The 57671-nt window shown below is 67.8% G+C and carries 47 protein-coding genes and 1 pseudogene (1 of these 48 running past the window's edge); 18 read left to right on the plus strand and 30 right to left on the minus strand.

Going from position 1 to position 57671, the window contains the following annotated elements; all coding sequences use genetic code 11:
* Positions 1-224: 224 nt before the first annotated feature.
* The gene (locus ACIHAO_RS27205) at positions 225-1595 is read right to left on the minus strand and encodes an MFS transporter (RefSeq protein WP_396562408.1); all 1371 of its coding nucleotides are present in this window, start codon (positions 1593-1595) and stop codon (positions 225-227) included.
* 36 nt (positions 1596-1631) lie between these two features.
* Between ACIHAO_RS27205 and ACIHAO_RS27210 the strand changes: the two genes are divergently transcribed.
* The gene (locus ACIHAO_RS27210; RefSeq protein ID WP_396562410.1) at positions 1632-2186 is read left to right on the plus strand and encodes a hypothetical protein; all 555 of its coding nucleotides are present in this window, start codon (positions 1632-1634) and stop codon (positions 2184-2186) included.
* Here ACIHAO_RS27210 and ACIHAO_RS27215 read toward each other — a convergent pair.
* Complete coding sequence (locus ACIHAO_RS27215; protein ID WP_396562412.1) at positions 2164-2568, minus strand: hypothetical protein; 405 nt, start codon at positions 2566-2568, stop codon at positions 2164-2166. The two genes, ACIHAO_RS27210 and ACIHAO_RS27215, sit on opposite strands and share 23 nt — an antisense overlap.
* A 271-nt stretch (positions 2569-2839) precedes the next feature.
* Here ACIHAO_RS27215 and ACIHAO_RS27220 point away from each other — a divergent pair, with 271 nt between their 5' ends.
* On the plus strand, positions 2840-3466 hold the full coding sequence (locus tag ACIHAO_RS27220; RefSeq protein WP_396562414.1) for a hypothetical protein: 627 nt from the start codon (positions 2840-2842) through the stop codon (positions 3464-3466).
* Between the two features lie 64 nt (positions 3467-3530).
* On the opposite strand, the gene ACIHAO_RS27225 is transcribed toward ACIHAO_RS27220, so the two are convergent.
* From ACIHAO_RS27225 to ACIHAO_RS27295, 15 genes are all read right to left on the minus strand, one after another.
* Complete coding sequence (locus ACIHAO_RS27225; protein WP_396562416.1) at positions 3531-7265, minus strand: glycoside hydrolase family 2 TIM barrel-domain containing protein; 3735 nt, start codon at positions 7263-7265, stop codon at positions 3531-3533.
* Positions 7266-7287: 22 nt separating this feature from the next.
* Positions 7288-8745 (minus strand): family 43 glycosylhydrolase, encoded by a 1458-nt coding sequence (locus ACIHAO_RS27230; RefSeq protein WP_396562418.1) that lies wholly within the window; start codon positions 8743-8745, stop codon positions 7288-7290.
* 2 nt (positions 8746-8747) lie between these two features.
* Positions 8748-11279, minus strand: a complete 2532-nt coding sequence (locus tag ACIHAO_RS27235) for an alpha-L-arabinofuranosidase C-terminal domain-containing protein (RefSeq protein WP_396562420.1) — start codon at positions 11277-11279, stop codon at positions 8748-8750.
* A gap of 250 nt (positions 11280-11529) precedes the next feature.
* Positions 11530-12777, minus strand: a complete 1248-nt coding sequence (gene mmsB / locus ACIHAO_RS27240) for a multiple monosaccharide ABC transporter permease (protein WP_396562422.1) — start codon at positions 12775-12777, stop codon at positions 11530-11532.
* A 3-nt stretch (positions 12778-12780) separates the two neighbouring features.
* Positions 12781-14304, minus strand: a complete 1524-nt coding sequence (gene mmsA / locus ACIHAO_RS27245; RefSeq protein ID WP_396562424.1) for a multiple monosaccharide ABC transporter ATP-binding protein — start codon at positions 14302-14304, stop codon at positions 12781-12783.
* A gap of 4 nt (positions 14305-14308) precedes the next feature.
* Positions 14309-15436, minus strand: coding sequence for a multiple monosaccharide ABC transporter substrate-binding protein (gene chvE, locus ACIHAO_RS27250; RefSeq protein ID WP_396562426.1), 1128 nt, complete (start codon positions 15434-15436; stop codon positions 14309-14311).
* A gap of 26 nt (positions 15437-15462) precedes the next feature.
* Positions 15463-16968 carry an L-arabinose isomerase gene (gene araA / locus ACIHAO_RS27255; RefSeq protein ID WP_396562428.1) on the minus strand — a complete coding sequence of 502 codons (1506 nt, stop codon included), beginning with the start codon at positions 16966-16968 and terminating at the stop codon, positions 15463-15465.
* Positions 16965-17651, minus strand: a complete 687-nt coding sequence (locus ACIHAO_RS27260) for an L-ribulose-5-phosphate 4-epimerase (protein ID WP_125782774.1) — start codon at positions 17649-17651, stop codon at positions 16965-16967. Before ACIHAO_RS27260 ends, araA begins: the two co-directional genes overlap by 4 nt.
* Entirely contained in the window at positions 17648-19321 is a 1674-nt protein-coding gene (araB, locus tag ACIHAO_RS27265) for a ribulokinase (RefSeq protein ID WP_396562431.1), read from the minus strand. Before araB ends, ACIHAO_RS27260 begins: the two co-directional genes overlap by 4 nt.
* Before the next feature lie 69 nt (positions 19322-19390).
* Positions 19391-20374 carry a galactofuranose ABC transporter, permease protein YjfF gene (yjfF, locus tag ACIHAO_RS27270; RefSeq protein WP_396562433.1) on the minus strand — a complete coding sequence of 328 codons (984 nt, stop codon included), beginning with the start codon at positions 20372-20374 and terminating at the stop codon, positions 19391-19393.
* Positions 20371-21405, minus strand: coding sequence for an ABC transporter permease (locus tag ACIHAO_RS27275; RefSeq protein WP_396562435.1), 1035 nt, complete (start codon positions 21403-21405; stop codon positions 20371-20373). The genes yjfF and ACIHAO_RS27275 overlap by 4 nt, the downstream gene beginning before the upstream one ends.
* A complete protein-coding gene (locus ACIHAO_RS27280; RefSeq protein ID WP_396562647.1) occupies positions 21402-22904 on the minus strand; it encodes a sugar ABC transporter ATP-binding protein in 1503 nt (500 codons plus the stop codon). Before ACIHAO_RS27280 ends, ACIHAO_RS27275 begins: the two co-directional genes overlap by 4 nt.
* A 54-nt stretch (positions 22905-22958) precedes the next feature.
* Positions 22959-23924: an ABC transporter substrate-binding protein gene (locus tag ACIHAO_RS27285; protein ID WP_396562437.1), complete on the minus strand. Its 966-nt coding sequence runs from the start codon at positions 23922-23924 to the stop codon at positions 22959-22961.
* Positions 23925-24005: 81 nt separating this feature from the next.
* Positions 24006-25046 carry a LacI family DNA-binding transcriptional regulator gene (locus tag ACIHAO_RS27290; RefSeq protein ID WP_396562439.1) on the minus strand — a complete coding sequence of 347 codons (1041 nt, stop codon included), beginning with the start codon at positions 25044-25046 and terminating at the stop codon, positions 24006-24008.
* Positions 25047-25324: 278 nt separating this feature from the next.
* On the minus strand, positions 25325-26371 hold the full coding sequence (locus ACIHAO_RS27295; RefSeq protein WP_396562441.1) for a LacI family DNA-binding transcriptional regulator: 1047 nt from the start codon (positions 26369-26371) through the stop codon (positions 25325-25327).
* 199 nt (positions 26372-26570) lie between these two features.
* On the opposite strand from ACIHAO_RS27295, the gene ACIHAO_RS27300 reads away from it, so the two are divergent.
* Genes ACIHAO_RS27300 through ACIHAO_RS27315 form a run of 4 tightly spaced genes read left to right on the plus strand, consistent with a single transcriptional unit; the run spans position 26571 to position 31125 of the window.
* Positions 26571-27872 carry an ABC transporter substrate-binding protein gene (locus ACIHAO_RS27300; protein WP_125795501.1) on the plus strand — a complete coding sequence of 434 codons (1302 nt, stop codon included), beginning with the start codon at positions 26571-26573 and terminating at the stop codon, positions 27870-27872.
* A 3-nt stretch (positions 27873-27875) separates the two neighbouring features.
* Positions 27876-28865: a carbohydrate ABC transporter permease gene (locus ACIHAO_RS27305; RefSeq protein WP_396562444.1), complete on the plus strand. Its 990-nt coding sequence runs from the start codon at positions 27876-27878 to the stop codon at positions 28863-28865.
* The gene (locus ACIHAO_RS27310) at positions 28862-29719 is read left to right on the plus strand and encodes a carbohydrate ABC transporter permease (RefSeq protein ID WP_396562446.1); all 858 of its coding nucleotides are present in this window, start codon (positions 28862-28864) and stop codon (positions 29717-29719) included. The genes ACIHAO_RS27305 and ACIHAO_RS27310 overlap by 4 nt, the downstream gene beginning before the upstream one ends.
* A complete protein-coding gene (locus tag ACIHAO_RS27315) occupies positions 29716-31125 on the plus strand; it encodes a GH1 family beta-glucosidase (RefSeq protein WP_396562448.1) in 1410 nt (469 codons plus the stop codon). Before ACIHAO_RS27310 ends, ACIHAO_RS27315 begins: the two co-directional genes overlap by 4 nt.
* A gap of 194 nt (positions 31126-31319) precedes the next feature.
* Here the strand turns inward: ACIHAO_RS27315 and ACIHAO_RS27320 are convergent, their stop codons facing one another.
* The gene (locus ACIHAO_RS27320) at positions 31320-32537 is read right to left on the minus strand and encodes a hypothetical protein (protein ID WP_396562450.1); all 1218 of its coding nucleotides are present in this window, start codon (positions 32535-32537) and stop codon (positions 31320-31322) included.
* A 298-nt stretch (positions 32538-32835) separates the two neighbouring features.
* On the opposite strand from ACIHAO_RS27320, the gene abc-f reads away from it, so the two are divergent.
* Positions 32836-34455, plus strand: coding sequence for a ribosomal protection-like ABC-F family protein (abc-f, locus tag ACIHAO_RS27325; protein ID WP_396562452.1), 1620 nt, complete (start codon positions 32836-32838; stop codon positions 34453-34455).
* Between the two features lie 60 nt (positions 34456-34515).
* Here the strand turns inward: abc-f and ACIHAO_RS27330 are convergent, their stop codons facing one another.
* The 3 genes from ACIHAO_RS27330 to ACIHAO_RS27340 all read right to left on the minus strand — a co-directional run bounded on the left by ACIHAO_RS27330 (position 34516) and on the right by ACIHAO_RS27340 (position 35603).
* Positions 34516-34797, minus strand: a complete 282-nt coding sequence (locus tag ACIHAO_RS27330; RefSeq protein ID WP_396562454.1) for a hypothetical protein — start codon at positions 34795-34797, stop codon at positions 34516-34518.
* Between the two features lie 82 nt (positions 34798-34879).
* Entirely contained in the window at positions 34880-35242 is a 363-nt protein-coding gene (locus tag ACIHAO_RS27335; RefSeq protein WP_396562456.1) for an NAD(P)H-binding protein, read from the minus strand.
* Complete coding sequence (locus ACIHAO_RS27340; RefSeq protein WP_396562458.1) at positions 35235-35603, minus strand: VOC family protein; 369 nt, start codon at positions 35601-35603, stop codon at positions 35235-35237. The genes ACIHAO_RS27335 and ACIHAO_RS27340 overlap by 8 nt, the downstream gene beginning before the upstream one ends.
* 385 nt (positions 35604-35988) lie before the next feature.
* On the opposite strand from ACIHAO_RS27340, the gene ACIHAO_RS27345 reads away from it, so the two are divergent.
* Positions 35989-37242 (plus strand): DUF222 domain-containing protein, encoded by a 1254-nt coding sequence (locus tag ACIHAO_RS27345; protein WP_396562460.1) that lies wholly within the window; start codon positions 35989-35991, stop codon positions 37240-37242.
* A gap of 1399 nt (positions 37243-38641) precedes the next feature.
* Here the strand turns inward: ACIHAO_RS27345 and ACIHAO_RS27350 are convergent.
* Positions 38642-38986, minus strand: a complete 345-nt coding sequence (locus tag ACIHAO_RS27350) for an MmcQ/YjbR family DNA-binding protein (RefSeq protein WP_125796908.1) — start codon at positions 38984-38986, stop codon at positions 38642-38644.
* 143 nt (positions 38987-39129) lie between these two features.
* Here ACIHAO_RS27350 and ACIHAO_RS27355 point away from each other — a divergent pair, with 143 nt between their 5' ends.
* Both ACIHAO_RS27355 and ACIHAO_RS27360 read left to right on the plus strand, forming a co-directional pair.
* A complete protein-coding gene (locus ACIHAO_RS27355; protein ID WP_396562463.1) occupies positions 39130-39759 on the plus strand; it encodes a class I SAM-dependent DNA methyltransferase in 630 nt (209 codons plus the stop codon).
* 2 nt (positions 39760-39761) lie between these two features.
* Complete coding sequence (locus ACIHAO_RS27360; protein ID WP_396562465.1) at positions 39762-40556, plus strand: glycosyltransferase; 795 nt, start codon at positions 39762-39764, stop codon at positions 40554-40556.
* Here the strand turns inward: ACIHAO_RS27360 and ACIHAO_RS27365 are convergent.
* Positions 40474-41070 (minus strand): TetR/AcrR family transcriptional regulator, encoded by a 597-nt coding sequence (locus ACIHAO_RS27365; protein ID WP_396562467.1) that lies wholly within the window; start codon positions 41068-41070, stop codon positions 40474-40476. The genes ACIHAO_RS27360 and ACIHAO_RS27365 overlap by 83 nt on opposite strands.
* A gap of 91 nt (positions 41071-41161) precedes the next feature.
* Here ACIHAO_RS27365 and ACIHAO_RS27370 point away from each other — a divergent pair, with 91 nt between their 5' ends.
* Both ACIHAO_RS27370 and ACIHAO_RS27375 read left to right on the plus strand, forming a co-directional pair.
* Positions 41162-42544, plus strand: coding sequence for a cytochrome P450 (locus ACIHAO_RS27370; RefSeq protein ID WP_396562469.1), 1383 nt, complete (start codon positions 41162-41164; stop codon positions 42542-42544).
* An 82-nt stretch (positions 42545-42626) separates the two neighbouring features.
* A complete protein-coding gene (locus ACIHAO_RS27375) occupies positions 42627-43079 on the plus strand; it encodes a carboxymuconolactone decarboxylase family protein (RefSeq protein WP_396562471.1) in 453 nt (150 codons plus the stop codon).
* Positions 43080-43084: 5 nt separating this feature from the next.
* Here ACIHAO_RS27375 and ACIHAO_RS27380 read toward each other — a convergent pair whose 3' ends face one another.
* Positions 43085-43810 (minus strand): helix-turn-helix transcriptional regulator, encoded by a 726-nt coding sequence (locus ACIHAO_RS27380; RefSeq protein WP_396562650.1) that lies wholly within the window; start codon positions 43808-43810, stop codon positions 43085-43087.
* A gap of 134 nt (positions 43811-43944) precedes the next feature.
* Here ACIHAO_RS27380 and folE point away from each other — a divergent pair, with 134 nt between their 5' ends.
* Positions 43945-44541: a GTP cyclohydrolase I FolE gene (gene folE / locus ACIHAO_RS27385; RefSeq protein WP_350584193.1), complete on the plus strand. Its 597-nt coding sequence runs from the start codon at positions 43945-43947 to the stop codon at positions 44539-44541.
* Here the strand turns inward: folE and ACIHAO_RS27390 are convergent.
* Positions 44531-45781: an MFS transporter gene (locus ACIHAO_RS27390; RefSeq protein ID WP_396562474.1), complete on the minus strand. Its 1251-nt coding sequence runs from the start codon at positions 45779-45781 to the stop codon at positions 44531-44533. The two genes, folE and ACIHAO_RS27390, sit on opposite strands and share 11 nt — an antisense overlap.
* A 107-nt stretch (positions 45782-45888) precedes the next feature.
* Between ACIHAO_RS27390 and ACIHAO_RS27395 the strand changes: the two genes are divergently transcribed.
* On the plus strand, positions 45889-48423 hold the full coding sequence (locus ACIHAO_RS27395; RefSeq protein ID WP_396562475.1) for a P-loop NTPase fold protein: 2535 nt from the start codon (positions 45889-45891) through the stop codon (positions 48421-48423).
* Here the strand turns inward: ACIHAO_RS27395 and ACIHAO_RS27400 are convergent.
* On the minus strand, positions 48372-49112 hold the full coding sequence (locus tag ACIHAO_RS27400; RefSeq protein ID WP_396562477.1) for a flavin reductase family protein: 741 nt from the start codon (positions 49110-49112) through the stop codon (positions 48372-48374). The genes ACIHAO_RS27395 and ACIHAO_RS27400 overlap by 52 nt on opposite strands.
* Positions 49113-49366: 254 nt before the next feature.
* Here ACIHAO_RS27400 and ACIHAO_RS27405 point away from each other — a divergent pair, with 254 nt between their 5' ends.
* On the plus strand, positions 49367-51436 hold the full coding sequence (locus tag ACIHAO_RS27405; RefSeq protein WP_396562479.1) for an AMP-binding protein: 2070 nt from the start codon (positions 49367-49369) through the stop codon (positions 51434-51436).
* Positions 51437-51455: 19 nt separating this feature from the next.
* On the opposite strand, the pseudogene ACIHAO_RS27410 reads toward ACIHAO_RS27405, so the two are convergent.
* Positions 51456-51632: pseudogene (locus tag ACIHAO_RS27410) on the minus strand (AMP-dependent synthetase); the annotation flags it as partial.
* Between the two features lie 266 nt (positions 51633-51898).
* Between ACIHAO_RS27410 and ACIHAO_RS27415 the strand changes: the two are divergent.
* Positions 51899-52876, plus strand: a complete 978-nt coding sequence (locus ACIHAO_RS27415) for a GlxA family transcriptional regulator (protein ID WP_396562481.1) — start codon at positions 51899-51901, stop codon at positions 52874-52876.
* 64 nt (positions 52877-52940) lie between these two features.
* Positions 52941-53930: an alpha/beta fold hydrolase gene (locus ACIHAO_RS27420; protein ID WP_396562483.1), complete on the plus strand. Its 990-nt coding sequence runs from the start codon at positions 52941-52943 to the stop codon at positions 53928-53930.
* Between the two features lie 168 nt (positions 53931-54098).
* Here ACIHAO_RS27420 and ACIHAO_RS27425 read toward each other — a convergent pair whose 3' ends face one another.
* Positions 54099-55058, minus strand: a complete 960-nt coding sequence (locus tag ACIHAO_RS27425; RefSeq protein ID WP_396562486.1) for a DUF6528 family protein — start codon at positions 55056-55058, stop codon at positions 54099-54101.
* Between the two features lie 78 nt (positions 55059-55136).
* Positions 55137-56093, minus strand: a complete 957-nt coding sequence (locus ACIHAO_RS27430; RefSeq protein WP_396562488.1) for an Acg family FMN-binding oxidoreductase — start codon at positions 56091-56093, stop codon at positions 55137-55139.
* Positions 56094-56252: 159 nt separating this feature from the next.
* Here ACIHAO_RS27430 and ACIHAO_RS27435 point away from each other — a divergent pair, with 159 nt between their 5' ends.
* Positions 56253-56549, plus strand: a complete 297-nt coding sequence (locus tag ACIHAO_RS27435; RefSeq protein WP_396562490.1) for a dsRBD fold-containing protein — start codon at positions 56253-56255, stop codon at positions 56547-56549.
* 6 nt (positions 56550-56555) lie between these two features.
* On the opposite strand, the gene ACIHAO_RS27440 is transcribed toward ACIHAO_RS27435, so the two are convergent.
* On the minus strand, positions 56556-57671 hold the 3' portion of the coding sequence (locus ACIHAO_RS27440) for a GAF domain-containing sensor histidine kinase (protein ID WP_396562492.1). The gene runs 600 nt beyond the window's last position; the window shows 1116 of its 1716 coding nt (coding positions 601-1716); its start codon lies beyond the right edge, outside the window; its stop codon occupies positions 56556-56558.

The raw sequence follows: 57671 nt of genomic DNA on the forward strand, positions 1-57671 counted from the left end.
ACCTGCAAGGACTGCTGCACGCCATGGGCAAGCTCCAGCTTGCCGGCGCGCCACAGTTCCTGCGGCAACTCGGGAAGGAAAGTCTCGGACACCCCACAATAATACCCCAAAACAATCGAACAGGCGTTCGCAATTTTAAGCAACCACCGAAAAGAACAGTCACCACGGACGAGTGAATCATGCCGTCAACCTGAATCACCTTGCGTAAGACACCCGAAATGCAATTAGTCGACTAATTGCGAAGGTCTTCGGGAGCGCTCCGGAAGTCGAAGTGCGGCAGCGACACCACCAGCGGCGACGAGACCGACAAACCCGAACACGACACCGAAAGCCAACACGGGCCGCGCGTCAAGCCCCGCCAGGATCGCGCCCGTCACCGCCACCCCGGCCACCGCACCCACCTGCCGAACCGTGTTGAACAGTCCCGAGGCGCCGCCCGCGGCATCGGGTTCGACGGACGCCATCGCAATGGCGGACAGCGGTGACCACGCCAGAGCGTTGGCAGCACCCAGAAGCGCGGCGCCCACCGAGATCCACCAGGGATTCAGGCTCAGCACCACTACCAGCCCGATGAGCAGCAGACTCACCGCCAGCAGGCTCATGCCGAGTATCGCCGGCCGTCGCCCGCCCACCCGGTCGACCCAGCGGCCGGCCGGTGGCGACAGCAGGATCGCGACGACGGCGTCCGGTGCCAGGACCATCGCGGCTTCCATCGGGCCGAAACCGCGCATCTCTTGGATGTAGAGCATGGTGGGCAGTGCCATCGCGAGGACCGTCGCGCCGAGTGACGCCATCGCGAGGCTCGCGGACAAGTACCCGGACGAGCGATAGAGCCGCAAGGGTGCGAGGGCGTCCGCGCCTTGCCCGCGTTCCCGGAACCAGAAACCGATGAACAACGCGATGGCAAGAGCGGTCGCGGGCAGTGAAAGCGGGCGCCAGGACAGCAAGGCCCACACGAGGAGGCTGAGACCGGCCGTGCTCAACGCGGCGCCGAGCAGATCGAAGCGTGCGATGCTTCCCGGGCTTCCCGGAATCAGGCGGATGCCCATGACCACGGCGACGACGCAGAGCGGCACGTTGACCCAGAAGATCCAGCGCCAATCCAGGCTCGCCGTCAACAGCCCGCCCAGAATGGGGCCGAGCAAGGTGGCGGCCGCCGCCACGGAGCCCCAGATGCCGAACGCGCGCCCTCTCTCGTCTTCGGCGAAGAGTCGTCGGATCAAGGTGAGCGGTTGCGGCGACATCGCGGCCGCCGCCAAGCCTTGCAGGATCCGGAACGCGATGAGCCAGCCGATCGACGGCGCGAGCCCGCACAACGCCGAGGTGACGCCGAAGGCTCCCATGCCGAAAAGGTAGACACGCTTCGGATCGAAGAGATCTCCCAGCCTGCCGGCGACCAGGAGCGGAACCGAAAACGCGAGCAGGTAGCCCGCGGTCACCCAGAACAAGGCGGCGACGTCCCCGCCCAGTTCGGCTTGAATGCTCGGGCTCGCCACCGCGACGATGGTCGTGTCCAGCAGGAGCACGAAGAATCCGGCGAGCAGGGCCGCGAGCCCACCCCATCTCGAGGAACCCATATCGCACACCTTATCCACGGAGACAGCCAGGAGGAACGCGGTTAGGGTCTCGCCATGACCACTCTTCCGCGCGGCGGCGGCCCCGCCAGGGCCCTGGTGGCCGTCGAAGCGAGCATCGAGGACCGCTGGCGACGTTTCCTCGACGAATACGGTGTCACCGCCGGAACGGAAGCGGAGAACGACCTCGCCGAATTGGTCGTCGCCGACACTTCCGCGTTCGAATGGCGTGTGGTCGACGCGGCCCTCGACAGGCTGGCCTGCGACGACTGCGGCAACGCGCTCGGCGCGGGGCCAACCGGCTGCGGGAAATGCGACCAGGCCAACGGATTCCGGTTCGCGGCCATCGAGACCGACCGACCCGCGACACCGCCGGGCACCGAGCACGGGCTCCGCGTCGCCACCGCCGTCGCCCGCACCCGGCACCGCTACGGAGTGCGTGCACGCTGCGGTTTCGAACTCGGACTCCCACTCCTTCTCCAGGGAGAATTGTCCGGTACGGCTCAAGCGCAGGCGTACCGGGCAGCGATCAACAAGCTCACGGAAGAGGAATGCGAACGCGTGACCTCGTTCGACGAGGTCACGCGGCTCAGTAGTCGTCGCGTCCGGTGAACTGCTGCTCCAACAGCTCCGCCGAACCCGCGACGAGTTCGAGCGGGTCGGTGAACTCGTTGATGTCGAGGTTCACCAAGGGCAGGGAGTGGCGCAGCACCAGGTGGTCTCCCATGACCACCAGTCCCCCGACGACGATCGTGTTGCCGATCTCCGTCAGCACGCTCGCGAGGTCGACCTGGTCGACGCGCGCGAACGGCGTCGCGATCTGCACCCAGTCCTCACGACGGTCGAAGACCTCCCGTGCGATGACCACGGTCTGGGCCCGCTCTTCGTAGTCGTCGTCACCGTAGGACAACCGGATGCGAATTTCGTCCGGTTCGTCCTTCACCACCCGATATTCGTGCCGTACGAACGCGACCAGATCGGCCCATTCCGCCATGAATTCAGTCTCCTTCGCAGTCGAAGATCAAGACTAGCGACTACCCCGGGTGGAGAGTGCGACCCCAGCCTGACATCACCCGGACAGCGGCGGACCGTGCGTGTTCCGATACCGAGGCTGTGGTCCCGTGGGGTGAACCGAGTGTGCCGTCTGTCTTGATGACTTCGCGCCGGAGAATTGCCATTGATCGAATCAGTGGGCAACACGGTCGCCCGTATGCCTTTTCGATCTTGTTGTAGTCTCCGTCGGCATCTTCGACAGGGGAGACCAGGTGACGAACAACGATAGCGGCCGGTCGAAAACCGACCGCGCGAGAAATGCGGATACCGCGGAACCGGCAGTGACCGCGGCGCTTGTCAGCCGACGTGGAGCGATTTTGGCGGCCGTCATAACCGCGGTGGTCGGCCTTGTGGGCACGGTGGTCGTGGCACTCATCAACACCGGTTCGCAGCCGGTGAAAGGCGCCGCGGTGCCATCCGCGTCATCGCCGCAAGAAGTCACCAGCGCGGGGGAACAGGAGAACAAGCCCGCCGAAGCCGTTCCCGAGCAGGTGAAAATCGACGCGGACATGGGGGCCGACCTCGACGAGCCCCGCGTCACCCCGGTGTCCACCTCCGGCCCCAATGGCGACATAGACCTCCACTTCGACGGAAACTATTTGGCGTCCAATCGATCAGGCCTTTTCTACTACTACGGAACCGAACAGGAAGCCAAGGCGCAGTGCCCGAAGATCGTTTCCGAGGGAAAGGGAAAAGTTCCCGGACCCGAGGTGCTGTTCACCGGTGGCCAACATTGCCTGCGGACATCCAAGGGAACGGCCGGATGGCTCAGCGTGAACGATGTCAAGATCGACGGCAATTCCGGCTATATCGTCCTCAATTACAAGTTGTTCCTCTAGCCGGACGATGCCGCGAAAGCCACCACACCCGATGAGGTGAAGTGGCTTTCGCGACGTCCGAAGGTCAGCCGCCGGCCGGCAACCCCGCCCGCGCTTCCTGCTGGGTCAACGGCCGAAGCGACAGCGTGTACTCGTACGTGCTGTCCGGCTGGACCTGGCTGCGTTCCCGCACCGGGTTCGGCGTGTCCCCGACCCCGGTCACCGCGTGGCTCGCGTGCAGCGTGAACCAGCCCTTGTTGCGCTGCAACTGGAACGGGTACGCCGCCCGGTCGAGGTCGTCGAACGGTGTCACGCTGACGTCGTTCGCTCCCCCGACCAGCAGGCCGCCGGTCCGGCCGTCGGTGAGCAGCGCCCATCGGCTGTCGGTGTGGTTGCCGTGGTCCTGCGGCCGGTGGTACTCGACGTACTGCTGGTCCACCGTGCTCGACTGCACGCCGATCGGTGTCCCGTCCCGGCGGTCGACGTAACTCTCGGCTTTTCGCCCATACCAGGCGAACCGGTCATACCGGTCCGGCACCGCCAGCGCGACGCCGATCCGGGGCAGATACGGCAGCGTGCGGACGCTCCCCTGCGGCACCACCTTGTTGCCGAGGCTCAGGGTTCCGGTCCGGTCGACGGTGTAGGTCATCGTCTGGTCGAACCACGCCCCGGCGACGTCCGGCGCCGCGACCTGACTGTCGACGATCACCCGCACGCTTCGCGAGCCGTCCTTCTCGACCCGCACCCCCGTGACCGTGGTCTTCAGCCGGTCCAGGCCTGCCTTACGCCAGTCCTCGCCCTCGGCCCTGCCCCAGGCGAAGGTCTCGTTGCTGATGGGTGCCCGCCACGCGTCGAGTTTCGGTCCGGCGGTCAGCAGTTCCTTGCCCTGATGCCGGATGGACGTCAGCGCACCACTCGCCTTGTCCACCTTGTACGTGACCCCGGCCGCCGACGCCGTCACCGAACCCGCGTCCTCGACGACTCCGACGGCCTTTCCGTCGAGCGGCGTCCGGTCCAGGCCCGGAATCCGCTTACCGCCCAGGGAGAACTGGTCGTGAGCCAGGACGTGCCCTCGCGCGAGCATGGGCTCGCCCTGGGTCGTCACCGCCTCGACGGTGAGGAAACGCTCGCGATCCGCGGGATTCGGCGGTACCGGAACGGCGACCCGCCCGGTCGCCGCCGCGCCGACCCGCAACGGCTGTTCGCCGCGGGCGACGATCCGTGAGCCTTCTTGGATCCGCCACCGCAGGTTCAGCTCATCGGTGCCCTTGAACTGCCGCTCGTTGGTCACCGACAACGAACCACCCGAGTAGGCGAACCGGAGCGGCTGGTGTGCCCACGCCATCTGCGCGGTCTCCGGCTGTGCCGAACGATCCGAATCGATCAGACCGTCCACACCGGACAGACTGGAGCCATAGGACAGGTGGCTCCCCCGGTCCGTGACGCTGTCGAAGTCCAGTGCCAGGACGGCCCCGCCAGCCGGGGTGAGGCCGGCCAATTCCGCGGCGGATAGCGGCTTGTCGTAGATGCGGACGTCGTCGACGGCGCCGCGGCCCATCCAGCCGATGTTCGACGGGTCGTTCCACGACGTCTCGAAGTCGCGGCCGACGTTGACCTCCGCCGAAGACGGGTCGATCGCGCCGGTGAACGGTTTGCTGCCGACCTCCTTGCCGTCGAGATAAAGCCGCAAGGCCGTGCCGTCGTAGGTGCCACTCACCCGGTGCCAGTTGCCGTAGAAGTCGGCGGGCACCTTGGCCTGCACCGCCTGCCAAGTTCCACTGTGGATGAAGAACTCCAGGGTGTCCTGCGTCTTCATCTTGAGCGCGTACTGATGATCGCCCTTGCCGAGGATACGGAAGTCGCCGGTCCACTTGCCCGGCTTCACCCAGGCGTCCAGGGTCAGCGCCTTACCGGTGATGTCGAGTTTGCGATCGCGGTAGACCTCGACGAAATCGTCCAGTCCGGACAGCGCCAGTGCCTTGCCGCGATGGCCGTCGACCAGGTCCGGTTCACCGCTGAGATGAGCCGAGATGTCGTTGCCCGACGAATCGGGCGTGGTCCGGATCCGCTGCCGGATGTTCTGCTCCGCCCAGTCCCAGATGAACCCGCCCTGGGTCTGCGGGTTCGCCCGGATCGTGTCCCAGAACTCCCGGAAATTCCCGAGGCTGTTGCCCATCGCGTGGGCGTACTCGCCGAAGATCAGCGGCTTGGTGGTGTTCTTCGCCTGCTCGGCGAACTTTTCCGGCGACGGATACCGCGGCCCCCACACGTCGGCGAAGGGCGCGTCGCCGTCCGGGTTGTTCGACTGGTGGTAGATCGGCCGGGTCGGCTCGTTCGCGTCCAGCCATTCCGCCAGCGCGAAGTGATGCGCGCCGAGGCCCGCCTCGTTGCCGGTGTCCCACAGGAAGACGCTCGGATGGTTCTTGTCCCGTTCGACCATGCCGATCATGCGGTCGAAGAACGCGTCCCGCCAGGCCGGGTCGTTCGCCTGGCAATACTGAGCGCAGTTCTCGTGGTTGTGGGTCTCGATGTCGATCTCGTCGTCGATCCAGAGCCCGTGCCGGTCGGCCAGTTCGTAGAAGTAGGGGTCCGACGGGTAATGCGAGGTGCGAACCGCGTTGACATTGAGCTGCTTCATCAGCGCGACGTCGCGTTCCTGCGCCCGCCGGGGCACGTGCCTGCCGTGATCCGGGTCGGTCTCCGCCCGGTTGACACCCTTGAACAGCACCCGTTTCCCGTTGACCAGCAACTGCTTGTCGCGGATCTCGATCTCGCGGAACCCGACCGTCTCGCTCGTGATGTGCGTGACGCGGCCGTCGGGCGCGGTCAACGTGAAGACAGCCGTGTACAGGTTCGGCGTCTCGTCGGTCCACTTCGCGGGGTTACGGACGGGCAGGCTCAACGTGGTCTTGCCACCGGCGTCGACCTCGCCGCTCACGGACCCGGCCTCCTTGCCCGCGGTGTCGCGCAGGCTCAGCCCGACCCGGTGCCTGCCCGTGATCCCACCGGGTTTGGTGGCGACCTCGACCGCGGCCTTGAGGGTGGCGTCGGTGTAGGCCGCGTCGAGGTCGGTCGTCAGTCCCACGTCCTGGATGAACGTCCCCGGCGCCGAATGCAGGGTCACCGAGCGGAAGATGCCCGAGTACCGCCACTGGTCGACGTCCTCCAGATAGGCACCCGCGCTCCAGCGGTGCACCTGCACGGCGATGCGGTTCTGGCCGGGGCGCAGCGCGGAGGAGATGTCGAACTCCGCCGGCGTGTAGCCGCCCTGGTCGTAGCCGATGTACTTGCCGTTGACCCAGACGAAGTACGCCGACGTGACCCCCTCGAAGCGCAGGAAGGTCTCGCGTTCCGTCCAGTCCGCGGGCAGGGTGAAGTCACGGACGTAGGCGCCGGTCGGGTTGACGTCCCGCGGGACGCGCGGCGGGTCGTCGGGCTGGATTTCGGTGGCGATGTTGCGGAAGATCGGGTGATCCAGACCGTCCGTCTGCCACGTGTGCGGGACGGACACCTCGCGCCAGCGCGACGTGTCGTAGCCGTCCTCGTGGAACCCCGCCGGTACCTGCGACGGGTTGTCCGCCATCGCGATCCGCCACTTGCCGTCGAGCGACTGTGTGTAGGGGCTGCGTTCATCGCGGCGAGCCGCGGCGGAGACATCGGCGTAAGGACGAAGAAATGCGTGCGCTGGCTCCTGACCTTCGGCGACCTTCCGTGGATCGTCGAGGTAGGACTGGACATCGGCGGCGGCCGGAGTGACGGCCGCGACCAGGGTCCCGGCGAGCATCGCCAGGACCAGGACGATGGGGCGTGTTCGCAGCACTGCGTTCGACCTCCCAGGAAGTTCAGCTGAGCCGGAAGCTGACCCGTTGACGATCCCGCACCGCGGTACCGGGACGGAAGACCAAGATCCTTCCCTTGTCGTGGGCCAAATAGGTGGCAGGTTCACCCGGCAGGCGGAACGACACCGCCAGCCGGTCGGCAAGGCCCGGCACCTGGGTGAAACTCGCCGCCCGGCCGTAGGCGTCGCTCTCGTCGTACGGATCGATCCGTACGGTCGAGGCATCGACCACCCGGACGTAGCGGTCCGGGAAGTTCACCGATTGCAGGGCGACGGTTCCCGCTCCGCGGAATCCCCCGACGATCCGGAACTGCGAGTCGGCGAGCTCACGGACGTTGCCATCCGCCGTCAGCCGGTACTCGTAGTGCCGCACGTACAGCGCGGGATCGTCCAAAGGGGACAGTCGGACACAAGGCCCGCCGTTGCCGACCGGGACGCCGAAACTCGGCGTCCCGTCATCGTTCCAGTACAGCCGCTGGACTCTCGTGTGCCGGTTCGGGTCGTACAGCGGATCGCCGGTGATGTCGCGGTAGTCGCGGGCGTGGTAGACGAGCACGTCGGACCCGTCTTCGGCGACAGTGAACGAGTTGTGCCCCGGTCCGTACTGCCGGGTGGCCTCGTTTGTGGTGAACACCGGCTGCGGTGACTTCGTCCACGAACGAGGGTCGAGCAGGTCCGAACGTTCGTCCGCGGTGAGCAATCCCATGCAGTAGCGGGCGTCGGTGGCGCTCGCCGAATAGGTCATGAGCACCCGCCCGTTGCGGATGAGCACCGCCGGCCCCTCGTTGACCTTGAATCCCTGGATCTCCCACGGCAGCGTGGGCACCGCGAGCCGGACGGGATCACCCTTGATCGCCAGCGGCGAGGCCATCTCGGCGAGGTACACGTTGCTGTTGGTCGCGATCCCGGGTTCGCTCTGCGCCCAGGCGAAGTACCGTTTGCCGCGATGCTCGAACGTCGTCGAGTCGAGCGTGAAGGTGTCCCACTTGGTCACCATCTGCCCCCGTAGCACCCACGTGCCCGCTCGAGGATCGTCCGAAGTGGACTCCAGCGCGTACGTCCGGATACGGAACACGTCGTCCGAGTCGCCCGCGGCGAAGTAGACGTACCAGCGCCCGTCGATCCAGTGCAGTTCCGGCGCCCAGATGTGGCCGCCCATCTTCCCGGACGACGGCCGTCGCCAGATGGTCGTCTCCCTGGCGGTGGCCAGGCCGTCGATCGTGGCGGCGCCGCGTACGACGATCCGGTCGTATTCGGGCACCGAACCGGTCAGGTAGTACATCCCGTTCACCGGCCGGGTGATGAACGGGTCGGCACGCTGTTCGACCAGCGGGTTCCGGGTGGTCAACGACATGGGACCGGCCTCGGCGGCCTGGGCCGTACCCGGCGCCAGGCTGCCGACGGCGGTGGCGGCCAAGAGCCCGCCTCCGGCTTTGAACAGGTCACGACGGTCGATCGTCATGGTCATCCCCTCACTCGGGCCGGGAACCGCAGGAAGGTCACGGAGTTCGGCGGGAAGGTGTAGGTGAAGCTGTTCGACACGCCGGAGAACCGCGATTCGCGCGGCGCGATCGGTGTGGCGAATGCGGTGTTGACGTCGTCCGGTGAGCCCTGCAACGTCGTCACACGGGCGGTCGAACCTGGCTGGACGCGGCCGCCGAGATCGACCCGGGTGCGGGCGGCCGAGGTCTGGGCGTTGACCACCTTGACCACGAGTTCGCCGGTCCTGACGTCGCGGGTGACGACCTGGCGGAACGGTTCGGCGACCTTGTCGTCGGTGAACGAGCCCCATTTCCGGCCGTCGAGGAACAGCGTCACCTGACGGCCGCGGACCTCGACCCGCAGGTCGTACTGCTTGCCGGTCTCGATCTTGGTGTCGTTCTGGAGCAGGGTCTGCTTGCCGCCGCCTTCGGTCTTCTCGACGGCGGAGACGGTGTTGTTCCAGCCGCCGAGATTCCACCAGTAGTTGTTGCCGGTGTCCTTGACGCCGAACGCGACCAGGAAGCCTTCCCTGCCGCCGGTCTTGGTCGCCTTCACGGAGAAGTCGTAGTTGCTCCACGACGGATCCCCCGCGGTCACCAGGGTGTTCTCGGCGGCCTGGTCCGACTGGACGTAGGCCCCGTTCGACACCGCCCACGATCCCCGTCCGGCCACCTTCGACCAGCGTGAGTCGTCGCCGGAGAAGTCGTCCGAGAACAGCTGCGCACCGTCGGCCGACGTGATCTTGACGTCGTCGTAGGCCGCGCTCGTGGCCCAGGTCGACAGTCCGATCGCGCCCGAGATCGGCGCGACGGTGGCAGGCGTGGCGGAGGCCTTGCTCGGGACCACGTGGTCGCCGACGTTGGTCATGAACAGCTTCTGCGTCTCGTAACTGGCCGACCCCCACGAACGCTGGTTGTCGAACCAGATCATGTCCGGTTTCCACTGCACGTAGTCGGTGTTCGCCAGCAGCGGCGCGTACGACGCGAGCTTGACGACGTCGGCGTTCCGCTCCAGCCCGGTCATGTACGCGGCTTCGGCCAGCGCGTTGCCGAACTTGTTGTCCAGCGACGCGTACTCGCCGAGGAAGACCTTCGGGCCGTTGCGATCGTAGGTGTCGTAGCGCTGGTTGTTCTGGAGAAACCACTGCGGGCTGTTGTAGTAATGCTCGTCGACCATCGAGACCTTCGCGTTCCGGTTCAGGTCCCACAGCCGGTCGAACGTCGCGCCGGTGTCGTCCGGTCCCGAGTTGCCGATCACCGTGATCCCCGGGTACTTCGCCGCGATCGCCTTGCGGAACTCGGTGAAGCGGGCGAAGTACTCGTCGGGCAGGTTCTCCTCGTTGCCGACGCCGACATGCGTCAGGTTGAACGGCGCCGGATGCCCCATTTCGGCCCGCTTCTTGCCCCAGGTCGAGGTGACCGGGCCGTTGGCGAACTCGATCAGGTCGAGCGTGTCCTGGATGTGCCGTCGCAGCAACGCCGGATCGTCGGTCGCCTTGTTCTGCCCGCAGCCGGTGACCAGCGCCGGCACCACCGGCAGCGGCATCGCGCCGATGTCCTCGGAGAATTGGAAGTACTCGTAGTAGCCGATGCCGTAGGACTGGTTGTAGCCCCAGAAGTTCGCGTTCGTGGCCCGCTGCTCGACCGGGCCGATGGTGTCCTTCCACTGGTACGAACGCTTCCGCTCCCAGTTCGGCGCCTCGTAGCCCTGGTGGCTGCCGGTGTTGACGAGGCAGCCGCCGGGGAACCGCACGAAACCGGGCTTGAGCGCGGCGATCTTCTCCGCGAGGTCGGCCCGCATGCCGCCTGCCCGGTTCTTGTACGTGTCGCGCGGGAACAGCGACACCATGTCCAGCCGCAGGGTCCCGCCGCCCGACGCGGTCAGCGCGAGCCTGCCCAGCGCGCTCGATTCCCGCGCCCGGACGCTGCCGGTGTACTTCACCCAGCCGTCGCCGCGGACCTGGACCCGCAGCGGATCGGCGAGCGCCTTGCCCGCCGGATCGGTGACGGCCACCGTGAGCGGTGTACCCGCGCGATCGGTCCGGGCGAACACCGAGAAGTCGTACTGCTTGCCTGACTCAACCCGGATCCCCGAGTTGTAGCCGGAATTCGCGACGCCGTACTCGCCACGGGCGAGGTCGAGCTTGAGATAGCGGCGGTTCCGTTCGTTGAGCCGTCGGTCGTCGTCGGCCACCGTCGCCGTGCCGGAGCCCCCATTGAGCGACGTGGGTGCCCACGACGTCAACGGCGTGTACGACGCGTTGTCGGCCTTGTCGTACTCGAAAGACCGGTTCTGCACGAGTTCGGCGTACAGCCCGCCGTCCGCCGCGCGGTTGATGTCCTCGAAGAAGACGCCGTACATCGAACGGTCGATCGTGGCACCACGTCCCGCCGCGTCCACGGCGAGGCTGTAGTCGGTCGCCGGTGTCTGGCCCGAAGCGGTCTGAACGGGCACGAGGACACCGGCGGCGATGGTCAGGGACAGCACACTGATCCGGATTGACCTGCTGCGCACAGCAACTTCCTTTCGCGACGTTGCGAGGAAACCGGGGTGAGGCGTGGGTCGCGTTGGTCGAAGGCGTTGCGAAAGCCACTTTCGCAACGTTGAAGGTTGCGAAAGTGGCTTTCGCAACCTGCCCAGTGGGAGCACGGCTGGGGTGGGCATCGGTGCGCATGGCCCGGGCAAGGATGTCCTGAAAGCCACTTTCAGGACATCCGACGTCGCGAAAGTGGCTTTCGCGACGCACCCCCGACCGCGCCCACCATCAGGCGGCGGTACGGGCCCGCCGTTTGGTCCAGATGTCGTAGGCGACTGCGACGAGCAGCACGAACCCCTTGACCAGGTTCACGCTTTCGGTCGGCGCGCCGATGAGGGACATGCCGTTGTTGATCACGCCCATGATCAGGCCGCCGGTGATCGCGCCGACCACCTTGCCGACCCCGCCCTGCACCGCGGCGCCGCCGATGAACGCCGCGGCGATCGCGTCGAGTTCGAACATGTTGCCCGCGGTCGGACCGGCCTGGTTGAGCCGTCCGGCCACGATGATCCCGGCCAGCGCCGAGAGCACGCCCATGTTGACGAAGATCCAGAACGTCACGGCCTTGACCTTGACGCCGGACAGGGTCGCGGCCTGGAGGTTCCCGCCGATGGCGTAGATGTGGCGGCCGAACACCGCGCGCGTCGTCACCAGCGAGTACCCGATCACCAGCACCGACAGCAGGATGAGCACCCACGGCAGGTTCTTGTACCGCGCCAGCTGCACCACCACGAACAGCACGACGGCGGCCGCCGCGGCGATCTTCAGCAGGAACATCGGCAGCGGATCCACCTCTTGCAGGTAGTTCAGCCGGGCCGTGCGCTTGCGCCATCGCGAGACGACCGCGCCGCCGATGGCCAGGACGCCCACCAGCAGGCTGACCACGTCGGCGCCGCCGAGCGGACCGAGCCCGATGTTGCCGAGATAGCCGCCGGTGAACCCGTTCGCCAGCGTCCGCACCTCGTCCGGGAACGGCCCGATCCCCTGGTTCCCGAGCACGGTCAGGGTGAGGGCGCGGAAGATCAGCATCCCGGCCAGCGTCACGATGAACGCCGGGATGCCGAAGTAGGCGACCCAATACCCCTGCCACGCCCCGATCACCGCGCCGACCGCCAGCGTGATCAGCAGCGCGAGCGGCCACGCCATGCCCATGTTCACCATCAGCACGGCCGAGATCGCGCCGGTCAGCGCCACCACGGAACCCACCGACAGGTCGATGTGCCCGGCGATGATGATCAAGATCATGCCGATCGCCAGGATCAGCACGTACGAGTTCTGCACGATCAGGTTCGAGATGTTCTGCGGTTCCAGCAGCGCGCCGCCGGTGAGGATCGAGAACAACACGACGATCAGCGCGAACGCGACGTAGATGCCGCTCTCGCGCGGGTTGAACGAGATCCGGCGCGGCGCCCTGGCCGGCCCGGCTCCCTGCTGGTCCGGGACACCGGTGACGGTGTCGGCGGAGGCGGTGCTCATGTCTTACTCCTGTTCCCTGGTCATCGCCCGCATGAGGACCTCTTGGGTGGCCTCGGCCCGGCCGACCTCGCCGGTGATCCGGCCGGCCGACAACGTGTAGATCCGGTCGCACAGACCCAGTAGCTCCGGCAGCTCGGACGAGATGACCAGGACGGCCTTCCCCTCATCGGCGAGCCGGTTGATGATCGTGTAGATCTCGTACTTCGCGCCGACGTCGATGCCGCGGGTGGGCTCGTCGAGGATCAGCACGTCCGGATCGGTGAGGATCCATTTGGACAGCACGACCTTCTGCTGGTTGCCGCCGGAGAGCGTGCCGGTCACACTGCGCACGTCCGGTGCCTTGATGTTCATGCTCTTGCGGAATTCTTCGGCGACACGGTGTTCTTCGTTCTCGTCCACCCAGCCACGCCGGGCGAGTTTGCCCAGCGCGGCGCCGGAGATGTTGCGCTGGATGTCCTCGATGAGGTTGAGCCCGTAGCGTTTGCGGTCCTCGGTGGCGTACGCGATCCCGTTGGCGACGGCGTCGCCGACCGTGCGCACCTCGATCTCCTTGCCGTCCTTGACCAGCCGTCCGGAGATGTCCTTGCCGTACGAGCGGCCGAACACGCTCATCGCGAGTTCGGTCCGTCCGGCGCCCATCAGGCCGGCCAGCCCGACGATCTCGCCGCGCCGCAGCGTCAGGCTCGCGCCGTCCACGACGACGCGGCCGTGTTGCGTCGGGCTGTGCACGGTCCAGTCCTCGATCCGGAGGACCTCCTCGCCGATCCGCGGTTCTCTCGGCGGGAACCGGTTCTCCAGTTTCCGGCCGACCATCCCGGCGATGATCCGGTCCTCGGTGACCGCGGCCGCGTCCAGCGTTTCGATCGTCCTGCCGTCCCGCAGGATGGTGATCGAATCGGCGATCGCGGCGATCTCGTTGAGCTTGTGCGAGATCAGGACGCAGGTGACGCCGTCGTCGCGCAGGCCGCGCAACAGTTCGAGCAGATGCGCCGAATCGTCGTCGTTCAGCGCCGCCGTCGGCTCGTCCAGGATCAGCAGTTTGACCTCTTTGGACAGTGCCTTGGCGATCTCCACCAGCTGCTGTTTGCCGACGCCGATGTCGAGCACCGGCGTCACCGGGTTCTCTCGCAGGCCGACGCGCCGCAGCAACTCGCCCGCGTCGGAGTTGGTCCGGTTCCAGTCGATCAGTCCGCCGCGCGCCTTCTCGTTGCCGAGGAAGATGTTCTCCGCGATGGACAGCTGCTGGCAGAGCGCGAGTTCCTGGTGGATGATCACGATGCCGCGGCGTTCGCTGTCGCGGATCGCGGAGAACGCGCACGGCTCACCGTCGAAGACGATCTCGCCGTCGTACGAGCCGTGCGCGTAGACACCCGAAAGCACCTTCATCAGCGTGGACTTGCCCGCGCCGTTCTCGCCGCAGATCGCGTGGATCTCTCCCCGGCGCACCGACAGGTTGACGTCCTGCAGCGCCTTGACGCCGGGGAAGGTCTTGGTGATCCCCCGCATCCGAAGGATTTCGTCGGTCACGTCGCTACCTCAGCTGTTCCGCTTTGTAGTAGCCCGAGTCGATGAGTTCCTTCTGGTAGTTCCCCTTGTTGAGGATGACCGACTCCAGCAGGAACGCCGGGACGACCTTCTGGCCGTTGTTGTAGTCGGTGGTGTTGTTGGTCTCGGCCTTGCCGCCCTTGAGCACCGCGTCGGCCATCTTGACCGTGGTCTCGGCGAGTTTGCGGGTGTCCTTGAAGATCGTCGAGTACTGCTCGCCGGCGATGATCGACTTCACCGACGCGACCTCGGCGTCCTGGCCGGTGACCACGGGGTACGGCTGGCCCGGGGTGCCGTAGCCGTTGCTCTTCAGCGCGGAGAGGATGCCGATGGAGAGCCCGTCGTACGGTGAGAGCACACCCTGCACCTTGTCGCCGGAGCTGTAGGTCTTGGTCAGCAGGTCTTCCATCCGCCGCTGCGCGGTCGCCGCCTGCCAGCGCAGGATCGCCGCGACGTTGAACGCGGTCTGGCCGCTCTTGACGACCAGCGTCCCGTTGTCGAGGTACGGCTTCAGCACCGACATGGCGCCGTTGAAGAAGAACGTCGCGTTGTTGTCGTCCGGCGAACCGGCGAAGAGCTCGACGTTGAACGGTCCCTTGCCCTCGCCGGGCGAACCGTCCTCCTTGAGCACCTTGAGCCCGGTGAGCAGCGACGTCGCCTGCTGCACACCGACCTTGAAGTTGTCGAAGGTCGCGTAGTAGTCGACGTTCGGGGTGTTGCGGATCAGCCGGTCGTAGGCGATGACCGGGATCTTCTTGTCCGCGGCCTCCTGCAGCTGGGTGGTGATCGCGGTGCCGTCGATCGAGGCGATCACGAGCAGCTTCGCACCCTTGGTGATCTGGTTCTCGATCTGGTTGACCTGGGTGGGGATGTCGTCCTCGGCGTACTGCAGGTCGACCTGGTAGCCCAGCTTTTCCAGCGCCGCCTTGATGTTGTCGCCGTCGTGGATCCAGCGCTCCGACGATTTGGTCGGCATGGTGACGCCGACGAGACCGCCGGCGGCGCCGCTCGCGGCCGCCTGCTGATCGACGGATTTCTCACTCGAACCGCAGGCCGTGAGCGCGGCACCGAGGCCGACCGCCACGGCCAGTGTGGCCAGTTTCGTGAACTTCATTGTTCCTTCTCTCCGGTGAGGACCGATCAGAATCCTTGTGCGAGCCGGTAATAGGCCTGGTTCCAGCGCATCCGGTCGGCGATCGAGGCGGAGGTCGTGCTCTGGTCGATCACCAGCAGCTCGACGTCGAGCATGGTGGCGAAATCCCGGATCGATTCGGCGCCGACCGCCTGCGTGAGCACCGTGTGGTGCGGCCCGCCCGCGGTGATCCACGCCTCGGCGGACGTCGCCAGCGACGGCGCCGGCTTCCACACCGCGCGTGCCACCGGCAGATTCGGCAGTGGCTCGTCCGGCGCGACGACCTCGACTTCGTTGGCCACCAGGCGGAACCGGTCGCCGAGGTCGGCGAGGCCGATCACGACGGCGTCACCGGCGGCGGCGTCGAACACCAGCCGGACGGGATCTTCGCGGCCGCCGATACCGAGCGGGTGGATCTCGCACGACGGCTTGGCGGCGGCGATGCTCGGGCAGACCTCGAGCATGTGCGCGCCGAGGATCTTCGGTTCGCCGGGGCCGAAGTGGTAGGTGTAGTCCTCCATAAAGGACGTTCCCCGCTCGGAGTCGCGGCCCATCGCCTTCACCGCGGTCAGCAGCGCGGACGTCTTCCAGTCCCCCTCGCCGCCGAAGCCGTAGCCGTCGGCCATCAGGCGCTGCACCGCGAGCCCGGGGAGCTGCCGCAGGCCGCCGAGATCCTCGAAGTTCGTGGTGAACGCGCCGAAACCGCCGTTCGTCAGGAACGTGCGAAGCCCTTGCTCGATCCGGGCGGCGTAGCGCAGCGATTCGTGCCGCTCGCCCGCCTTGGTCAGCTCCGGAGCCAGCGTGTACGAGTCGGCGTACTCCTCGACGAGCGTGTCGACCTCGGCGTCGGGCACCGCGTCGACCAGCGCGACGAGTTCGTTGACGCCGTAGGTGTTCACCGAGACGCCGAACTTCAGCTCCGCCTCGACCTTGTCCCCGTCGGTGACCGCGACGTCGCGCATGTTGTCACCGAACCGCGCGAGTTTGAGCGAGCCGATCGTCTGACGGCCGACCGCCGCGCGGACCCAGGCGTCGATCCGGTCGGCGACCGACGGATCCGCCGCGTGCCCGGCGATGGTCTTGCGCGGCACCCCGAGGCGGGTCTGGATGTAGCCGAACTCGCGGTCGCCGTGCGCGGCCTGGTTCAGGTTCATGAAGTCCATGTCGATGGACTGCCATGGCAGTGCCTCGTTGAGCTGGGTGTGCAGATGCAGCAAGGGTTTCCGCAGCGCGTCGAGGCCGATGATCCACATCTTCGCCGGCGAGAAAGTGTGCATCCACGCGATCACGCCGACGCAGGCGTCGTCCGCGTTCGCCTCGAGCATCACGCGCCGGATCGCCGACGGCTCGGTCAGCACCGGCTTCGCGACGATCCCGGCCGAGATCCGGCCGGTGTCGGCCAGCATCCGCTGGATCTGCAACGACTGGCCCGCGACCTGTTCGAGGGTTTCCTCGCCGTAAAGCGCCTGGCTCCCCGTGAGGAACCAGACCTCGGTCTTCCGCTGTGTGCTCACTTCTCTCCCTGCTGGCCGTAGACGTTCTGGTAGCGCGCGTAGAGCCGGTCCACGTCCTGTTCGGACAGTGGTTCCGGCGTGCCCAGCGCGGAAGCGATGTGGACGGTCTTCGCGACGTCCTCGACCATGACCGCGGCCTTGACCGCGTCCCGTGCGGTGCGGCCGACGGTGAACGGGCCGTGGTTGCGCATCAGCACCGCGGGCGAACGGCTGGACCGCAGGGTCTCGACGATGCCCCGGCCGATCGAGTCGTCGCCGATCAGCGCGAACGGCCCGACCGGGATCTCGCCGCCGAACTCGTCCGCGATCATCGTGAGCACGCAAGGGATCGGCTCCCCGCGCGCCGCCCAGGCGGTGGCGTACGTCGAATGCGTGTGGACCACTCCACCGACCTCGGGCATGTGCCGGTAGACGTAGGCGTGCGCGGCCGTGTCCGAAGACGGCGCCAAGTCGCCGTGGACGACTTCTCCGTACAGGTCGGTGACGACCATCGTGTCGGCGGTCAGGTCGCCGTAGGACACGCCAGACGGTTTGATCACCATCAGGTCGTGCCCGGGGACGCGCGCCGACACGTTGCCCGCGGTCCAGATGACCAGCTCGTAGCGGGTCAGCTCACTGTGCAACCGGGCGACGGTGTCCCGCAGTTCTTCGAAGGTGTCCGTGATCTCCACGGCGAGGCTCATCGGTGCTGTCCTTTCCTGGCGGCACGGCGGCGGGCGGCGAGCCGGTGCATGACGTCGTTGGTCCCGCGGCCGAAGTAGTCGTGCAGCGCGGCGTACTCGGCGTAAAGATCGTTGTAGGCCTTGACGTTCTCGGCGATCGGCCGGTGGACTGCGCGGCGGACCGAGCCCATCGCGAGCGCCGCGGCAGGCACGTCCGGATGTGCTCCTGCGGCGACGGCGGCGTGGATCGCCGAGCCCAGCGCGGGACTCTGCGCCGAACCGGCCACCGAAAGCGGCAGATTCGTCACGTCGGCGTAGATCTGCATCAGCAGCGGGTTCTTGACCAGGCCGCCGGCGACGATCAGTTCGGTGACCGGCACCCCGGCGCGCTCGAAGGTCTCGATGATCGTCCTGGTGCCGAACGCGGTCGCTTCCAGCAGCGCGCGGTAGGTGTCCTCGGCGCGGGTCGCGAGCGTCTGCCCGACGACGACTCCGGAGAGCTCGTGGTCGACCAGCACCGACCGGTTCCCGCTGTGCCAGTCGAGCGCGACGAGTCCGTGCTCACCGATCTCCTGTACCGAGGCGAGCCGGGTGAGCAGTTCGTGGACGGAGATCCCCGCTTCCCTGGCGTCGTCCACATAGGACGCGGGGACACCGTGTTCGACGAACCACGCGAAGATGTCGCCGACCCCGCTCTGCCCGGCCTCGTAGCCCCACTGCCCGGAAACGATTCCGCCGTCGACGACGCCGCACATCCCCGGCACCTCGCGCAGTTCGGCGCCGTTCATCACGTGACAGGTCGAGGTGCCCATGATCGCGACCATCTGCCCCGGCTCCACCGCCTGGACGGCGGGCGCGGTGACATGCGCGTCGACGTTGCCGACGGCGACCGCGATGCCTTCCGGCAGCCCTGTCCACTCCGCCGCCTGGGCGCTCAGGCTTCCCGCCTTGGCGCCTAGGGCGCCCAGCGGATGCACGAGTTTGTCGTCCACGAAGGACCCGAAGCCGGGCGCGAGCTCCTCCAGGAACTCGGCGCTCGGGTAGCGGCCGTCCTGGAGGATGCCCTTGTACCCGGCGGTGCACGCGTTGCGGACGTAGGTCCCGGTGAGCTGCCAGACGATCCAGTCGGCGAGTTCGACCCAGTGCCGCATCCGGTCGTAGACCTCGGGCGCCTCCTCGAAGACCTCCAGCGCCTTGGCGAACTCCCACTCCGAGGAGATCAGCCCGCCGTAGCGCGGAAGCCAAGACTCGCCGCGCTTTCGCGCCAGCGCGTTGATCCGGTCCGCCTGCGGCTGCGCGGAATGGTGCCGCCACAGCTTCACGTAGGCGTGTGGATTCCCGGCCAACCCGGGCAGTTCGCACAGCGGTGTGCCCTCGGCCGTGGTCGGCACCATGGTGCAAGCGGTGAAGTCGGTGCCGATGCCGATCACGTCGGCGGGGTCCGCCCCGGCGGCGCGGACGGCTTCCGGCACGGCGGTGCGGAGGACGTCGACGTAGTCCGACGGCACCTGCAGCGCCCAGTCCGGCGGCAGACCGTGCCCGGTCTCCGGCAGGATCCGGTCGATCACGCCGTGGCGGTACTCCGAAACCGCACTGCCCAGTTCCGCGCCGTCGCGAACGCGGACCACGACGGCCCGGCCGGACAGCGTCCCGAAGTCGACGCCGACGACCAGCGGCTCACCTGTACTCACTTCTTCTCCCGCACTGTTAGCGTTCACATTTCTGGTCGAGGGCCACCGCGAAAAGCGGTGGCGGCGGTTTTACGTGGCTCGCCTGCCGACGAGGCGTTGCAGGACGATGAAGGCGAACAGCAGCGCACCGGTGATGATCGAGGTCCACCAGGAGTTCAGCGTGCCGTCGAAGGTGATCAGGGTCTGGATGATGCCCAGCACCATGATCCCGAGCACCGTCCCGAGGACGTAACCGGAGCCGCCGGTGAGCAGCGTGCCACCGATGACGACGGCCGCGATCGCGGTCAGTTCCAGCCCGACGCCGTTGAGCGGATCGCCGGAAGACTTGTACAGCACCAGGAGCAGGCCGCCGAGCGCCGAGCAGAACCCGCTGAGCGTGTAGACCGAGATCCGCGTGCGGCCGACGTTGAGGCCCATCAGCAACGCCGACTTCGGGTTCCCGCCGATCGCGTAGACCGTCCGGCCGAACCGCGTTCCGTAAAGGACGTACGCGGCGACCGCGACCACGACCAGCGCGACGACCACGCCGATCGAGATGTGCAGTTCCGCGCCGAGCGGGATCTGCGTCTGCGCGAGGCTCGCGACCGTCGGGTCGTCGATCGAGTACGCCTGGGTGCTGATCGTGTAGCAGAGCCCCCTGGCGAAGAACATCCCGATCAGGGTGGCGATGAACGGCTGGATCTCGAAGACCTGGATCAGCACGCCCATCCCGAAGCCCAGCGCCGCGCCGATCGCCAGTACCGCGGGGATCAGCGCGAAAACCGGCCAGCCCTGGTTCTGCAGCAGGTCGGCGGAGACCACAGTGGACAGCGCCACGACCGACCCCACCGACAGGTCGATCCCGCCGGTGAGGATCACGAACGTCATCCCGACGGCGACGACCAGCAGGAAGGCGTTGTTGATGAACAGGTCGAGCACGACCTGTCCGGAGCCGAACGCCGTGTAGCTCGACGCGCCGTAGAGGTACGCGCCGATGAGCATCGCCATCGTCGCGAGGATCGGCAGGTGCCGCTGCCTCGGCCGATAGCCCTTGATGCGGTCGAGTGTCGTCATACCCCGGCCTCCACCTTCTCCGGCAGGACGGCGGGCGGCGGGGCCGCTTTCCGCCGCCTGGCGAGCTTCTTGCGGAACACCGGCGACTGCAGCAGGCAGACCGCCAGCACGACCACGGCCTTGAACAGCATGATCGCCTGCGGCGCGATGCCGAGCGCGTACACGGTGGTCGTCAACGTCTGAATCAGCAGCGCGCCGATCACCGACCCGGTGAGCGAGAACCGGCCACCGGTCAGCAGCGTCCCGCCGATGACGACGGCGAGGATCGCGTCGAGTTCGATGAACTGTCCGGCGTTGTTGCCGTCGGCGCTGTGCACGTTCGCGCTGATCATCAGTCCGGCGATACCGGCGCAGAGCGCGCAGAAGACGTAGGTGAGCCAGATCAGCCGGGACGACCGGAGCCCGGCGAGCCTGCCCGCCTCCGGGTTGCCGCCCACCGATTCGACCAGCAGCCCCAGCGCCGACCGGCGGACCAGCACCGCGGCGATGGCGAACACCGCCAGCGCGATGAGGATCGCGCTGGGCAGGCCGAAAGTGAACCCGCTGCCGATCCACTCGTAGGGATGCGAATTGACGGTGATGATCTGGCCGCCGGTGATCAGCTGGGCGATACCGCGGCCCGCGACCATCAGGATCAGCGTCGCGATGATCGGCTGGATGCCCAGTACGGCCACGAGCCAGCCGTTCCACACGCCGAGCGCGAGGGCAAGCCCCAGTGCCATCCCGACCGCGGCGAGCGTCCCGCCGAGGCTGTTCTGGTCGCCGAGTCCGCTGATGTGCAGGCAGGCGAGCGCGCCGCTGATCGCGACGACCGCGCCGACGGAGAGGTCGATCCCCCGCGTCGCCACCACCAGGGTCATGCCGAGCGCGATGAGGATCAGCGGGGCGCCGTTCTTGAGGATGTCGATCAGGTTCCCGTACAGGTGCCCGTCGCGGAGTTCGATCGCGAAGAACGCCGGATGGGCGATGAGGTCGCCGAGCAGAAGCGCCAGCAGCGCGACGACGGGCCAGAACAAGCGATGCTTGGTCATCGTGCGACTCCTTCGGCCATCGTCGCCATGACGCGGTCCGCGGTCAGCGATTCGTTGTCCAGTACGGCGACCACCGCGCGGTCGCGCAGCACGACGACCCGGTGGCTCAACCGCAGCACCTCCTCGAGTTCGGCGGAGATGAACACGACGGCCATCCCCTCGCTCGAGAGCCGGGCGACCAGCCGCTGGATCTCCGTCTTGGCGCCGATGTCGATCCCGCGCGTCGGCTCGTCGAGGATCAGCAGCCGCGGTTCGGTGATGAGCCACCTCGCGAGCAGCACCTTCTGCTGGTTGCCGCCGCTCAGGTCGCCCACCTTCGCTTCCGCGTTGGCGGGGCGGATGTCGAGCATCTCGATGTAGCGCTCGGCGATCTCGTCCTGCCGCCGCCGCGGGATCGGCCGCGCCCAGCCCCGCGAGGCCTGCAACGCGAGCACGATGTTCTCGCGCACGGTGAGTTCCTCGACGAGGCCTTCGGTCTTGCGGTTCTCCGAACAGAACGCGATGCGGCGGTCGAGACCGGTCCGCGGCGTCTTCAGCGACACCGGCTCACCGTTGATCCGCACCGAACCGCCGTCCGCGTGGTCGGCGCCGAACAGCAGCCTGGCCAGTTCGGTGCGACCGGAACCGAGCAGCCCGGCCAGGCCGACGACCTCGCCCGCCCGGATGTCGAGCGAGAACGGCGCGACACCGCCCTTGCGGCCGACGTCCTCCGCTTCGAGGAACACCGGCGCCCCGGCGAGGTCGGACCGGCTGTGCCCCGCGTCCTCGATGTCTTCGAGGGCCTCGAGTTCCTTGCCGATCATCCTGGTCACCAGGTCGACCGGGGTGATGTCCTCGGTGCGGTACTCCCCGATCAGCTTTCCGTTGCGCAGCACCGTCATCCGGTCCGCGACGGCGAAGACCTGCTCGATGAAATGGGAGACGAACAGGATCGCCATCCCCTGCTCCCGCAGCGAACGCACCACGTTCAGCAGCTGCTCGACCTCGCCGGCGTCCAAACTGGACGTCGGTTCGTCGAGGACGAGCACACGCGCGTCGACGTCGAGCGCCCTGGCGATCGCGACCAATTGCTGCACCGCGATCGAGCAGCTGCTCAGCTCCGCCGAAACGTCCACTTCGACGTCCAGCCTGGCCAGCAGCGCGGCCGCCCGGCGGCGCGTCTCGCGCCAGTCGATGCGGCCGCGCCGTCGCGGCTCCTTGCCGAGGCAGATGTTCTCCGCCACCGACAGGTTCGGGCAGAGGTTCACTTCCTGGTAGACGGTGCTGACGCCGGAGCGCCGCGCCTCTCCCGGACCGCTGAACGCGACCGGGGAACCGTCGAGTTCGATCGTGCCCGCGTCCACCCCGTGAACACCGGTGAGCACCTTGATCAGGGTGGACTTGCCGGCGCCGTTCTCACCCATCAGGGCGTGCACTTCGCCGGGGAACATCCGGAAGGAGACGTCGTCGAGGGCGACCACGCCGGGGAATTCCTTCCGGATATGGCTCATCCGCAGCATCGCAGAGGGTTCTGTCATCGCTGACCTTGTTCTCGGGGGGACGCGGGATCGGGATCAGTACTGGCGTTGCGGCAGCGCGGCCTTCGCGGCCGCCTGGTCGAATTCGGTCTCGGTGGTCTCGATGCGCGGCGGCACCTGCTCACCGGCGGCGACCTTCTTCACCAGATCCATCAGCTGCGGGCCGAGCAGCGGGTTGCATTCGACGACGTGGTTGATCTTGCCGTCGGCCAAGGCCTGCAGGGCGTCACGGACGCCGTCGACCGAGACGATCTTGATGTCCTTGCCGGGCACCTTCCCGGCGGCCTCGATCGCTTCGATGGCACCAAGGGCCATGTCGTCGTTGTGCGCGTACAGCACGTCGATCTTGGGCTGGGACTTCAGGAAGGCCTCCATGACCTCCTTGCCCTTGGCCCTGGTGAACTCACCGGTCTGCGACGCGACGACCTTGAACTTCGGGTTCGACGCGATGACGTCGGCGAAGCCCTTCTTGCGGTCGTTCGCCGGCGCGGAACCGGTGGTGCCCTGCAGTTCCACGATGCTGACGTCGCCCGTCGCCGAGCCGAACTCCTTGGCCAGCCACTCGCCGGCCTTCTTGCCCTCGGCGACGAAGTCCGAGCCGAGGAAGGTCTTGTACAGCGTCTTGTCCGGCGAGTCGACGGCCCGGTCGGTCAGGATCACCGGGATGTTCGCCGTCTTCGCCTCCTTGAGCACGGTGTCCCAGCCGGACTCCACGACCGGCGAGAAGGCGATCACCTTGACCTTCTGCTGGATGTAGGACCGGATCGCGGCGATCTGGTTCTCCTGCTTCTGTTGCGCGTCGGAGAACTTCAGCTCGATCCCGGCCGTCTTCGCGGAATCCTGGATCGACTTGGTGTTCGCCGTCCGCCAGCCGCTTTCCGCGCCGACCTGCGCGAAACCGAGGGTGATGGCCCCGCCGCCACCCGCTCCGCCGCCACCACCGCACGCGGTGAGCGCGAACAGTCCGGCCGCCACTATCGCCGTCCACGATTTTCTCGCCACATCTACTCCTAGATCCGCACTGATCAATTGAGTTAGCGTTAACACTCCACCGGGAAGCCCAGCGAGGGCCGCGTTCCGGCTTCACGAAATTCCGGTGCTCTCCCGCACGATCAACTCGGGAACCACCAGGTCACGGGCTTGCTCTTCGCCACCGTTCATCCGGCGGCGAAGAAGGTCGAACGTGCGCCTGCCGACTTCGACGAAGTCCTGGCGCACCGTCGTCAGCGGCGGCGTGTAGTACGCCGCCTCGGGCACGTCGTCGAAACCGACGATGCGCATCTCCCCCGGCACGTTCACGCCGGCCTCGGTGCAGGCGCGAAGAAAGCCGAGGGCCATCTGGTCGTTGGACACGAAAACCGCGTTCAGCCCCTTTTCGCCGACGAGGGACCGCCCCGCCGCGTACCCGGACCGCGCGCTCCAGTCACCCCGCACCACCGGCGGGATCCGCGCGCCGTGCCGCTGCAGGGTTTCCCGCCAGCCGCGCTCGCGATCGAGCGCCTCCAGCCAGTCTTCGGGCCCGGCCACGTGCCAGACCGTCTCGTGCCCGAGGCCCAGCAGATGCTCGGTCGCCCGGCGGGCGCCGTCGTACTGGTCCACCGAGATCACCGGCACCGGCGCTTCCTTCCCGCCGCCGACCGCGACGAGCGGGACGTCACTGGGAGCGGCCTCCAGCGCGCGCCCGGCGGTGACGTGCGGGGCGATCACGACGATGCCCTCGACGGCCTGGCGCCGCAGCCGCTCCACCGCGTCGGTGATGGACGACCGGCCGGGACGGCTGATGCTCGTTATGGTCGTCGCGTAACCCGCCTCGCGGGCCGCGTGCTCGATCCCGCTCAGCGTGCTGGCCGGGCCGTAGAGGTTGGCCTCCAGCGCGACCACGCCGAGCGTGCCCGACCGGCCGGTGACCAGCGCGCGGGCGACCGAGTTCGGCCGGTAGTCCAATTGCTCGATGGCGGCGTTGACCCGGACGCGCGTCTCCGCGCGCACCGGCCCGGTGCCGTTGATGACCCGCGAGACCGTCATATGCGAAACGCCCGCGAGCGCGGCTACATCGGTGAGACTGGCCTGCTTGCCCACGGAGGAAACGGCCGCGTTGCCGCCATCGCTGCTTTCGCGTGCCATCGCCTGTCTCCTGTCGCCGCTCCTCGCCGGGTGACGAGTGTCGCAAGTGTTAGCGATAACACGAACAGGGTCAAGGGCTCGCCGAGTCACAGTCGGGTCACGGACGATCGGTCTCGAAGCAGGCTTGGCCCGGGGACTCGTAGTGCGCCCAATGTGGCATTGGAGGCGCTCAATGTCCCCAATGCCACATTGGGCGCACTGCACGAACCCCACTCCCGACGGCAGGATCGCCCCGGTCGTGCCGACGCTCGAAGGCATCGCCCCGGTATGACGCGGGCTCAGCTCGAAGCGCGGCGAGTGAGCGACACCGGCAGTATCCGCTGCCGGGGCTTGAGCTCGCGGTCGTCCATCAGCGCCAGCAGGGTCTCGACCATCGCGTGGACCTGCTCGCGCGGATCCTGATGCACCGAGGTCAGCGGCGGGTCCATCTCCGGCGCCAAGGTCGCGTTGTCGTCGAAGCTGACGACGGCGACGTCGGAGGGGATCCGCCGTCCGGCGGAATGCAGGGTGCGGAGAGCGCCCAGGGCCATCATGTCGCTGGCCACGAAGACGGCGTCGAGGTCGGGGCGCCGCGCGAGCAGGTTCGACATCGCCTTCGCGCCGCCGGTGAGGGTGAAGTCGCCCTCCTCGACCAGGTCCCCCGGGTCGAGGCCGGCGTCGAGCAGGGTCTTGCGCCAGCCGCAGAGCCGGTCGATCGCCGCGCTCTGGTCCTGCGGACCGGCGATCGTGGCGATCCGGCGGTGGCCGGCCTCGACCAGATGCGCGACAGCCAGCTTCGCGCCGCCCTCGTTGTCGAAGTCGACGACGTGGACACCGCGTTTGAGCCCGGCCGCCTGCCCGCCGTACACCACCGGGATCCTCAACTGCCGCAACGCCTTGGGCAACGGGTCGGTGCGGTGCGGCGCGAACACCAGCACGCCGTCGACGTGCCCGCCGTCGAGGAACCGGACCGTGCGGTCGAGGTCCTCGCGGGTGTCACTGAAGATCAAGACCATCTGGCAGCCGATGTCGGCGAGTTCGCGGTAGCCGGCGCGCATGACCGCGGTGCGGTACGGGTCGTCGAGCAGCCGCGCCTCCGGCTCCGACAGCACGACCGCGACCGCGCCGGTCCGCCTGGTCACCAGGGATCTGGCCGCCTGGTTCGGGGAGTAGCCGAGTTCGCGGGCCGCGGCCCGCACCCGCTCGCGGGAGCGCGCGCTGACGTAGCCGTCGTCGTTCAGCGCCCGGGACGCCGTCGACCGGCTGACCCCGGCGGACGCGGCGACGTCTTCCAGCGTCGGCCTGCCGTCTTCCCCTGGTCGAGGCCCCACCCGCGTCACCTTCACCTTCCAACTCCATCCGGACACCCACAGCTTAGTGTCCGGCGGCGATCCGTACTGAGAGCGCTCCCCTGATGGAAACACTCTCATTACAAGCCCTTGACACGGCCATACCTTGGCGACAGACTCTGCGCATCCTGGGAGCGCTCCCATTTTCTGGTCATGACGCGACGGCGTTCCCTCCCACCGGCAAGGGGTATGACACGTGAGAAGGATCCGGAACGGCCTGGTGCTGACACTGGGTATCACCATGACGACGTTCGGACTGGCGGCGTGCGGCGGTGACGACGGCGCGGCGCCCGCGGCGTCGGACCCGAACGCGAAGGTCGAACTGTCGCTGGCGACGTTCACCGAGTTCGGCTACGAGGCGCTCATTCCCGAGTACGAACGACTGCACCCGAACATCAAGATCACCCACCGCAAGACCGGCCAGGGCGGGCCGTACCACCAGGACCTGATCACGAAACTGGCGGCGGGTTCCGGCCTCGCCGACGTCACCGCCGTCGAGGAAGGGCATCTGTCGAACGTCCTCGACAAGGGCTCGAAGTTCAACGACCTGCCCAAGATCGGCCCGGCGGAGGCCTCCCCCGACCGCTGGCTCGGCTGGAAGTACGACGCCGCGAAGACCAAGGACGGCAAGGTCATCGGCTACGGCACGGACATCGGCCCGCTGGCGATGTGCTACCGCAAGGACATGCTCGAGGCGGCGGGGCTCCCGTCCGACCCCGAAGCGGTCAAACCCCTGTTCGCCACCTGGGACAGCTACTTCGCCGCGGGCGACCAGTACGTCGCCAAGGCCGGCGGGAAGGCGTGGTTCGACTCGGCCGCGCAGAACTTCAACGCCATGGTCAACCAGCTCCCCAGCGGCTACATCGGCAACGACGACAAGCTCGCGGTGGAAGCCAACCAGGGCATCAAGGACGCCTGGACCAAAGTGACCGGCGCCGTCGCGAAAGGACAGTCGGCCAAGCTGACCGCGTTCAGCAACGAGTGGAACTCCGGGTTCAAACAGGGCGCCTTCGCCACGAAGGTGTGCCCCGCGTGGATGCTCGGCGTGATCGAGGAGCACTCCGGTCCGGAGAACGCCGGCAAGTGGGCGGTCACCGCGGCCTTCCCCGGCGGCGGCGGGAACTGGGGCGGTTCGTATCTGACCGTGCCCACGCAGTCGAAGCACCCGAAGGAGGCGGCCGAACTCGCCGCCTGGCTGACCGCGCCCGAGCAGCAGATCAAGGCGTTCCAGGCGAAGGGCACCTTCCCCAGCCAGGTCAAGGCGCTGGAGGACCCCGCGCTGCTGAACGAGACCGACGCCTACTTCGGTGGCGCCAAGATCGGCCAGTTGTTCGCCGAGCAGGCCAAGAAGGTCGCCAAGCCGCAGTACAAGGGCCCCGGTGACGGCCAGATCCAGGAGAACGCGTCGAGCCCCGCGCTGCAGGCCGTCGAACAGGGCAAGTCCGCGGACGAGGGCTGGACGCAACTGCTCGACGCCGCGAAGAAGATCACGCGCTGACCGATGACCGTCGTCGACAAGATCGCGCCGGAGGGGAGGAAGGCCGGGGTGCGCACGTCACCCCGGCCCACCCTTCGCCACCGGCTGAGCCGCTGGGACGTCAAGGTCTCGCCGTACCTCTATATCGCCCCGTTCTTCATCGTGTTCGGGATCGTCGGGCTGTTCCCGCTGCTCTACACGGCGTACGTGTCGCTGTTCAGCTGGGAGGCGGGTGACGACAATCCCGTTTTCATCGGGCTGGACAACTTCAAGGAACTGTTCGCCGACACGCAGTTCTGGAACGCGCTCGAGAACACCGTCAGCATCTTCCTGCTCTCCAGCGTTCCGCAGCTGATCATCGCGGTGCTCCTGGCGGCGCTGCTCAGCGCCAGGCTCCGCGGGGCGACCGGCTGGCGCGTCGGCGTCCTACTCCCCTACGCCGCCAGCCTGGTGGCGCTCGGGATCATCTTCGCGAACCTGTTCGGGCCGAAGTACGGGCTGGTCAACGGCCTGTTGCAGACCATCGGGCTGGACCCGGTCGACTGGCAGGCGGGCCGGTTCAGCAGCCATGTCGCGATCGCGATCATGGTGAACTGGCGCTGGACCGGGTACAACGCGCTGATCGTGCTGGCGGCGATGCAGGCCATCCCGAAGGAACTGCACGAGGCCGCCCTCATCGACGGCGCGGGAGCCGCACGCCGGTTCTTCAGCATCACGCTGCCCCTGCTGAAGCCGACGCTGATCTTCGTCACCATCACCTCGACGATCGGCGGACTCCAGATCTTCACCGAGCCCAAACTGTTCGACGCCATGCCGGGGTCGAACAACGGCGGCTCGTCCAACCAGTTCCAGACCGTGACGCTGTACCTGTACCAAACGGCCTTCGAGAACTACGAACTCGGCTATGCCTCGGCGATCGCGTGGGTGCTGTTCGTGATCATCGTGCTGATCGCGCTGGTGAACTTCTTCCTCACCGGCAGGCTCGCCAGGACCCCGGCGGTGAAGAAGAAGTGACCACCATCCACAGCGGACTCAAGCGGAGCGTCTCGGCGCTCGGCAAACCGCGCCGGGCGACCTACGTCGTGCTCGCGATCTTCGTGCTGGGCTCGCTCTTTCCGTTCTACTGGTCGTTCCTGGTGGCGAGCCGGGACAGCGGGATGCTCACCGAGCGGGTCCCGCCCTTCCTGCCCGGCGGGAACTTCTTCGCCAACGCGGCCAGGGTGTTCGACACGGTGCCGTTCTGGAAGGCGCTCGCGAACAGCCTGATCGTGTCCGGCACGGTCACCCTCACCACGGTGCTGTTCTCGGCGCTGGCCGGGTTCGCCTTCGCCAAACTGCGGTTCCGCGGCCGGAACGGGTTGTTCGTGTTCATCGTCATCACGCTCGCCGTGCCGACCCAGCTCGGCATCATCCCGCTGTTCATGGCGATGTCGGAGTTCGGCTGGGCGGGCGGGCTGCAATCGGTGATCGTGCCCAACCTGGTGACCGCGTTCGGTGTCTTCTGGATGCGTCAATACACAGTGGACGCCGTACCGTACGAACTGATCGAAGCGGCGCGGGTCGACGGGTGCAGCATGATCCGGATCTTCTGGAACGTCTGCCTGCCCGCGGTCCGCCCGGCGGCGGCGATCCTGGCGATGTTCACGTTCATGACCTCGTGGAACGACTTCCTCTGGCCGCTCGTCGTGCTGGACGCCGGAAACCCCACCGTCCAGCTGGCGCTGGAGAAGCTGCAGAGCGGCTACTACGTCGACTATTCGCTGGTGCTGGCCGGGACCACCCTGGCCACCATCCCGATCCTCATCGTCTTCCTCCTCCTCGGCCGCCAGATCGTGGCCGGGATCATGCAAGGTGCCGTGAAAGGGTGACCATGTCCGCACATCCCGACAGTGTCCGGGCGAAGACCGCGCTGCTGTTCCCGCCCGGATTCGTGTGGGGCGCCGCCACCGCGGCCTACCAGGTCGAAGGGGCCACGGCCGCCGACGGCCGGACCGACTCGATCTGGGACGTCTTCGCCCGCCGCCCCGGCGCCGTCGTCGGCGGCGACACCGGCGAACCGGGCGCCGATCACTATCACCGCTACGCCGAAGACGTCGACCTGATGCGACGGCTCGGGCTCGGCGCCTACCGGTTCTCCCTGTCGTGGCCGCGGATCCGGCCCGACGGCGGCGCACCGAACCTCCGCGGGCTCGCGTTCTACGACCGGCTCGTCGACAAGCTCCTCGAAGCCGGGATCGCGCCCTGGGCGACGCTGTATCACTGGGATCTCCCCCAGGCCCTGGAGGACGAGGGCGGCTGGGCCTCACGCGAGACCGCCTTCCGGTTCGCCGAGTACGCCGAAACGGTCGTAGCGCGCTTGGGCGACCGAGTGGCGCACTGGTCCACCCTCAACGAGCCGTGGTGTGCCGCGATGCTGGGCTACGCGCGCGGAATCCACGCGCCGGGCAGGCAGGAACCGCGCGCCGCCGTCGCCGCCACGCACCATCTGCTGCTCGGGCACGGGCTCGCGATGGACGTCCTGCGGCGGCACGCACCGGCGGCGTCGTCGGGGATCACGCTGAACCTGTACCCGGTGTCGGCCGTCGATCCTTCGTCCACTGTGGACACCGAAGCCGCGCGCCGGATCGACGGCCTGCAGAACCGGCTGTTCCTGGACCCGGTGCTTCGCGGCTCGTACCCGGCGGATCTGCTGACCGACCTGGCACCGCTCGGCATCGAGAAGCTCGTACGGGACGGCGATCTCGCGACCATCGCCGCCCCGATCGATTGGCTGGGCATCAACTACTACCGCGGCTACCAGGTGTCGGGAACGCCCCGGCCCGGCAGTGAACCCGCGGACACCGGCTGGCTCGGCGTCCCCGACGTCCATTTCGTCCCCGACGAGACGGCGCCGCGCACCGACTCGGGCTGGGAGGTCCAGCCTTCGCGGCTGACCGAATGCCTGCTTCAGGTCCATCGCGAGTATCGGCCGATCCCGTTGTACATCACCGAAAACGGCGCCTCCTATCCGGACGCCCTCATCGGCGGCGACATCGCGGACACCGATCGGATCGCCTTCCTCGACTCGCATCTGCGCGCCGCGTACGAGGCGATCGAGGCAGGCGTCGACCTGCGTGGTTATTTCTACTGGTCGCTGCTCGACAACTTCGAATGGGCCGAGGGGTACGCCAAGCGGTTCGGCCTCGTGCACGTCGACTACGTGACGCAGCGGCGGACGCCGAAGCGAAGCGCGCTCTGGTACGCGCGGGCGATCGGCCTCAACGGGCTGAGCTGAGGCCGAGTGTCAGGAAAGGGTCGTTCAGGACATTTTTCGTCCTGAACGACCCTTTCCTGACCTTTACCCGCGGGAGCGCGCGGCTCGTTCCGCGGCGGTCCGCCAGTCCTGACCCGTGGCCCCGACGGCCCGGAATCCGTTCACGCAGCCGGGTACGTCCGCGGTGTAGGTGCAGTTGTCGGGCCGGTTACCGCTCACCACGGCCCCGTTCGCCAGCGCGACGTGTGCGTTGCTCGTGTGGATGCCACCCCCGGAAGCCGGAGAAGGGTAAGAACCGGTCCCGGGCTCACCCGCGGCGTTGTCGCTGACCGTCGCCGCGTCGAGCGTGAGACTGTCGTCGAACACGACGACTCCGCCGCCTCGCCCCCCCCGTAACCGGAGATCCCGGAATACCCGCCCGGCCCCGCGACGCCGGCATCGCCGCCGCGTCCCGCCTGATTGCCGGTGATGGCAGTGCGGGTGATGACCGGATTCAGCAGCAAACCTCCGCTGATCGACATCATCACGCCGCCGGCCGTGCCACCACTGCCGCCGTGTCCGGCTGCACCGCCCGTCGCGCCTCCCGAGCCGCCCTTGCCGCCGCTCCCGGCACCGTTGCCGGTGACGGCGCTGTCGCTGAGCCGCAGGACGGTGCCGGCGAGCACGTCGACACCGGCGCCGAAGCCGGCGGGACCGCCTTGGCCACCCGCCTTGGCGGCCACGCCGTTTCCACCCTGGCCACCGGAGCCGGAGGCGTTGCCGGTGATCGAGGTGCGGGCGATCGTCACCGTGACCTGCGAGGAACTGTAGGAAGAGATCCCACCGCCGGAGCCTCCGTAGCCGCCGCTACCGGCACTGGCGGTGGCGGCGGCACCGGGAGCACCCGAGCCTGCGGCGTTGCCGCTGATGACGCTGTCGGTGATGGTCAGCGGACCCCAGTTCTTGATACCGCCGCCGGACTCGCCAGGATTCCCGACGCCAGGGGAACCGGCACCGACACCGTCCGGAGCCTGACCGCCCGCGATCGTGACTTCGTTGAGGGTCAGATCGCCCCAATTGAAGATGATCCGGAATCGGGGCGCGTCCTTGGCGCGTTCGATGGTGGCGTGATTACCGTTGACGGTGAGCTTTCCCTGGATGGAAGGCAGTCCGGATTTCCAGTAGACATCGGCGGCCGACGTGAGCGTGTAGACGCACTTCGCCGCCAGGGACAGCGTGTCCGGCTCAGAGGTGGCGTTGGCATCAGCGATGGCCTGGACCAACGCGGCGGAGTCGCAGGGAACAGCGGTTTCGGCGGCGTGCGCCGGCGGAGCGACCAGGGCGAACGCCCCCAGTGCGGTTACCGTGGTCGCGATTCGTCTTCGGGTTCTGCCATTCGACATCATCGAAAAGCCCTCGCCTTCTCCACTCAATTGATATGATTCCGACCACACGATTACCGATCACCGGGAATCGTGGCGAATAAACGAATGAGCATCGGAATTCGCGGCTCGTCGACGCCGCGCCGAGGGATTGCGGTGGCCACACTCCGGCAGGTCTTGTTATCGTAGGTGCGGACCTGATCGACGAGCATGGAGACCAGACGTGGCAGGTGAAGACGACATCTCCGGGTGAGCCGGAGTTGCCAGGCCACCGGCGCTGACGCCGACGTGGCCGGTTCGTCGTGCCCTCACGCCACGTCCACCGCGGTGCTGCTTCAAGGCGCCCGCTGTCTTTCACGAGGTCATTTCCATGTCAGACGCCTTCGTCGTCGTGTCCGCTCTCTCCTTCGCCTGGCCGGATGACACGCCGGTCTTCGACGACTTGTCGTTCACCGTGCCCGGTGGACGCACCGGGCTCGTCGCGCCCAACGGGGCGGGCAAGAGCACGCTCCTCAAGCTGATCGCCGGCGAGCTGCGGCCGGTCTCCGGAACCGTCTCCACGCAGGGAATCCTCGGATATCTGCCGCAGTCGCTGCCGCTCACCGCCGATCTGAAAGTGGCCGAGGTGCTCGGGATCGCACCACAACTCGCGGCGCTGAGCGCCATCGAGTCCGGCGACGCGAGCGAAGAGCACTTCACCACCATCGGGAACGACTGGGACATCGAAGAACGCACCCGCGCCCAACTCGACCGGCTGGGCCTCGACGGCCTCGCGCTGGACCGGAGCCTGCGCACGTTGAGCGGCGGGCAGATCATTTCCCTCGGCCTGGCCGCGCAGCTGCTGAAACGGCCCGACATCCTGCTGCTGGACGAACCGACCAACAACCTCGACCTCGACGCCCGCCGCAAGCTCTACGGGGTGCTCGAAGACTGGTCCGGTTGCCTGCTGCTGGTGAGCCACGACCGGGAACTGCTCGACCGGATGGACCGCATCGCCGAACTCGACCGCGGCGATCTCCGTTACCACGGCGGGAACTTCACCCAGTACGAAGCGGCGGTCAAGGCCGAGCAGGAGGCCGCCGAACGCAACGTCCGCAGTGCCGAACAAGAGGTCAAACGCGAGAAACGGGAGATGCAGCAGGCCCGCGAACGCGCCTCGCGCCGCGCGGGGAACGCGGCACGCAACCTCGGCAGCGCCGGGCTGCCGAAGATTTTCGCCGGCACCATGAAACGCAACGCCCAGGAATCCGCCGGAAAGGCGAACGAAACGCACGCCGCCCGGGTCAACGACGCGAAGAACCGCCTCGACGAAGCCGAACGGTCCCTGCGCGACGACCAGAAGATCGCACTCATCCTGCCGGGTACCAACGTCCCCGCCGGCCGCACGATGTTCCACGGCGAGCGCATCCAGGTCCACTACGGCGACCGGAACGTCTTCGCGGGCGACGGAGTCGACCTGACGATCCGCGGCCCCGAACGAATCGCGCTGACCGGCGGGAACGGCACCGGCAAGTCGACGCTCCTGCGGGTGCTCAGCGGAGACCTCTCGCCCGATGGCGGCGTGGTGAAACGAGCCGAGGGCCGGATCGCGTATCTCTCCCAGCGGCTGGACCTTCTGGACCTCGACCGGACCATCGCCGAAAACTTCGCGACGTTCGCCCCCGGCCTCCCCGAGTCGCAACGGATGACCTTGCTCGCCCGCTTCCTGTTCCGAGGCGCGCGAAGCAGGCTCCCAGTCGGCGTGCTCTCCGGAGGCGAACGCCTGCGAGCCACCCTGGCCTGCGTCCTGTTCGCCGAACCCGCACCTCAACTGCTCCTCCTGGACGAGCCGACGAACAATCTCGACCTGGTCAGCGTCGGGCAGTTGGAGAGCGCGCTGGGCGCGTATCAGGGGGCTTTCGTGGTCGTGAGCCACGATGAGCGGTTCCTGACGGAGATCAAGGTGGACCGGCGAGTGCGGTTGACCGACGGGACGCTTGTGGAGTCTTGAGGCTTCAGTGAGCCAGGGATCGTGAGCGGCGGCCCTCACGACCCCTGGCTCACTCCGCCGTCAGTAGGTTTCATCGAGACTCACCAAAAAGCGGGCCAGTCCCCCGTCCATTCCCGAATCGACCAGCGCCGACCGCAATTCTTCGGGAGTGACAGGCCGGTAAGCGACCTCTCCCCCCAATACGATCGACATCGCTCCGGCAATGTCGGCGTAAGTGAAGTTCGTGTCGCCCGAGAGGCTGTACGTGACATCGTCGTGCCCGTCCGTGGTGACCACGACGGCCAAAGCCTCGGTCAGATCTTTCCGGCAGGCTGCCACGACAACGGCGTCACCGGCCGCCACGGCGAAAACCCCGGTGAAGCGGGGCCCGCCAACGCCTGGATGTAGTTCTCGATATACCGGGCGTTCCGCAGGATCGTGTACGTCACGCCGGAATCGATGAGAGCGACGTCTGTCGCCCGGTGGTCCGCGTTGATCTCGAACCGGTCGTCGTCGCTCGAACTCCGCTGGTGCAGCAGACGTGCCGGACATTCGCGTTCTTCGCCGCCTCGATGACCGACTTGTGCTGGGCGAGACGATCCGGGTCACCGCCCGAGAGCAACACGATGTCGGAATGCCTGGCGACCAGTTCCGCGACGCCTGCCGAATCCGACGAATCGATGCCGGCGGTGCTGAACCCGGCCGCCGTGATCGTCCCGGGGCCGAGCCCCCGAGCGGCCAGCGCGTCCAGGACGTGGCGGCCAAGTGCCCCGGTAGCCCCGAAAACCAGGATGCTCGCCTCAGCCACGGTCGTGGAGGGTGATCTGGTAGCCGTCGGGGTCGGCGAAGGTGAACGTCCGGCCGAAAGGGCCGTCGATCGGCTCGGAAACGATGGTGTGCCCGTCGGCGACGAGCGCGTCGTGAATGGCCTGGACGTCGGTAGCGTGGAGCCAGATCGCGGCACCGATACCGGGCTGCGCGACCGATGCGAGGTCAGTGCCGGGAACGATGTCGCGGAGCGCGAACGCGATCGGCTTCGTTTCGAACACGACGGCGTGCGGAGGCCCGGCCGGCGAGCGGACGAGGCCGAGGTACTGCTCATAGAACGCCTGCGAAGCGGCGAGGTCACGCGCTTGCAGGGAGATGAAGTCCGGGCCGATGGCGGGCAAGTGATGCTCCTTCTGTTCATGTCAGCCTTCTGACATAGGCGACAGTATGTCAGGATGCTGACATGAGTCAAGACAAGGTCGGCGTTGACCTGAACGCCGCCATGAGCTCGCGCGGGCACGTTCGTGACACGGCAGTCGATGAACGTGCTACTCCAGACCCACAGAGGCACCCGTCGCGTCGAGATCAGGATGTTGACCGCCCTGAGACGGACGCGTTCCGGGCCGCGCAATCCACTATCTGCGTGATGGCGCCCAGCCGACTCCTCGGCGCGACGCACCCGAATCGGAGACCTTACGCACATCACCCGTCAGTGGTAAATGCGCTGGCTCATTGTCGCTTAAAATTACGAACGCATGTTCGATTATTTTGCGGTATTATTGTGGGGTGTCCGAGACTTTCCTTCCCGAGTTGCCGCAGGAGTTGTGGCGCGCCGGCAAGCTGGAACTTGCCCATGGCGTGCAGCGGTCTTTGCAGGTGATTCGGATGGCCACCGCCGGACTGGGGAAATTCTTGGCGGAAATCGAGTCTCGGGGCGTCAAAGACTTGTACGGGTATGGCCGTACGGCGACCTGGTTCGCCGATATAGCGGGATTGTCGGTCGGTGAAGCGGGTGCGGTGGTGAACCGGGCCATCGCCCTGAACCCGACCCGCGCTTTGGATGGCACCGAAGTTCCGCCTATCGCGCCCGCCACGGCCGCTGTGGCTGCGGAGGGTCTGGTCGGGAATGAGCGGATCGATCAGATCTTGGAGTTCTTGAAGAAGCTTCCCGCCGATACCTCGGTTGAGGATCGGGCGAGTGCGGAGAATATCCTGGCCACCCTCGCCCGCGATGCCGGTCCCCGGCAGCTCGCCGACGCCGAGCAGAACTTACTCGCGTTGCTGGACCCGGATGGGAACGAGCCCAAAGAGCCTGAACCCAAGGAGCCGCGTCGGGAGATCACCCTGGAGCGTCGCAAGGACGGCTTCTGGAAACTCACCGGCCTCCTCGACGATGAAACGGGTGCTCGCACCGCGGCGGCTCTGGAGGCGTATGCGGCGCCGCGGCCGGTGGACGAGTTCGGTCAAGCCGATCTGCGGATGAAATGCGAACGCATGGGAGATGCCTGGATCGACATCCTCGACCTCGCCGTCGCCTGCCCCGACCAACCCGGCACCAGCGGCTACCGCACCCTCCTGCACGTCACCATCGGCCTTGACGAGCTGAAGACCGGCCTCGGGACCGCCTGCCTCGATTTTGTCGGGACGATGACGGCCCGCGAAGCACGGCTGGCCGCCTGCGACTGCCTCATGCTCCCGGTCGTCATGAGCGCCGCTGGAGAGCCCCTCGACGTGGGGCGGCTGCGACGGTTCGTCACCCCCGGCCAACGACGCGCCTTGAACATCCGGGATGGGGGCTGCGCGTTCCCCGGGTGTCATCGGCGGCCGAAGAACTGTCACGCTCACCACATTCACCACTGGGCAGACGGAGGCCCCACGGATCTCCGGAATCTCGTGCTGCTGTGCGGTTTTCACCACCGGCTGATCCACCACGGCGACTGGCAAGTCCGCATGGCCGCCGATGGGCTACCGGAGTTCATCCCACCCCAATACCGAGATCCACTCCGACAACCCCGGCGCAACACCCTCCACCACGTCTGACCCCCGAGGAGCCCGCCAGCCACACCGGCGACGGGCCCCTCACCATGCCCAGCGAACAACACCAAGCTCTTGCCCCCCGCTCGAAGTACATGAAGGCCCCCTTCACTGCGCTAGTCTCCTGCACTGGAAGTTCGCGCCGTAAATCCGTATCGATAGCCAGCCGTTTCGCGCCTGGCCCGGGGGGGGCATGAGGTGCGTCGCGAAAGCCACTTTCGCGACGCCTGGGGTCGCGAAAGTGGCTTTCGCGACACGGTCACCCCACAGCCCACAAGCGAACCCCCGCGACCCGACACCACGAAGTCAGCGGAATGCTCACGGCCTCAGCCGACACCATCTTCACCGCGCGAAGCAACAACAAGATCCTCCGGCACCACGCCGAAACACCACACGAACTTCCGACTCGAGACACTAGACGCAAGGAAAGGGGCCTTCACGTACTCGGCAAGGCGCGAAGGACCCTTTCCCTCGGCTCAGCCGAGGAAAGGACCCCTTCACACGCTCAAGTCGTGACCGGCGGTGCCACCGAGACTCGCGGGAATGGTCCCGTTCCATCTGACCCGCCGAGCCCGCCTGCCCTGCCCGCAACAAAACTCTCCACAAGACAGCTGTGGTCGCCGCTCAGTATCACCGGCGTGATCCACGACCAGCCAGGAAACCTCTACAAAGACTGTGCTCTGCACCTACATCGACAACGGCGACCAGATCGGCGGACGCTCCACGGGCCTGTTCGCTCAGCGGCTACGCCGTCATCGAACTGTCCACCGCCGACGCGCAAGCCGACTGTCCCGCCGCAAAGCCGAATTCGAAGCCGAACGCCCCCAGTAACCACGGGCTCACTTCAGGCACTGTCGCCGGTCGCGACAAATACCCGCGGACAAAAGAAAAGGTCCCGCTTCCGCTCAGCGAAGGCTGGGGGTTCCTGCGAGCAGAAGCGGGAGTTTGTGGCCGATACGGTGGGCCGCCTCTCGGCGAGTAGCTCAACACGGCTCCGGCCGAACCGGTATTCCGTGAAGGCGAAGGGTGAGGCCCGGGGGCACCATCCGTACCGACACTCTCTACAACGCACCAGCACCCGAAATGTTCCCCCACACCAAGCCCCCACCGATGTGACCCGCATCAACACCCGAAAGCGGGAAACACCCGCCGAAAAACAAAAGACCCGCTCCCGCTCAGCGAAGGCCTGGGGGTTACCTGCGAGCGGAAGCGGGAGCAAAGGCCGATACGGTGGGCCGCCTCTCGGCGAGTGGCACGACACGGCTCCGGCCGAACCGGTATTCCGTGAAGGCGAAGGGTGAGGCCCGGGGGGCACCATCCGTACCGACACCCTGTACAACGCATTGCCCCGTAAAACGTTCCCGGCGGAACAGTGACGCGCGTCAACACACAAAAGCAGTAACGCTCAGCAGGGCGGCGGCACCAGTGCGACCAGTTCTTCGGGGGCGGACAGCCGCCATGCCTCGTAGACCAATTCGGTCAGCTCGTCGGATTCGATGCCGTCGAGGTGGACCACGACCCAGCCGAATCCCCCGGCCGTGAACTGGACCTCGAAGACGTCGGGCCGCTCGGCCACGAGGGCTTCCTGTTCCGAGAGCGTCTGCTTGAGGCCGACGGTCTGGGTCCGCGGCCAGTAGTACCCGAAGCGCTTGCCTCGCACGCTGAACGACTCCCACTCTCTCGCGTCGGACCGCTCGACGTCGGCGAGCGCCTCCAGCATCCGGTGGAACTCGTCACTCGGCACACTCATCTTGACCCCAAACCCCAGGAACTTCGGCGCGTCCAGTCTAAACAGGCGGACCGGCCCAGCGTCCTCAGAGGACGCGCGGGACGATGGCCTTCCGGAACGGTAGATTCGCCCGAGGGAGATCCACTCGATCCGGGAGCTGCGAAATGGACCGACCGGTCACGGCGGCGGAGCTGTTCGACGCCATCGGTTCCGCCTACGAGGACGTCTTCGGGCGGGCACCGGCGGTCGACAGGGCGGTGCGGCACCTGCTGAAGGCGCTGCCGCCGTCGTCGAGGGTGCTCGACATCGGCAGCGGGACCGGCAAGCCGGTGGCCGAGGAGCTCTCCTCGGCCGGACATCGGGTGACCGGGCTCGACGTGTCGCGGGTGATGATCGAGCTCGCGCGTGAGCAGGTGCCCGACGCCACCTTCGTCCACGCCGACGTGCGCGAGTGGACCTCGCCGCCCGAGTCGTGGGAGGCGGTCTGCGCCTTCTTCCCGTTCCTGCAGATGCCGCGCGAGGACACCGAAGCCGTGCTCGCCGATGTCGCGCGCTGGCTGGTGCCGGGTGGGCTTTTCGCGCTGGTCACCGTGCCGAGGGATGCCGAGAACGTGCCGGCGGAGTTCTTCGGCCGCACCTTCCTCGAGACCAGTTTCGCGCCGGGCGATCTCGTCCGGCGGGTCGAAGCGGCCGGGCTGGAGGTCACCGCGACCCACTCGGAGATCTTCACGGCGGACGAGCCGGGGACACCGCCGGAGGAGCACCTCCTGATCACCGCTCGCCGCCCGGAGTGAGCATGCGGGTCATCAGCGTCCTCACCCCGGTCCACCCACCGAGTCTGCCGTACCTGGCCGAGGCGTATGAATCCCTCGCCGCGCAGGAACTCCCGCCCGGCTGGGCCTGGGAATGGCTGGTGCAGGAGGACGGCGAGACCGGGCTGCTCGACGGCGCCCTCCCCGCCGACGAGCGAGTGCTGCCCGGCTCGGGTCGCCGGGGCGGGCCCGGGGTCGCGCGGATGATGGCGTTGTCCCGCGCGTCCGGGGTGCTGATCAAGGCGCTCGACGCGGACGATCTCCTGGCGCCGGGTGCGCTCGCGCGTGACATCGCGGCGCTCGAGGATCCGGCGATCGGCTGGACGACCTGCCGGGTGCTCGATCTCCTCCCGGATGGGACGAAGACGGGCGTCGACAGCGATCCCGACGAGGGGCCGATCGAACGCGGCGCGATCCTCCGGTACTGGCAGCGCAACGGCTACGTGTCTTCGGTGGTGGCCGGGACGTTGTGCATCCGTCGTGACCTGCTGCTGGAGCTGGGCGGCTGGATGGCGCTGCCCGCGTCGGAGGACACCGGGCTGATCCTCGCCGCCAACGCGTGCTCCGACGGCTACTTCATCGCGACCTGCGGCATGTTCTACCGGAAGTGGGCCGGGCAGGTCACCAGGTCCGCGGCGCACAACGACGACGGCGAACGGCTCGCGCGGATGAAGCTGATCGAGGAACGCGCCAAGGTCATGTTGACAGGTCGACGATGTCGAGCAGCGCCTTCGCGCACAGATCCCGCGTCTGGTCCCGGGTCAGCCGCCGGTACTTGAGCCAGTCGAGGCAGACCGCGACGACGAAGGCCAGCCAGCCGCGGACGAGCACCCGCAGGGTCTCAGGCGGGTCGCTGTCCGGGCACAGGACCTCGAGGATCCGGCGCCCTTGTTCGGCGAAGTTGTGGTCCAGGACCTCACGGACGCCGTCGACGGCGATGGACGTGCCCGAGTGCAGTGCCCGGTAGCCGTCCTCGTTGGCTTCGACGTAGCGGAGGTACGCGTCGAGCCCGGCCGTCAGCTGCTCCTCGACCGGCAGCGTGCGGTCGGACTCGGTCATCTTGAGCAGCCGTTCGCCTTCGGCCCTGATGACTTCGGTGACGAAGTCCCGCTTCGTCGGGAAGTAGTGGTAGAGGAGCCCTCGCGACACCTCGGCGATGTCCGCGACCTGCTCGATCCACACGTCGTCGTACGGCCGCTCCGCGAACAGGCGGGCGCCGATCCGCAGCAGCTGTTCCCGCCGCTCGGCGGTGCTCAGCCTGCTGCGGGACTTCCCGGAAGTGCTCGGCGCCATCTGGGCATCGTAGCTACTTGACACGGGTTCAGTAGCAGGCCACGCTCGCTATTGGATGTCGATTCAACAGCGCATACCCTGGAGGGGCTCGATGGCCACCGCTCTCCCCCATCCCCCGCGCCGGATCCCGCTGATCGGTGACGTGCTCGGCGTTTCGCCGAAGACGCCGGTCCAGGATTCGATGCGGCACGCCGCCGAGCTGGGTCCCGTCTTCGAGCGCAAGGTGTTCGGCCGCGGCATCGTGTTCGTCCACGGCGCGAAGATGGTCGCCGACCTCTCCGACGAGAAGCGGTTCGCGAAGCACGTCACGCCCGCGATCTCGAACCTGCGCCCGCTCGGCGGTGACGGGCTGTTCACCGCGCACAACGAAGAGCCGAACTGGCGGCGCGCGCACGAGATCCTCGCGCCCGCGTTCAGCCGCAACGCCATGCAGCGCTATCACCCGGCGATGCTGGCGATCACCCGCGAACTGCTGGACGCGTGGGACAGGGGCGGCGAGGTCGACGTCGCGGACGACATGACCAAGCTGACGTTGGAGACCATCGGCCGGACGGGATTCGGTTACAGCTTCTCGTCGTTCGAACGCGCGGAACCGCATCCGTTCGTCGCCGCGATGGTCCGCACACTGCGGCACGCGCAGCGGATGGCGCTCCAGCCGCCGGTCATCGGCCCGCTCCTCAGCCGCAAGGCGAACCGGCGCAACGAGGCCGACCTCGCGTTCCTCCACTCCGTCGTCGCCGAGGTCATCGAGGCGCGCCGGGGCGACACGAGCACCGACGACCTGCTCGGGCTCATGCTGAACACCACGCAGCCGAGCACCGGCGCCGCCCTCGACGAGGACAACATCCGGCACCAGATCATCACCTTCCTCGTGGCCGGCCACGAAACCACGTCGGGCGCGCTGTCGTTCGCGCTGTACTACCTCGCCAGGAACCCGGACGTCCTCGCCCGCGCCCAGTCCGAAGTGGACAAGGTCTGGGGCGAGAATCCCGACCCCTCCTACGAAGAGGTCGCCAAGCTCCGCTACGTCCGGCGAGTGCTCGACGAGGCGTTGCGGCTCTGGCCGACAGCGCCCGCGTTCGCCCGCCAAGCCCAGGTGGACACCGTCGTCGGCGGCGAGTACCCGATGCGGAAGGGACAGTGGGCGCTGGTCCTCATCCCGTCGCTGCACCGCGATCCCGTCTGGGGCGACGATCCCGAGTCGTTCGATCCGGACCGCTTCTCCCCGGAGCGCAACCGGGCCCGTCCCGCGCATGTGTACAAGCCGTTCGGCACCGGCGAGCGGGCCTGTATCGGACGGCAGTTCGCCCTGCACGAGGCGACGCTGGTCCTCGGCATGCTGCTGAGCCGGTACGACCTGCGCGGCGACCCGTCCTACCGGCTGAAGGTGCAGGAACTGCTGACCCTGAAACCGGAGGGCTTCAAGCTGAACGTCTCACTCCGCGACCGGGCGTCGGTGGCCGCGACCGCCTAGGACTTCAGCACTCCGGTCACAGCTGCCTCCCGGGATTCGTCAGTGCGGTGAAAGCAAGACGAAAACCCTGGAGGAGAACATCATGGAAACCCGGATCCCCAACCCCGCCCTGGCGAACCCCGCCACCCTGAAGGCCTTGATCGCGCTGGCGGAGTCGACCGGCGACACCGGCGTCCCGAAGACCACGCACTACCTCATGCACGTCCGCGCGAGCCAGATCAACGGATGCAGCGGCTGCCTGGAGATGCACACGAAGGAACTGCGCAAGGCGGGCGAGTCCGACGAGCGGATCTTCACCGTGGCCGCGTGGCGCGACACGGCCTACTTCACCGACGCCGAACGTGCGGCGCTCGCGCTGGCCGAGGCCCTCACCCGCATCGCGGACCGGGCCGACCCGGTCGACGACGAGGTGTGGAACGAGGCGGCTCGTCACTACGACGAAACCCAGCTTTCGAGCCTCGTCCTCTCCATCGCCGCAATCAACACCTGGAACCGGCTCAACGTCGCCACCCGGCAGGTCGCCGGCGCCGCCTGATCGGTCTACCGGGCTCGCCGGAGTTCCACACAGCACTCGGCCGCGCCGGGAACGAGGGCCGCTTCCACGTTCCCGGCGCGCACGCCGTTCAGGAAACCGGCGAGGAAGGCCTGGTTGATCCCGCAAACGAGGTCCGGGGCCTCCGCGGCCAGCGGATGGAACGGGCAGTTCCGCAGCCGGACGCAGGTCGCGCTGTCCCGGCTCGGCTCGAAACCGTAGCGGCGAAGCATCCCCTCGGCCACGGTGAGCGCACGTTCCACGCCGAGCCTGCCGGGCCGGGTCCGCGCGCGTTCCTCTTCGCCCGCCGCGAAACCACGCTCCCCCGCGACCCGCCGCACGGCATCCCGCGCGGTCTCACCGGAACCTTCGGCGAGCACGGCCTCGGCGAGGATGCCGGCCAGGATCTCGTGACGGCGGGCGGGAAGCTGCACCTGGATGGCTTCGTCGACCGGTTCGTAGACCTTGGGCCTGCGCCCGACCTTCACCATCGGGCCCGCCGCGAAGCCGAATCTGAGCAGACCCGCCGCCACGAGCTTGTCGAGATGGAAGGCGGCGAGCTTGCGGGAAATGCCGACCGCGGCCGCCGCCTCGTCCCGCGTGACGGGACGCCGCGCGCGCCGGGCGTAGGCGTACATACCGCGGCGGAGGTCGTCGTCGAGTGCCGCCACCGCGGCGATGGCTGGGGCATCGAGGCCGTCCGGGTCTGGCAGGTCGGACACTGTCACGTACACCACGATATCGCCTATCTCAACCGGCGGAACATCCTGCACTGCGGATCTACCATGTACGATGAGCCGACGGGTGGCAAAACACCCAAAAGTCTTGGTTAAATACACTGGGGATCGCGGTCAGCCTAGGAGGCCAAATGTCCACTCCCGCCTTGCGCGTCGTACACGAAACCGGGCCGGGGCCGGACCTGGTGGCCGCCGAGGCAGCGGCCGCCGATCTCCTCACCGCGCTGGGTATCTCCTTGGACTCCGAGAGCCTCCGCGGCACCCCGGGCCGGATGGCGCGCGCGTACGCCGAATTGTTCACCCCGCGGCCGTTCGACCTCACGACCTTCCCCAACGACGAGAACTACGACGAACTCGTCCTCGCCAGGGGGATCCCGGTCCGATCCGTCTGTGAGCACCATCTGCTGCCGTTCGTCGGGGTCGCGCACGTCGGCTACCTGCCGGGCGACCGGATTCTCGGTCTGTCGAAACTGGCGAGGATCGTCGAGCATTTCGCCTGCCGTCCGCAGGTTCAGGAACGGCTCACGAAGCAGGTCGCCGACTGGCTCGAGGAGCAACTCGAACCGCGTGGCGTCGGCGTGGTGATCGAGGCCGAACACTCGTGCATGACCCTGCGCGGTGTGCAGGCCGTCGGTTCGAGCACCGTCACCTCCACCCTGCTCGGCACGCTGCGCGAAGACGCCCGTTCGCGTCAGGAGTTCTTCGCGCTCACCGGGATCAACGGCTGACAGCAGGCTCTTGCGCGTAGGCCGCAGAGACGACCTTGCGGTCGAACACGCGCCAGGTGAGCGCGGAAACGATCACCGCCACCACGAAACCGGCCCAGTACGGCGTCGTCAGCCCGAACTTCGAGGCCACCGCACCGCCGAGCAGCGCGCCGACGCAGTTGCCTCCCGCGATGATGAACAGACTCGTGCTGCCGACCCGGCCGAGCATCTCCGGCGGGGTGAGCCGCTGACGCAGGGAACTGCCGACGATTCCCCACAGGGCGCCGTGTACCCCGAAGAGGAACAACGTCACCCCGACGACCGGTGCGCTCGTACTCGTCGCCAGGACCAGATGGGTCCCGGCCTCGATCAGCAGCCCGATCCGCAACGTCCAGGTCGGCGTGCACCACGCGATCAGCCGGTCTCCGGCGATCGAGCCGAGTAGTCCACCCACCGCGATACAGGTGAACAGCAGGCCGTAGCCGACGGAGCCCAGCTGGAGCCGCTCCTTCGCGAGCAGCACCAGCACCGAGGTGGCCGCGACGAGCGTCAGGTTCAACATCCCGATCAAGCCGATCATGGTCCGCAGCAGACGCTGACCGGCGAGCCAGCGAAACCCCTCGGCCACCTCCGACCTGATCGAGCGCCGTGCGACCGGTTCGCCGGGATCGCCACCGGGCCGCGGCTGGTAGGCGCCCGCGATCAACCCCAGCAGCAGGGCACTGACCGCGTACGTGCCGGCGTTGACGTAGAACGGGATGCTCGCCGCGGCACCGAACAGGAATCCGCTCAGCGGGCCGGAAAGCATGCCGTGGGTCAAGGTCGTCCCGGCGTAGAGCCGCCCGTTCGCCCGCTCCAGCAACGCTTTCGGGACGATCGAGGGCAGCATCGCCCCGCTCGCCGTCCGGAACACGACCTCGCCCGCGTTGATCACGAAGAGAACGGCGTACAGCAGGACGATGCTCACGTTGCCCGTCGTGATCGCGACCGCGAGCAGCGCGACCGCGGGAACCCGGATCCAGTCGAGGGTGATCATCAGCTTCCGCCGGTCCACCCGGTCGGCCAGCACCCCGCCCGGCAGGGAGAAAAGCAGCCAAGGCAGCCACGCCATCGCGAACCCGCCCGAGACGACGAGCGGTTCGCCGGTGCGGGAGGCGATCAGCAACGGCGCCGCCACCGTCGCGAGACCGCTGCCCAGCGCCGACGTCGTACTCGCCGCCCAGACCTTCGCGTACCTGCCGTCGAGCCGCTCCCCAGCCATGAGATCGAAGGTAGCGATCGATGACCGAGCGGAGGCGGGGTTTCACCCACAGCTGAGCGGCCACCCTCTAAACTGCCCTCCCATTCGGCCTTGGGAGGGGACCGCGAATGGTGCTGGTGCGCGACGTCAATCCGTCGATCCTGCTGATGAACAGGGCGCCGGGCGCGAAACCAGGGACTTATCTGCCAAGGGACGTCGACCGGCTGCTCATGGAGGCGCTCCTCGACGTGCCGTTCACACTTGTCATCTACGAGGTCAACGCGGGCGCGAGGCGATCGGCCTTGCAAGCCTTGACCTTGACCTATTCCGGAACGGAACTGATCGTCGAACCGGAGATCGACGAGATCGTGACGGACGGGTACGACGGCCCGGCGATCATCTGGCTCGACAGGAAGCTGCCGCAAACACTCGTCCGCGACCCCGCGGCGGTGACCAAATGGCTGGAGAAGGATTCGCGCCGCCGGCTTATCGGGCTCGTCGGTGAAAGCCAGTACGAACACCCCGCGCTGCGTGCGGCGATCGACGGCCTTGATCCCACGGTCATCCACATCGGCACGCATCTTTCGCCCGCGGAGCTGGCACAGGCCGAGAAGATGTTCCCCGATCTGCGGTCCATCCGCACGGTCAACGAAATCGCCATCGCACGAACCCCGGCGAGTTCCCAAACCGATCATTCGGACCCCTTCGCCGCCCACGTCGCCGACTACCGGCCGGATACCGACGACGGCGTCGACCGCCTCGGCATCGGCACCGATGTCCGCATGCTCGCCGACCTGGTGGTCTCCCGGATGATCACCCCTCCCCTGTCGATCGGGCTGTTCGGCAGCTGGGGTTCGGGCAAGAGCTTCTTCATGCGCCAGATGCAATCGCGCGTCCGCGAGCTCGCCGATTCCGCGCGGACGGCGGAAACCGAGGCGGGGACGCACGGGAAGTCCGTGTCGTCCTACTGTTCGAGTGTCCGCCAGATCAGCTTCAACGCCTGGCACTACAGCGAGGCGAACCTCCTCGCCAGTCTCGCCACGCATATTTTCGACAACCTCGCCGCGAGTGGCGCCGAGAACGATCTGCAACGCCAAGCCGACCTTCTGGCGGAACGCCGCAAGACCGAGAAGACGCTTCTCGGCAGGCTCAGCGCCGTCCGCCTCGAACGCAGAACCCTGACGGCCCAGCAGAAACAAGCGAAGCGCAGGCGGCGGAAGCCGCGCGAGTACGTCCGGGCGGTGTTCGACAGCCTCACCGACGCGGACAAGGCGTGGATCGCGTCCCGGATCGGCGTCGACCAGCCGACGGCCGAGGATCTCGAACGGCTGGCGCAGGAAACCGGCGGGCTGCGGTCGGACGTCGCCGAATTCTGGCGACGGCTGCGACAGGATCCGGTGCCGCTGCTGGTGCTGATCGGCGGACTGGTGACGGTCCTGGTGGTCACGTTGCTCGTCGGCCGGTCGCAGGTGTCCGGTGTACTCGGCGGGCTCACGGTGGTGAGTTCCGCGGTGACCGTCGTCCTGCGGATGCGCGCCAGCGCGGACCGGATCCACCAGGCGCTCGGCAAACTCGGCGGTCCGTCCGAAGAGGACGAAGAGACCGAGCGGCGGCTGGCCGAACTGGGCGCCGAGTCCGACAGGCTCGAAAAGGCCGTCACCGAACTCGCGCCCGGGCTGGACCTCGTGTCGTTCGCCGAGTCCCGGGTCTCGGACTATGTCGAACACCTCGGCGTGGTTTCGTTGTTGCGCAAGGATCTCGAGACTTTCGCGACGATGCTCGCCGAGGTACCCCACGGTTCCGGCAAGATCGAACGGACCGTGCTCTACATCGACGACCTCGACCGCTGCCCGCCCAAGGTCGTCGTCCAGGTCCTCGAAGCCATCCATCTCCTGCTGGCGCTACCGGTGTTCGTCGTCGTGGTGGGCGTCGACTCCCGCTGGCTCAAGAAGGCCGTCGAGCAGCATTACGAGGAGATGCTCGGCGACGATCCGGAAACCTTCGCCGAGAACTACCTCGAGAAGATCTTCCAAGTGCCGTTCACGTTGTCCCCCATGGACGATCCAGCGTTCGCGGGGCTCGTGCGCGGGCTCGCCGACACCGAGGTCCATGATGTCTCGCCGTCGCCGACGCCCGCCGGGCCGGATCAGGCCACCGGTGATCGCTCACCGGTCGCGGCCGACTCCCCTCCTCGCGCGGAAGCACCGCGACCGTCGTCCGAACAGTCCACAATAGACCTACGACCTCCTCGACTGGTGATCTCGACGGCGGAACTGGACTTCCTGCCGACGTTGGCGCCGCTCGTCCGGTCCCCGCGCGCCGCGAAACGGCTGCTGAACCTGTACCGCCTGCTGCGGGCACGGTTCGCCGGAGAAGACCTGGCGGAGTTCCTCTCCGAGGGCGACCGCGAGGCACCGTTCCGCGCGGTGCTGGTCCTGCTCGCGATCCACGTCGGGCATCCGGAAGCCGTCTCGTGGTTCGCGAACCTCGACGGAACTGGCGCCGAAGACAGTGCCCTCGAAATCGTGCGGTCCATGAACGACCACGAACTGCGGCCGAAGCTCGAACGCGGCCTGGCCGGCGGTTCGTGGCCGGAGCTGGCCGTGTCCTATCAGCGCTGGTTGCCGCTGGTGAACCGGTTTTCGTTCGCCCGCGACGACTGATCCCGCGAACGTTCGATGTCGGGCCCCCGGTAGAGCCGCTCGGGGATTTCGGCGAGCGTCGACGGATGGACCTGAGGGCCGAGTCCGTAGAGCTTCTGGAAGCTCATGATCAGCGGCCGCCAGCGGTCGGGGTCGATCCGGTCTTCGGTGCCCGGCATCCGCACGTCGTCGTGGACGTGGACGCGCTGCACGCGGACCTCGAACACGAGGACGCCGCCGCGTTGTTTCGGATCGTCCTCGGCGAGGGGGTGGACGGCCTCGACGACGGCCTCCATCGTCACCGGGCATTCCGCGACGCGCGGCGGCCGCACCGTCTCCGAGGCGACCGGGGTGAGCCCGGCGCGGGCGAACTTGTCCGCTTCGTACCGATATCCGCGCTCGTGCTTGCGGGCCGGGACGGGATCCGAGCCGGTGGTCAGCGCCAACCTGTCGACGGCGGCCGCCAGCGCGTCGGAAGGGAGATTCAGAACACATTCACGGTTGCGCATGAGATTCTGCGCCGTCTTGGATTTCGCGCCCAGTCCGAGCATGCCCCGCCACCCGAGCCAGAACGCCGACGACATCGGAGCCAGGTTCGGGGCACCCGCCTGGTCGACCGTCGAGAGAAGCACCACCGGGGTGCCGAAGTAGAGGATTCCGGGCTCGATACGGGTGTGCGCGGCCTCGGCCGCCGACGTGGTAACTGTCACGTTCGTCAGCTTCGCCGCCTCACGCGCCGGAGGCTGGCGTGAATCGGACGTCGCGATCAACACCGACGGCGGACGGCTTCACACCACCGCGGCACATACCCTTGGCGAGATGGCTCCCTTGGCCGGACGGGAAACCGCGGTCGTTCGGAGTATTGCGTTCGGCCGATTGCTGGTAGGTTCGCCGAACTTGAAGACGAAGGAGGCGCCGGCAGCGGCCCGGTCAACACCCGAACGCGCGTGGTGAGGCGAATCGCATGCGAGACGATGTGGTCCAGGCGAGCTCGATTCTCGGGCATTCCCCCGGCCAGGTTTGGGAAGTGATCGGCGATCCCGAGTCCTACTCGAGGTTCGTCGCGGAGATCAGCTGGTGCGAGATCCAGCGGCCCGCCGAACGCGGACGCGGCCCGAAATGCCTCGTCCGGCTGGAACCACGGCAGGGCACGCTCGTCGTCGGTGACATCGAGGCCAGGGTCTGGCGGCCGGGCGAGCACGTCGTCTGGTGCGGCGTCGAGAACGACGGCAACTGGGTCTCGGTCGAGCTGAGGCAGACTCCCGAAGGCGGCACCGAACTCAGCGCGCAGCTGATGCTTCCGGCGCCGCATTCGCATCTGGTGTCCGCCGCGTCGTTCAAGCGCACCGTCCGCGCGCTGACCAGGCGGATCGATCTGCACCTTTCCGGCCGGGCGGCGTCACCCCAAGAGGAACCGGCGCACACCAAGGCCACCACGCTGCACACGGCCAGCACGCTGATCAAGGCCGGAGTGCTCGCGGCCGCGCGGCCGGACAAGATCGCCCGGCAGCTCACCTCGCTGTCGCAGTGGGGCGCCACCGTCGCCGGCGGCTACACCGCCAACGCCGCCCGGGTACCCGAAGAAGTCGCGCTGCACGACGAACGCAACGTCCGGACGTTCAAACAGACGGCCGACCGCAGCAACCAGCTCGCGAACGCGCTGGCCGCGCGCGGGGTCCGCTCCCGCGACCGGATCGCCTTGCTGTGCCGCAACCACGCCGCGATGGTCGAGTCGCTGATCGCGTGCAGCAAACTCGGCGCCGACGCGATCCTGCTCAACACCGGCCTTTCCGCCGGCGCGGTCGCGGACGTCATCGGCCTGCATGAACCGGTCGCGGTCCTCGCCGACGACGAGTTCTCGCGGATCATCGCCGACATCCCCGGCGATTTCCTGCGGCTGTCCACCTGGCCGGAAACCGAGAACGGTTATCCGACGATCGACCAGCTGATCGCCGGGGTGCCCGCCACCAAACTCAAACCGGTGGACCGGATCGGCAGGCTGGTCGTCCTCACGTCGGGCACCTCGGGAACCCCCAAAGGCGCACGCCGTCCGACGCCCAAAGGACTCGCGACCTCGGCCGCCATGCTGGACCGGATCCCGCTCCACTCCGGAGACCGCTTCGTGGTGGCCGCGCCGCTGTTCCACAGCTGGGGGCTCGCCGGGATGCAGATCGGGATGGCCGTCCGCGCTTCGCTTTCGCTGATCCGCCGGTTCGACGCCGAAGAGATACTGAGGACCATCGCCGAACATCGCTGCGGCGTGCTGTTCGCCGTCCCCATCATGTTGCAGCGCATCCTCGACCTGCCCGAACGGGTCCGCAGCCGCTACGACCTCTCGTCGCTGCGGATCGTGGCCAGCAGCGGATCCGCGCTGCCGGGCACGATCGTCACCGAGTTCATGGACACCTTCGGCGACGTGCTCTACAACTTCTACGGCTCCACAGAGGTTTCGTGGGCCAGCATCGCCACACCCGAAGACCTCCGCGCCGCGCCGACCACCGCGGGCCGCTGCCCGCCCGGCACCCGCGTCGCCATCCTCGACGACGACCACAACCGTGTCCCGCCGGGCTGGGAGGGACAGATCTTCGTCGGCAACGACATGCTCTTCGAGGGCTACACCGACGGCGCCAGCGTGCCTCGCGCGGCAGAACTGATGGCGACCGGCGACGTCGGCTACCAGGACGCCTCCGGCCGCCTTTTCGTCACCGGCCGGGCGGACGAGATGATCGTGTCCGGCGGCGAGAACGTGTCGCCTCGCCCGGTCGAGGAGGCCATCGTCGCGCTGCCCGGCGTCCACGAAGCGGCCGTGATCGGCGTGCCGGATCGCGAGTTCGGGCAACGGTTCGCGGCGTACATCGTCCCGAAACGCGGCGCCCGGATGAGCGCGGACGACGTCCGCGCGTACATCCACCACCGGCTCGCACGCTTCGCCGTGCCGCGGGACGTGTACTTCGTGGAGGAGCTGCCCCGGAACGCGACCGGGAAGGTGCTCAAGCGGCTGCTGCGAGACGAGACCTGGCCGATCGACCAGTAACGTCCTTTGTGGACTACCGTCAGACGGTCTTCGCGGGTTCCGCGCCTGAGTGGCGTTTCCGCAAGAGGAACCGCTGGATCTTCCCGCTGGGCGTCTTGGGCAGCTCCGGGACGAAGTGCACCTCACGCGGATAGGCGTGGGCGGCGAACCTGGTCTTCACCAGTTGCTGCAGCTCGGTCGCCAGCGCGGTGTCGGCGGAGCACGACACGTTTGACTTCTCCTCAATAACTCGAATGACCACTCACGACCAGCGGACCGAACTGGCGGTCACGTGTGATCGAATGGACGGCACGTGTGATCCGACGGACGACTCACGTGTCGGGATGGACGACACGCGCACGGGCAAGTTCCGCCGCAGGCCGTCGTCCGCCTAGTCACGCGTGTCGTCCGCCCAATCACGCGTGTCGTCCATCCAGACACGAGAAACCATCACTACCACTCGAAAGTCCCTAGAATCGGCCCATGAGACGGCTGACCGTGGTGGTCTTCAACGGGGCGTCGCTCGGCGCGATGTCCTTCGCGTTCGGCGTGTTCGAGATGGCTTCGGCCTTCGGGGAACTGCCCGACCTCGAACTCAAGGTCGTCGGCGGCGAACCGGGGACCGCGTTGCGAGGCGGCGGCTTGACCGTGCCGGTCCCCGAAGACCTCGGCGCGGTCCGGGACGCGGACCTGGTGCTGGTCCCGAACTGGCGGTCGCCGATGGAGGATCCGCCGGCAGCCGCGCTGGAGGCGCTCCGCGCGGCACACGACCGTGGCGCCCGGGTGGCCGGACTGTGCAGCGGCGCCTTCGTACTGGCCGCCGCCGGGCTGCTCGACGGACGCCCCGCGACCACGCACTGGGCGATGGCGCCGCTGCTCGCGGCCCGGTTCCCGGCCGTCCTCCTCGACGAATCGGTGCTCTACATCGACGACGGCGACATCCTGACCGCGGGCGGTGGCGCGGCGGGAATGGACCTCGGCCTGCACTTGATCCGTTCGTGGTGCGGCGCGGAGGTGGCGAACCGGCTGGCGAAGGGCATGGTCGTCCCGCCGCACCGGCCCGGCGGGCAGGCTCAGTACATCGAGTCTCCGATGCCGGAACTCGACGACGGCGACCCGGTGTCGGAAACGATGGCCTGGGCACTGACCCGGCTGGACACGGCGCTCCCGGTCGACGAACTCGCCAGGCGGGCTCATATGAGCAGACGCAACTACGATCGCCGGTTCCGCGAGATCACCGGTGCCGCGCCCGGCACTTGGCTCACCCACCAGCGCGTCATCCGCGCGCAGCAGTTGCTCGAATCCACCGATCTCCCGGTCGACGAGATCGCCAGGTACTGCGGGTTCTCCTCGTCCGCCGCGCTTCGCCCGCATTTCCGGCGACAGGTCGGGGTCACGCCGGTGTCCTACCGGGAGGCGTTCGGGCCCAGGCCGGCCGTGCCTGAACCCATCCTGTCCTGAAACCACTCCTGGTTGGCGAAAACACCGCTCACGGTCGGCGCCCCGGTCCGGCCACGATCGAGACATGACCGAAGACAGCCGTTCCTTCCTCAACCGCCGGTCCATGCTCACCCTCGGCGCGGGGGCCGCGGCCGCGCTGGTGGCCTCGGGTGGAGTCGCCGAGGCGAGCCAGTCCGGCGCCCCGAACGACGCGGCGCTCGCCCGGTCGCTGCCCGGCGGGTTCCGCAGCGAATACGCCCAGGTCGACGGGGTCCGGTTGCACTACGTCGCCGGTGGCCGGGGCGAGCCGCTGATCCTGCTGCCGGGCTGGCCGGAGACCTGGTGGCAGTACCGCGCGATCATGCCGGAGCTGGCGAAGCGGTACCGCGTGATCGCCGTCGACCTGCGGGGCATGGGCGGCTCGGGCAAACCCCAGGGCGGGTACGACAAGAAGACGATGGCCCGCGACATCTTCGGGCTCCTGCGCACGCTGGGCCATCGGCAGGCGCATATCGCCGGACACGACATCGGCGCCATGGTCGCGTTCGCCTTCGCCGCCAACCACCCCGAAGCGACGAAGACCGTCACGCTCATGGACGTCTCACATCCCGACGAAAGCCTGTACCAGCTCCCGATGCTGGCCCCGCCCGGGCAACCGGTCAACGTCTGGTGGTTCGCCTTCAACCAGGTCGCGACGCTGCCCGAACAGCTGTTGGCCGGCCGGTCACGCTTTCTCGTCGACTGGATGTTCGACCATCTGGCGGCCGATCCGGCCTCGATCGCGGCGCGGGACCGGGCGATCTACGCCGCCGCGTACGACCGCCCGGACGCGATCCGCGCGGGGAACGGCTGGTACCAGGCGTTCGGCCAGGACATCGAGGACCAGAAGGCCTACGCGAAGATCGCCGCCCCGATGCTGGGGCTGGGCTCGGAGTTCAACTACGACTACCTCGCCGCGGTCCTGCCGTCGAAGGCGGCCGACGTCCGGGTGCGGAAGATCTCCGGTTCCGGGCACTTCGTCGCGGAGGAGCAACCTCGGGCGGTCACCGACGAGCTACTGACCTTCCTCGGATGAGGTCAATACCCCGAATGGGTCAACGCCGCGCGCTGAACCGCACGATTCACTCGGTCAGGTGAAAGACGCGGCCAGCCGTCATTCTCGCGACGAAGGTCCCTCTTCTCTGGTGTGTCGGTACCGGCCGGGCAGCCCCCCGAACGGCCGGTACCGACACGGAAGTTCAGCTCAACCGTTCCACCAGCGGGCCTTGTAGATCCACGCGCCGTGCAGCGCCAGCTCGGCGCGTGGAAAGGCCAGCCGGACGGTGTCCGTGCACCACGTGCACAGGTGACCGTCCTGCACCGAGGCCGTCAGGATCTGCCCGGTCCGGGGGTTCGTCGACACACTCTTCACATGCGGCCGGTCGATCTCCCGTGCGCCCGCGTAGCGCTGGGTGAACCCGCCGCTCGCCTTCGAGAACTGGTACACGCCCGCTTCCGTGGTCACCCACAGCAGATCCGGCCGGTGCGGGACCGGCTGGAGATCGTGGCCGCCCTTGCTCGGCACCGGCACGGACCGTTGCTCGGTGAGCACCGGCGCCGCGGAAGTCCCGCCGACGCTCAACGCGACGAGCGCGTCGGTGCCCAAGGCCCACAACACGTTCCGGCCCGCGTCCCAGACCACGCCGTGTGCCCCCACCAGCCGATACTCGGCGTAGGTCGTCGAGCGCTGTCCCTGGGAAGCGGTGTAGACCCGCACCCAGCCACCGGTGCTCGCCGCCACCGCGACGTTCCCGTCCGGCAGCAGTTCGACGCTGTGCGGGTTGGCGGGACCGCCGACGTTCGCCGCCCAGTACGCCCGGTCGCCGGCCGGATACGGCACGACCGCCGCGAAACCACCCGACGCCGACGTCAGCAGGTACTTTTCGCCGTTCCGTTCGGCGAGTTTCGCGTCGCTCGGGTTGCTCCACGAACCCGCGAGGTCCGCCAGCCCGTTGGCGGCGTTCGGTGCCCACGCCCAACTCGGCTTCCGGTTCTGCCAGGACGTCCGGTCGGCGGGCAGCACCAGGATCCGTTTGGACGCCTGCTCGGTGATGACGATCGAACCGCGATCGCGCCCGCCCGCGTCCGCCACCGCCGTCGCGGACGCCGCGATCGAAAGGCCCGCGATGGCCAGCGCCACCAAGGATTTCCGCATGATCTTCATACGGAGACCGAACCCGTTGCGGATGACGGCCGGGTGGCGATGATCGGAAACATGGGTGTCGACGAGATGACCCCGGGATCAGAGGGTCGCCTCCGTTCGCCGGAGCAGCACTTCGCCGACCTCACGGCGTCCCGTCATCGGCACCGGGCGGCCGTATCCGAACCGCAGCACCGTATGCGGACGGCCGAGATCGGCGAAGACCCGGTCCATCGCGACCCTGGTCTCCGGGGTTTCGAACGGCCTGCCGACGAACGACGTCGCGAGGCCGGCGGCCGTCGCGGTCAGCAGCACCCGCTGCAGCACCATTCCGGCCCGCAGGTCCGCGGCGGGGCCGCCGGCCGCGGTCAGGACCGCGCCGAGCACCGGCTCACCGCCTTCGGGTTCGACGGCGAAGAACGATTCCTGCGCGGGAATGCCGTGCGGCGACGGTGGTCCGGCCGGTGCCGGGACACCGTCCGGGGCGTTGGCCGCCCGCCGGGTCCACAGCGCGACCTCCGCCTGGAACGCGCCGTTGCGCGCCTGCGCGGCCTCGGCCCGGTGCAGCACGCGCGCGACCGCGTTCGCCCGGTCGCCCCGGCCGAACAGTTCCAGCAGCCCGCCTTCCACCAGCGCGGACGCGCGCAACGTCGTCCGTGCCCAGACGGGAACCGGCCGGTCCAGGAACGGACGGCGGTTCGTGTGACGACGGAAGACGGCTTCGGCCAGTTTCCGTTCCTCCGGTGAGGAAAACCGGTCGCCGCCGATCACGAGTTCGGCGAGCAGATCCGGCTCCCCCGGTTCCGGTACGACCCGGACCGCGAGGGTCTTGCCGTTGGACCGCAAGGAAACGATCAGGTTGAACATCGCCGCGCCGCACGAAAGCCGTGCCTCGCGGGCGTCCGGGTCGGCGATCCGGAGCACCCTGGAGCGGTCGAGCCGCACCTCGATCCGGTCCCCGTCGACGACGAACCGCCACGGCTGGGTGTTGAGCGGGGACGGCGCGCGGACGGCGGCCGCCACCGCCTGGTCGACGGGTGTGGGTAACGGGATCGTCATGATGGTCTCCGAGGGAAACTGGGGATTGATCCACCTTCGGCCGGGGTACCCGGCGACCGCAGCGGCCGCCGGTCACGAATTCCGAGGACTTTCGCCCCCGATTCCCGGAGAGCGAGGACTTAGGACCCTGTGCCACGAACGGCGGCGGTGAGAGCCTCGATGACCGGAACGGAGCCGACGATGACGGACAAATGGACGATCGACGTGTCCCTGCAGCACGAGCCGTACCGAGTGCGCGCGGAGGCGTTGCTCCGGCTCGAAGACGGGGGTGAGTTCGTCGGTGTCGGACTCGCGGAGGCCGGGCTGAGAAACAGTTCCGCCTCCCAGATCGGCGCCTATCTCGCGGTGACGCGGGCGCTTTCGGACCTCACCGCGGAATTGCTCGAGACCGTCGCCTCCGACGTCGCCCGCTCGATCGAAGTCGACGGGATCCTCACCGCGCAGTCGGCGAACTGACCCGGCTCAGCGCAAGGGGGCGGCCCACTCGACCCTGGTGCCGCCCTCGTCCCGGGTCTCCGCATGGAACGTCCCGCCCGCCTTCTCCGCGCGGTCGCGCAGTCCCCCTGGCTCACCGGCGGTCCCGGTTCCGTCGTCGGTGACCACGATCCGCAGGACGTCGTCCTTCACGGCGACGCTCACCGAAACTCCGCTCGCCCGCGCGTGCCGGACGACGTTGCCGACCGTCTCCCGCACCACCGCCTCGACGTGTTCCGCGAACGGGAGGGGAATCGAGTCGAGCGGCCCGGACAGGCTGATCGTCGGGTGGATCGGGGTTTCGTCGGTGAGTTCGGCGATCGAGTCGTAGAGGCGGTGCCGCAGCCGCACCCCTTGCTGCCCCGCCTCGCCGCCGTGGAGATCGAAGATCGCCGTGCGGATCTCGTGCACGATCTCGTGCATCTGGTCGATGCTCTCGCCGATCCGCCGCCGCAGTTCCGGGGTGTCCGCCCGGCGGTGCGTGCTCTGCATGGCGAGACCGACCGCGAACAGCCGCTGGATCACGTGGTCGTGCAGATCCCTGGCGATCCGGTCCCGGTCGGCGAGCACGTCGAGTTCCCTCGCCGTGCGCTGCCGCGCCGCCAGCTGGAGCGCGAGCGCGGCCTGGTCGGCGAACGAGGCCACCACGGGCAGTTGGGCGAGCTCGAACGGGACCGCGCCCGGATTCCGCACCGCCATCAGCACTCCGGACGTGCGTTCTCGCGCCCGGAGCGGAACCACGAGCGTCGGGCCGAGGCCGAACTCGCCGTCAGGACCGAGTGCCAGTTCCGGGACGCTGCGCGGGGTCCGGTCGCGGTAGACCGCCCCCGGCACCGAGTCGGCGACGCTGATCCGCGCCCCGGTCAGTTCCGCCGCCCGTTCGCCCGCGCACACCGCGATGGTGAGTTCGTCGGCCTCGTCCTTGCCGACGTCGAGCCCGCCGGAACCGGGTAGTGCCAGCAGAGTCAGGTCGGAACCGGTCAGTTCCAGTACCCGCCCGGCGATCAGGTTGAGCGCGTCGGCGGGGTCGGTGCCACCGAGCAGTTCCGTGGTCACCTCGCTGGTGGCGGCCTGCCACTGCTGGCGGATCCGCGCCCGCTCGTA

The sequence above is a fragment of the Amycolatopsis sp. NPDC052450 genome, from assembly GCF_044547565.1.
GTDB lineage: Bacteria > Actinomycetota > Actinomycetes > Mycobacteriales > Pseudonocardiaceae > Amycolatopsis.

Excerpts from the sequence above, each read along its gene's own strand:
- ACIHAO_RS27210 (WP_396562410.1), top strand. The coding sequence starts at position 1,632 with ATGACCACTCTTCCGCGCGGCGGCGGCCCCGCCAGGGCCCTGGTGGCC.
- ACIHAO_RS27215 (WP_396562412.1), bottom strand. The coding sequence starts at position 2,568 with ATGGCGGAATGGGCCGATCTGGTCGCGTTCGTACGGCACGAATATCGG.
- ACIHAO_RS27230 (WP_396562418.1), bottom strand. The coding sequence starts at position 8,745 with ATGACGATCGACCGTCGTGACCTGTTCAAAGCCGGAGGCGGGCTCTTG.
- mmsB (WP_396562422.1), bottom strand. The coding sequence starts at position 12,777 with ATGAGCACCGCCTCCGCCGACACCGTCACCGGTGTCCCGGACCAGCAG.
- chvE (WP_396562426.1), bottom strand. The coding sequence starts at position 15,436 with ATGAAGTTCACGAAACTGGCCACACTGGCCGTGGCGGTCGGCCTCGGT.
- ACIHAO_RS27260 (WP_125782774.1), bottom strand. The coding sequence starts at position 17,651 with ATGAGCCTCGCCGTGGAGATCACGGACACCTTCGAAGAACTGCGGGAC.
- yjfF (WP_396562433.1), bottom strand. The coding sequence starts at position 20,374 with ATGACGACACTCGACCGCATCAAGGGCTATCGGCCGAGGCAGCGGCAC.
- ACIHAO_RS27275 (WP_396562435.1), bottom strand. The coding sequence starts at position 21,405 with ATGACCAAGCATCGCTTGTTCTGGCCCGTCGTCGCGCTGCTGGCGCTT.
- ACIHAO_RS27280 (WP_396562647.1), bottom strand. The coding sequence starts at position 22,904 with ATGCTGCGGATGAGCCATATCCGGAAGGAATTCCCCGGCGTGGTCGCC.
- ACIHAO_RS27290 (WP_396562439.1), bottom strand. The coding sequence starts at position 25,046 with ATGGCACGCGAAAGCAGCGATGGCGGCAACGCGGCCGTTTCCTCCGTG.
- ACIHAO_RS27305 (WP_396562444.1), top strand. The coding sequence starts at position 27,876 with ATGACCGTCGTCGACAAGATCGCGCCGGAGGGGAGGAAGGCCGGGGTG.
- abc-f (WP_396562452.1), top strand. The coding sequence starts at position 32,836 with ATGTCAGACGCCTTCGTCGTCGTGTCCGCTCTCTCCTTCGCCTGGCCG.
- ACIHAO_RS27350 (WP_125796908.1), bottom strand. The coding sequence starts at position 38,986 with ATGAGTGTGCCGAGTGACGAGTTCCACCGGATGCTGGAGGCGCTCGCC.
- ACIHAO_RS27355 (WP_396562463.1), top strand. The coding sequence starts at position 39,130 with ATGGACCGACCGGTCACGGCGGCGGAGCTGTTCGACGCCATCGGTTCC.
- ACIHAO_RS27360 (WP_396562465.1), top strand. The coding sequence starts at position 39,762 with ATGCGGGTCATCAGCGTCCTCACCCCGGTCCACCCACCGAGTCTGCCG.
- ACIHAO_RS27365 (WP_396562467.1), bottom strand. The coding sequence starts at position 41,070 with ATGGCGCCGAGCACTTCCGGGAAGTCCCGCAGCAGGCTGAGCACCGCC.
- ACIHAO_RS27370 (WP_396562469.1), top strand. The coding sequence starts at position 41,162 with ATGGCCACCGCTCTCCCCCATCCCCCGCGCCGGATCCCGCTGATCGGT.
- ACIHAO_RS27375 (WP_396562471.1), top strand. The coding sequence starts at position 42,627 with ATGGAAACCCGGATCCCCAACCCCGCCCTGGCGAACCCCGCCACCCTG.
- folE (WP_350584193.1), top strand. The coding sequence starts at position 43,945 with ATGTCCACTCCCGCCTTGCGCGTCGTACACGAAACCGGGCCGGGGCCG.
- ACIHAO_RS27390 (WP_396562474.1), bottom strand. The coding sequence starts at position 45,781 with ATGGCTGGGGAGCGGCTCGACGGCAGGTACGCGAAGGTCTGGGCGGCG.
- ACIHAO_RS27395 (WP_396562475.1), top strand. The coding sequence starts at position 45,889 with ATGGTGCTGGTGCGCGACGTCAATCCGTCGATCCTGCTGATGAACAGG.
- ACIHAO_RS27405 (WP_396562479.1), top strand. The coding sequence starts at position 49,367 with ATGCGAGACGATGTGGTCCAGGCGAGCTCGATTCTCGGGCATTCCCCC.
- ACIHAO_RS27415 (WP_396562481.1), top strand. The coding sequence starts at position 51,899 with ATGAGACGGCTGACCGTGGTGGTCTTCAACGGGGCGTCGCTCGGCGCG.
- ACIHAO_RS27420 (WP_396562483.1), top strand. The coding sequence starts at position 52,941 with ATGACCGAAGACAGCCGTTCCTTCCTCAACCGCCGGTCCATGCTCACC.
- ACIHAO_RS27425 (WP_396562486.1), bottom strand. The coding sequence starts at position 55,058 with ATGAAGATCATGCGGAAATCCTTGGTGGCGCTGGCCATCGCGGGCCTT.
- ACIHAO_RS27430 (WP_396562488.1), bottom strand. The coding sequence starts at position 56,093 with ATGACGATCCCGTTACCCACACCCGTCGACCAGGCGGTGGCGGCCGCC.
- ACIHAO_RS27435 (WP_396562490.1), top strand. The coding sequence starts at position 56,253 with ATGACCGGAACGGAGCCGACGATGACGGACAAATGGACGATCGACGTG.